Raw genomic sequence first — 57,671 nt, 5'->3', positions numbered from 1 at the left:
TGTGTTAAGGTTGTACATGTTCTTGGACCAGTTTTCAATTGTAGAGTAACGCAATGTAGCATTGTCTTTAACGAACAATTCAACAGCGCCTGCATGAAGGTTAGATACATCGTATTTAGGAGCAGAACAACCTTCGATGAAGTGCAATTTAGCACCTTCTTCTACGATGATCATAGTATGTTCGAACTGACCAGCACCTGGTGCATTCAAGCGGAAATAAGATTGTAATGGAATTTCTACTTGTACGCCTGCTGGAACGTATACGAAGGAACCACCAGACCAAACTGCACCATGAAGAGCCGCCCATTTATGGTCTGTAGGTGGAATCAATGTCATCCAGTATTTTTTTACGATTTCTTCATGCTCATGAAGTGCAGTTTCGATATCAGTATAGATAACACCTTGTTTAACAAGATCTTCTTGAATACTGTGATAAACAACTTCAGAGTCATATTGAGCACCAACACCTGCAAGAGATGTTTTTTCCGCTTCTGGAATACCTAAGCGGTCAAAAGTACTTTTAATTTCTTCTGGAACTTCGTCCCAGTTTTCTTTCATATCTACTTTTGGCTTAACATAAGTATGGATATTTGCCATATCTAAGCCAGAAATATCAGGAATCCAATTTGGAATCCCCATGCGATTGTAGATTTCTAAAGATTTCAAACGGAAGTCAAGCATCCATTCAGGTTCATTTTTATTAGACCAAATTTCACGGATAATATCTTCTGTTAAACCAGCATCAGAAATATAAGAATATTCAAAGTCATTCTTAATATCGTAGACACCACGGTCCATATCCGCGACTTGGGTTTTCTTTCTTTCTTCCATTGTGCCTCCTATGCTAATGCTTTGTATGCGTCGTAACCTTTTTCTTCGATTTCACGTACAAGAGAAGCATCACCAGTTTTAACGATCTTACCATTGATCAATACATGAACGAAATCAGGTTTTAATTTTTGCAAGATTTGGTTATGGTGAGTGATGATCAATACAGCATTTTCTTCGTTGTGGAAACGTTGTACACCTTCAGATACGATACGAACCGCATCTACGTCAAGGCCGGAGTCTGTTTCATCAAGAATAGCCAATTTAGGATTTAAAATGGACATTTGAAGAATTTCATTTTTCTTGCGTTCACCACCGGAGAACCCTTCATTTACATAACGTTGTGCATAAGACACATCGAAGGATAATTCATCCATTTTTTCTTTCAATTCTTTTTTGAAAGATAAAGCACGTACATTTTCACCAGTAATTGTAGATTTCGCAGTACGGATGAAGTTTTCTACTGTAATGCCAGGAATAGAAATAGGGTTTTGGAAGGACATGAAAATACCAGCTTTTGCACGATCGTTTACTGCATCTTCTGTAATATCTTTACCATCAAAAATAATGGAGCCGCTGTCTACAGTATATGTAGAGTTACCCATGATAGCATTAGCAAGTGTAGACTTACCTGCACCATTTGTGCCCATTACAACGTGAATTTCACCTTTATTAATTGTTAAGTTGATACCTTTCAAGATTTGTTTATCTTCAACGGATACCTTTAAATCTTTTATCTGAAGTAATTCAGCCAAAATGTTCACTCCTTTTTATTATGTATCCTCTATATCGAGGCATACAATCGTTATATGTAAAACGTATATACTGACACATATAAAAAGGCGGTACGCACTAACGTGAATACCGCCGTAATTCTCGCCAACTTAGCAAGTATGTGCATAACAATCTACAATTATTATACATTCTTATCTAAATGATAGCAAGATATTCCTACTAAAATATACAGGAATTAAAAGAATATCATATATTACATATATTGATAGGCTTTTAATAATATTCATTCTCATCCTATTCGATTCTCAATATTAAATTAAAGGTTGGAGAAATCGAGAGTGCCAAACAAATCATCATATGTTTCAGCACGACGAATTTGTGTAACAGAGCCATCTTTATGTAATAACAACTCAGCAGAACGCAATTTACCATTATAGTTAAAGCCCATAGAATGACCATGTGCACCAGCATCATGAATGATGATACGATCACCAATATCAATTTTTGGCAATTCACGTTGGATAGCAAACTTATCGTTATTTTCACATAAGGAACCTGTTACATCATATACATGGTCCTTAGGCGCATTTTCTTTACCCATTACAGTAATATGGTGATAAGAACCATATAATGCTGGACGCATAAGATTTGCCATGCAAGAATCAAGACCAATGTAATGACGATAAATATCTTTTTTGTGAATTGCTGTAGAAACTAGGTAACCAAATGGACCTGTAACCATACGACCACATTCATAAGCTAATGCTACATCACCAAGACCATTAGCTACGAGAATTCTATTGTAAGCCTCTTCTACACCCTTGCTAAGCGCTTTGAAATCTACAGGTGTCTGTTCTGGTTTATAAGCAACACCTACGCCACCACCAAGATCGATAAACTCAACATTGATGCCAAGCTCATTTTTAATATCTACTGCAAGATTAAAGCAAAGTTCAGCCGTGCCAACTAAGCCATCGATATCAAGTTCATTAGAAACAACCATTGTATGGATACCAAAGTGTTTTACACCTTTTGCTTGTAGTTGTTTGTAGGCTTCAAAAATTTGTTCACGAGTCATACCGTATTTAGCTTCTTCAGGAAGACCAATAATTGTATTGCCCCCTTCTTTTAAGGAGCCTGGGTTATAACGAACGCAGAACGTATCAGGCAAAGAACCATGATTTTTTTCTAAATATTCAATATGAGTAATATCATCTAGGTTGATAATAGCACCCATTTCTAGTGCTTTTTTATATTCCACATATGGTGTGTCATTAGATGTGAACATAATGTCATGACCTGTAATGCCCACTTTTTCGCATAGCATCAACTCTGCCAAGGAAGAGCAGTCTGCACCTACCCCAAGTTTTTGTAACACACGCATAATATATGGATTTGGAGTCGCTTTTACAGCAAAATATTGTTTAAACCCTTTATTCCAAGAAAATGCATCGATGAAAGATTTCATATTTTCAATGATACCTTCTTCATCGTAAATATGAAATGGTGTTGGATATTGGGCAATAATATTTTCTAATTGTTCAGCTGTAAACGGAACTGTTTTTGTATTCATAATAACCTCGCTACACAAATAAAAGACTCATCAATCGACGAGTCTATTATCCTAATTATTATTTAAATAAAGCTTTATCTAGGCTATAGCGACCTGCACCTGCGAAGAATAACATAAGTGCACCAAAGCCCATTTGAGATGGATAGTCCCAACTAAAGAAGCTGCCACTAAGATTTAATACTGTGGCCACTGCTAATGTACCAATAAGTAGCAGTGATCCAATCCGTGTAAATAGACCAATTGCTATAAGTACGCCGCCTATCATTTCAGCATATGCTGCCATAGTACCTAATATTTCATAACCACCAGGTACACCTAATGGTGCCAACATAGCTCCAACTTTATAAAGGCCTTCAGCACCGCTCAAATACTTTAAATATCCATGATAAAACATGGAAATACCAAGTGCCAAACGATAAACTAAGAGGCCAAAATTAACATAATTAGGTTTACTTTTAAAAATAAAGCTCAACATAGTAATCCTTCTTTCAGGTTAAACAACATCGAAATAATTCGATAACCATATTATAAAGGTCAGTAACTACCGTGTCAAACTAGACTCAATATTAAATTCTATAGAATTATAACATATATTGTATACAAAATCAATTTTATCGATTTGATAATCCTCATATAGCTGATTTAGATAAATACAAAAATAATCCTAATGAAAAAGTGAACATATAGTTCATAATTCATTAGGATTATTCTAAATCTTATAGATTATGCGCTAAGCAGTTGATTACATCATACCGCCCATGCCACCCATTGGAGGCATTGCAGGAACTGCAGCATTTTCTTCTACTTTGTCAGCTACGATTGTTTCAGTAGTCAATACAAGAGATGCAATGGATGCAGCATTTTGAAGAGCAGAACGTGTAACTTTTGCAGGATCCACGATACCAGCTTTTACCATGTCGATGTATTCTTCAGTCAAAGCATTGAAGCCAACGCCAGCTTCAGTATTTTTAACTTTTTCAACTACAACGGAGCCTTCAAGACCAGCATTGTAAGCGATTTGACGAAGAGGTTCTTCTACTGCACGTTTAACAAGGTTGATACCAGTTTGAACATCACCAGTAGCTTCCAATGTGTTCAATGCAGGGATGATGTCGATGAATGTAGTACCACCACCAGCTACGATACCTTCTTCAACAGCAGCGCGAGTTGCGTTCAATGCGTCTTCGATACGAAGTTTTTTATCTTTCATTTCAACTTCTGTAGCAGCACCTACTTCGATAACTGCAACACCACCGGACAATTTAGCAAGACGTTCTTGTAATTTTTCACGGTCGAATTCAGAAGTTGTTTCTTCTACTTGTGCACGGATTTGGCTAACGCGTTTAGCGATAACGTCTTTATCGCCTACACCATCGATGATTGTAGTTTCATCTTTAGTAATGCGAACTTGACGAGCTGTACCAAGGTCAGTAAGTTCTACGGAATCAAGTTTACGGCCCATATCTTCAGTGATTACAGTACCACCAGTCAAGATAGCGATATCTTCAAGCATAGCTTTACGACGGTCACCGAAGCCAGGAGCTTTAACTGCTACAGCTTTGAATGTACCACGTAAGCGGTTTACTACCAATGTAGCCAATGCTTCACCTTCTACATCTTCAGCGATGATAAGAAGTTCTTTGCCCACTTTTACAACTTTTTCAAGTGTTGGCAACATATCTGCGATAGCACTGATTTTACGGTCAGTAATCAAGATATATGGGTTATCCATAACAGCTTCCATACGATCAGGATCAGTTACCATGTAAGGGGAAATGTAACCACGGTCGAATTGCATACCTTCTACTACATTTAATGCAGTTTGCAAGCCTTTGGATTCTTCTACAGTGATAACGCCGTCGTTACCTACTTTTTCCATAGCTTCAGCGATTAAACCACCGATTTCTTCGTCAGCAGCGGATACGCTAGCAACTTGAGCGATTTCAGCTTTACCAGAAACTTTGATGGAACGTTTTTTAATTTCTTCAACCAAAGTTTTAACTGCTGTTTCAATACCTTTTTTCAAGATCATTGGATTAGCGCCAGCTGCTACGTTGCGCATACCTTCTTGAATCATAGCTTGTGCCAATACAGTTGCAGTAGTAGTACCGTCACCTGCTACATCGTTAGTTTTAGTAGCAACTTCTTTAACTAATTGAGCACCCATGTTTTCAAATGGATCTGGAAGTTCGATATCACGAGCAATAGTTACACCATCGTTTGTGATTGTTGGAGAACCGAATTTTTTATCCAATACAACATTACGGCCTTTTGGTCCTAATGTAACTTTTACAGCATTTGCCAATTGATCAACGCCACGACCTAAAGCGTGACGAGCTTCTTCATTAAACAAGATTTCTTTTGCCATATGTATTACCTCCTAGATAATAACAGTATCTAATGTAAGGGAATGTATATGCCCGCAGGCAATATAAAATGTATCAATAGTATGTTTAGCTCTATACAGCTATAAATTAGCTATTATAATACTGCTAAGATATCGCGTTCGCTAATGATCAAATGAGTAGCGCCATCGATTTCTAATTCGCTACCAGCATATTTTGCGAACATAACAGTATCGCCAACTTTAACTTCTGGAGCTACACGTTGACCATTGTCATAAACTTTACCAGCACCTACAGCTACTACTACACCTTCTTGAGGTTTTTCTTTTGCTGTATCAGGAAGGAAAATACCACTTTTAGTTTTTTCTTCTTTTGCTTCTAAACGGATAAGAACGCGGTCAGCTAATGGTTTTAACATATGATGTCACTCCTTATTTACTAGTTATTATTTACAATTTATTAGCACTCTAAGTTACCGAGTGCTAATTACATGTATTATTATAACCGATGTCAAAATAAATGCAAGCAGAAATTTTGATTTTTTGACTTTTTAGTTTTTATTTGATGTTAGACGCAAAAAAACTAGTATAAGTTTTATCCTTATACTAGTCTTTTCATCTATTTAGAAACTTGATTAATTAATGCTTTACAGATATTAACAATACTATCTCGTTTCTTCATACTTAGGGCGCGAATACGATTATAGGCTTCCTCTTCTGATATAGAGTATAGCTCCATCAATATACCGGTTCCTTTTTGAATGATTTTACGATCCTCTAATGATTGTTCTAATTCAGCCATTTTTTCGCGTAGCTCAGCATCACTATGATAACGCCCTAATGCCATTTCTAAGGTTGGAACCAATTGTTCTTCACGAACAGGCTTAATTAAATATCCATATACGCCAGATTCTCTAGCCTTATTTATTAAATCCTGTTGACTATAACTTGTTAATAGAACTACAGGTGCTTCATGGTGAAAGCCAATTTGTCGTGCTGCTTCGATGCCATCTAATTCTGGCATTTTTACATCCATTAGAACAATATCAGGTTTATATTCTTTGCAAAGCTTGATGGCTTCAACACCATTAGTCCCTTCTGCCACAACTTCATGACCAGAGGATTCAATAATATCGCGTAGATCCATACGTATAAGGGATTCATCATCCACTATTAAAACGCGCATTTACTTCTCCTTCTTCATATGTATTGTCACTAGAACACCGGCATCAGTATTTTTAACAGATAGACGCCCTTTTAACTCATGGGTAACTAAATTATTAATGATAGTTAATCCTAAACGCTTGTTAGAATTAATAGAAAACTCTGGAGGCAACCCTTTACCCGTATCAGAAAAAGCTAATACAATATATTCCTCTGAATCTGTAACAGCTAAACGAATCTCTCCATTTTTACCATCTAAGCCATGTTCAAGGCTATTGGTAATTAGCTCATTAATTATGAGGGATACATAACTTGCCATATGAGAGGAAATCAACATATCCTCTCCACTATAGGTAAACGTAACATCTTGGTCTTGTCGAACCATACTCATACGCAATAAGCGACATAGCTCGTCATAAATTGATCGGATACCTATATAATCCTCGTCATAATGGGATACAATATCGTGAACTAATGCCATACTTTCAATACGATTTATTCCCTCTTGCAAGGCTTGTTTAACCTCCGGCAAGCTAGAACGTCTAGCCTCCATACGCAACAATCCAGCTACGGTTTGTAAATTATTTTTTACGCGGTGATGAACCTCTTTAATAATCGAGTTCTTTACCAATAACTCTTGTTGCTGTTTACTTTCACGGGTACAATCGTGAAGCACGAGGAAACAACGGGTTTCATTACGCCCCATAGCAATAGGAATCATATGTTGACGAATGACCATATCTTGATAGATCTCTTCACTAGTATATATTGTTCTATCATCTAACACTTGTTGGATGGCTGAAACTTTTAAGGTACTGCTATAAATTGATGAGCCCACAAGTCGTCGGTCAAATCCTAGCAAATCTACTAGTTGTACTGCAGATTCATTACCATAGAGAATTTTATGAGAATCATCAAAGATGATTAAACCGTCAAAATATGATATAGGTTCGTACGATTGTATTTGCTCATCCGTAGCAGTCAGCATAAGCCGTTGCATCGTATCTGACAAGGTATACTCTTGCTCATATTGCTCTATCTTAATAGACGGAGACACGGTAAAAGCAATTCCCCCAATAATACGCCCACCATTGTCTACAACAGGAAAAACATGTTGTCGTTGATCATGTTCTACCCCTATAAGAGGCTGTCCATTTTCCATCATAGAATGCCATGTATTATTCCCTTTTACCTGTCGAGTAATAACACCTTGCTCACTTCGTTCAATACACAGCATATCAGCACGATGATGCATAATACCTTGTGAGGACTCTAGAAGGGGTGTAAAAATCTGTATCCTTTGACGGGTCAATGACTCGCCAAAGGATATAAGTTTACTAATATGCTCTAGTAATGAGGTTTGTAAAGGACCTAATGGTGTTGTATTTAAAATATCTTGACCGATATCCACGATTAATCCTCTTTCCAAGATACATGACCAATTTCAACACTTGGTTTTGCATTCAATGTTAAATCTGCGAATTTACCAGCTTGGGCCATATAATAAGCGCGACAACCAATCATCGCCGCATTATCAGTGGACAAAATTTTATGGGGCTTGTAATATGTAAAACCTTCTTTTTCGCACATCTTTTGCAATGCTGTTTGTAAACCTTTATTAGCAGAAACGCCACCAGCTATGGTAATACGAGTTTCACCCAATGTATGCGCTGCATCTCGTGTTTTCTCAACTAATACATCCACAATCGCCTTTTGGAAGGACGCTGCAACGTCTGCTTGATTTATAGGTTCATTCTTTTGCTGCTTACTATTTAAATAGTTTAACACCGCAGATTTCAAGCCACTAAAACTGAATTCGAAATTACCAGGCTCACTCAAAGCCTTTGGAAATTCAATAGCATCTGGATTGCCTTGAATTGCGAGGGCATCGATATGAGGGCCACCTGGGTATGGGAACCCCATAACACGAGCAATTTTATCAAATGCTTCCCCCGCTGCATCATCCCGAGTCTGTCCAAGGATATCAAACTCTTCATAGCCTTTTACATGCACTAACATGGTATGACCACCAGACACAACAAGACTCAAAAATGGAGGCTCCAATTCCGGATTAGCTAAGAAATTAGCAAAAATATGACCTTCCATATGGTGAACTGGAACCAAAGGAATACCTGTAGCAAAGGATAATCCCTTCGCAGCAGCTACACCAACCAATAATGCGCCTACAAGGCCTGGACCGTAGGTAACACCAATATGGTCGATATCTTGTAACGTCACATTTGCATCGCGCAGAGCTTGATCTATGACAGGTATGACTTGTTCTATATGATGGCGTGATGCAATTTCAGGTACAACACCACCAAATTTTCTATGAATAGGCACTTGGCTAGAAATTACATTAGATAAAACAGTACGCCCATCCTTTAGGACAGATGCAGATGTTTCATCGCAACTACTTTCCAAGGCTAATGTGTATATACTCATTCTATTTCCTCTGAAACGAGAGACATAATATAAGCATCCTCTTTTGGCTCTGAATAATAATCTTTGCGAATTCCTTTAACAGTAAATCCTAGATTTCTATACATTGCCAAGGCAGGTAAATTAGATATGCGTACCTCCAAGAAGATTTCATGCATCCCTCTATTCAAACATTCATCTATTAATTCTTTAGTAAGTTTTGAGCCATATCCCTTACCACGGGCGGAAGGTAGAATGGCAATATTCGTGATTTGTCCTTCATCGTATACGAGCCAAGCACCAGCATAGCCCACAATATGATTTTCTTCACAAATAACCATATATAACTTATTATCGGCCCCTTCAAGTTCAGCAAGTACAGATTCCAAGCTCCATGGAACAGAAAAGGACTGTTGTTCTATATCATAAATGGCTTGAGCATCATCTACCGTAGCTAACCGAATCTCCATTATTCTACTCCTGCCGCTTCGGTGACAACAACTGTAGGATTTTGGTTTAACATGTCTGGATTATCCTTATGTCGTTCCTCCCATAAAACCTCTGCTTCAGAGCGACGGATATAATAAGGAACCATATCCATTGGATCACATATCTCTTCACGGATAACTAAGTCGTGTCCCGCTAAAAGTAAAGAGCTAGCTTTGGGAATGCGTTGTGAAATATCTAGAATAGTCAAATTAGTATCGTTTTCATCTAATAGCTTTTCAATGCGCTTGATACCATCACCCAAGAATAAAACCTCTTCCTTTGTTTCTCGGAACTTTTCTAATAAATCACTAGCCGCAATAACAAACGGTTCCGCTTTACATACTAGCTCATTGTTTTCATATTGATATAGACCAGCATATACATGCTTTTTCTGAGCATCGATAACAGTACAGATAGTTCTATTTGTATATGAAACATTATGAGCCAAACTATCCATGGTCATCACACCATACAATGGAATTTGTAAGGCATAAGCCATAGCTTTTGCAGTCCCCATACCTATACGCAATCCCGTAAATGAACCAGGACCAATGCTAACTATAATACCTTTTAGTTCATTCTTTTTTACTTGTGAGGCTCGCAACAACATGTCAATGTGAGGTATTAGCTGCTCAGAATGAGTTAATCCCGCTTGAATAGTTAGTTCACCAATCAAGTTTGTTTCATCCATTAAGGCCACACTCGATACGAGCGAACTTGTCTCAATTCCCAACCACATATGGGCCTCCTATATCTACTAAATCATCTTTTGTAAGATAATCACTACTTAATGTAATAGATCGGCTTGTATCATCAATACGAGTCAGATATATCCATAATGTTTCATCTGGTAATTCATCAGAAAATTTATCAGCCCACTCCACAATGGATACACAGTCCTCTGTATATTCGTAAAAGCCAATATTTTCTAGTTCACTTATATCATCTAACCGATATACATCAAAATGATATAAATGTGTTCTATCAACATCGTAAGTATTCATGATGGCAAACGTAGGGCTAGTAATCTCCTCTGTAACGCCAAACCCTTTCGCAATGCCTTGGGATAGATGTGTTTTTCCGGTCCCCAAATCACCAATTAAGGCAATACATAAAGGGTCACCACTTTGTTTGACCCATTTGCCTAATAATTGTCCAAATTGTTGTGTATCTTCAACTGTATAAGTCTCTAATTGAACCTGTGCCTTATGATTCATGAAAATGATTATATCCTTTCGCTTCTATGGTCTTAATCGTTTTATCCGGTGTTACCATCTGCACCTGAGCTGATCCAGATACAACTTCACCAATTATTGTAATGCCTGCTAAATTCTCTAATTTAGGAAGCAATGATTTAGGAGCCGTGAATACTAGTTGAAAGTCCTCGCCACCATACAATGCATAATCTACTGGATTAGTCTGCAAATACTTAGCTAATTCATAAGTCTCCTCATGTAGTGGAATAACTTTTTCCTCTATGACAATAGATACATTGCTAGCCGATGCAATTTCATTTAATTCACTACCGAGACCATCACTTATATCATTCATACTATGAATACCTAATTGTCTCAATTGTTGGCCCAATTCTATTTGTGGATCTGGACGTTGATGACCAACCTTGGTCATATGATAACCATCTAAATTATATGATAATGCTCCCAAACCTGTAGCAGCATAACCTACGTAATTTGTAATGCCCACAATATCACCTACTTGCGCACCACTACGCATAATAGCAGTTCCTTTGGGAACATCACCGATAATTGTTACGGTCCACACCATGGGCCCTTCCGTACGCACCGTATCCCCACCAAGTATATTAAGATGATATTTTGCGCATTGATCTTTTATACCTCTATAAACTTCATCAAGAATAGCCGTATCAACATATTCAGGTGCCGCCACAGATAGCACAATTTGACGAGGAGTGCCACCCATAGCAGCAATATCACTCAAATTGGCCGTCATGAGACGATAGCCTACATCATAGGGCTTCATATAGTGAAAGCTAAAGTGAACCCCTTCCACCATCGTATCAGTGCTAATTAATTGATCTGTTTCTTCCTTAGCACTATATACAGCACAATCATCACCAATTCCTGTAATCACAGTACTTGGATCATGTATCGTATTATCTTGAATGTGGCGAATGAAATTAAATTCCCCTACATCTTTTAATTGCATCTCATCACCTGGCTTCCGATTAGTATACATATTGTATTGTAACATATATAAAAGACAACAAAAATAGCAGATAGTTGATATATCAACTATCTGCTATCAATGAGCCTAACTTAATTATTTTTTAATTAGGTTTGTCATCCGTTTAACAGGATCTTTCGTATCAAAGGAACCTACAGTAGGTACCTTTTTACCATTGCTAACGAAGAGAACACCATTAATATTATCAAAGGATGTCAATGTATTTACAATGGCAGCCATTTGTAATTTAACAGTTAAGTCCCCACCATTACCTTTTACGAAAGCGTCATTCACTTCTACAGAAGCAATGCCGTCCTTTACAGTAACGGATGTAATTTTAATATCCTTGGAGAATACTGGATATTTTTGTGCTCTATCAGCTTTTAACATCGCTAGAAGAGCAGCTTTAGGCGTTACTTTGTCCGCCTCCATCTCAACGGTTGATTGTTTTACCCCTGAGCCATCCTCTGTTGGAACAAAGAAGGCCATCTTAACCATTTCTTGAGATGTTTTTGTTGTTTCTGCATCCTTATTGACTTTCGTCTCTTGCACAGGTTCACTTTTACCTGTTGTAGGTGCTTGATTAGGTGTACAACCCGCTGCAAATGCAAGCAAACCTACGCAGAGGATCGACAGAACTTGTTTACGTAATTTCATCGATTAACCTCCAAAGTAACTAGCAATACCATTGGCAATGCGATTTGCAAAGTCTTCTTGTGTTTGAGGAGATTGCAATACACGTTCTTCATTAGGGTTGGAAATAAAACCAAGCTCTACAAGAACTGCAGGCATGTTAGAATGTCTCAACACATATAAGTTACCTTCTTGAATGCCACGGTCACCATTGAAACCTGGAACACTAGCAATTTGAGATTGTACCTTTTGTGCTAATCGAGCATCATTGCCTGTTTTACTATAGTAGTATGTTGCAATACCACCAACACTTGGGTTGTTGAATGCGTTAATATGCACACTGATGAGCGCATCAGAATTGCTACGGTTTGCTACGTTAACACGAGCACCCAATTCATCAACACCACTTGCATTAGGACCGTATACGTCTACGTCTGTAGTACGAGTCATAAGCACTTTAGCGCCACGATTTTCTAGAGCTTTTTTCAAGTACATAGAAATCGGTAGTGTAATATTTTTCTCTTGTACACCATGCGGCCCAACGGCACCAGAGTCACTACCACCATGACCTGGGTCAATCGTAATTGTTTTACCAGATAGACCACCGCTAATAGAATAATTACCGGATCCTGTTGGCATATTTTTCGCAGGATGTGCAGAAGGAGATGGACGTTTGCCATAATAAGCAGGTTTAGGTGCCACACCTTTTTTCTGTACATCTACAACGATGCGATACGGTTTCTGATTAACCGTATCTTTCTTTAGGGAAAATACCTTTACATCACTCGTATCGATAGATGAAGGTGTCTTGATTGTTACCTTCACATCTCTGCCATCTTCTGTGAGTCTAGCAGAACTAGCTATGCTAGAGTCCATATTGATATTCGCTTTAGCAGTTTTTAGCTTTGTGTTCTTTAAGGTAACAGTCGTCGTTTTCCCATCTTTGCTAATCGATGCAGACGCTTTTACCGGTGCTGACAAATCCATAACCATACGAACATATGGTACCGGTGCATCAGTTCGTGTCACCCATCGAGCATCTTCAAGATTAGCTGCCTTTGCTTGAGTCAAGAATAGTGGTATCGCCATCAAGACAGCAAGGCACATAAAAAATAGTTTACGCAATACATTCACTCCAATCTAACTGACATACGTAGTGTCCAAACCATAGAGATGAGTCGATGATATCTTTGTGAATCAAAGTCTCATCGTTCCAATCTATCCATAAACTAATGTTAGATTATAGATAGATTATTTCATACAAACATGAAGATTAGTATGCCGATTATACATATTACTATATAAAGTCTTTATACAGTACACACAAAAATTAGTTGCTTAAAATTATTTTTTGTGCTATGCAATCGACGCTAACGTTCAGTTGTAATTTGCCATTCATTCCCATCCGTACTAATGTGAATACGTCCCATCGTATCTGTACGGTAAATGGCAATATTGTTCTCCTGCAACCGACGTAATGTTACATCGTGAGGATGACCATAACTATTATACATGCCATTTGAAATTAATGCACTTTCTGGTTTAATAGATTTCAAAAAATCTTCAGAGCTACTTGTGCGAGAACCGTGGTGACCTACCTTAAGAACACGGGCAAACAGTCTAGAGTTCTGCTCTTTTATGAGTTTTTTCTCTTCTTGTAATTCTGCATCACCAGTAAAGAGCATAGAGAATTTACCAAAAATTAATTTACCTACAATAGAGTTATTATTAAGATCTGGCGCTCCTTTTTTATCTGTTAAAGGTTCAGTCCAAGGTGCATATACAACAAATACCGCTCCATGACCAAAATCCACTATATCACCACTACGCAATGTAGACCGTTGGATTTTATTTTTATCAATCCATTTTTCATAGGTTTTATACATATTATTATCAACAGAAATACCATCATCATACACATGTTCAATAGGCATAGCTTTTGCGATGGCATAGAAACCACCCATATGATCAGCATGAGGATGTGTGATAATTACATTTTTTAGCTTTGTAACACCCATAGATTTTAACTGTGCCACAATGTTCTCACGATGCTCTATATCACCTGTATCGATCATACTATATTCATCGCCGACCTTAAGTAATATGGCATCGCCTTGACCAATATCTAGCATATATACATCTAGATGACCTTCAGGATTCGTCTGCTTCGTATCAATTGAATAGCCTTCATTTACACTAGTGCTATTCTGAGATGCTGCATTAGCTACATCTTTATTCGTGCATCCCGCAATAGCAAAGATTGGAATACATAGCACTAACAAAAAGGCTATAAATCGCTGTATTTTATTTGTCATTCTTATTCTCCCAATAATTCACTAATGACACAACCTATCGATGTACTTACATCACTAGGTGTATACCCCCAAGTTTTAGTATCACTTAGTATATCTGCACTTCGGCTATGTACATAGACACCTAAAATTGCACCATCTTGTAAGGAATAACCTTGGCTAATAAAACCTGCAATAATACCTGTTAATACATCCCCCATTCCGCCAGTTCCCATACCAGCATTTCCAATAGTATTAACGTATACTGTACCATCAGGTAGTGCCACAACAGAAGGAATTCCTTTTAGCAATAATACAACTTGATGTGCTTTAGCAAATGCTCGAGCCAGTGTAATATAATGACGTTCAATCCATTTTATTGGTAAATCTATAAGTCTACTAAATTCACCTAAATGAGGTGTCATTACACAGTATGGCAGATTTTTTTGCACCTTATATACGGACTCAATATGGCCATCGCGCAAAGCATCTTTATCTACAGACCCTACATGCCCCAATGCATATAACGCATCTGCATCAATGACGAGAGCGCCTTCACAGGAATCAATAACTTGATTTACTACATCTGGAATATCTGTAGTGCGCCCCAAACCTGGCCCAATAGCAACTACTTGACGTCCGTCATAAAGGGATTCATTTTCATCGATAGATGTTACCATTACTTCCGGTATGATACGACCTTGCACAACTTGTTTAATTGTATCTGGAACGCCTAATGTAACCTTACCGGCTCCACTGTGAACAGCAGCTTCTGCGGCCAACATAGGGGCTCCCACCATATCACTAGATCCACCGACGATTAATGTATTCCCATTTACACCTTTATGTGCCATAGGAACCCGATAATTAATTAGCGTTTCTGCTAAATCCGAATCAATCGTTATAGTACTATCTCGATCAACTAATACGTGTTGCCAAGGTGCTCCTAGCGGTGCAACAATAGCTGTGCCCCCTATGGCCTTACCAGGATATAACAATAAACCTTGTTTAATAGCTCCAAAGGTAACCGTATAATCATAAGTCAATGTTCCCTCTGAAATTTGACCAGAAGAAGCATCTAGCCCTGCAGGTACATCAATAGCCCACAAATCAAAATTATATTGACTACGCATAGTATCAATATCATGCAAAACATCGATGGTTAAATCCCGCAATCGGCCTGTTAAGCCTGTGCCCATAATGCCTTCTACAGCAATAGCCACATTAGACCAATCATTGAATTCGTCATACGTATCAATGATACCCCCCATGGCTTCACATCTTTCAAGTTGCACTGCAAAGAGGTCACTACACTTGCTCGTATCACCAACAAGTACAATTTGTACAGGTACGCCTTGTTCTAATAGATGACGAGCGGCTACAAGACCATCTGCCCCATTATTTCCTGTACCACAGATAAATAGTACAAAACTATTGATAGAACGTGCATTATCTAAGGAAAACAAGTCATATTGTCCCCACAAAGCATCCACAATGCCACGTCCTGCATTTTCCATTAAAATTTCTAAAGAGACACCTAATTGCTTAGGTACTTCTTGATCTATATATCGAGCATCTTCCGTTGTTAATATTTGCATCTTATGCTCCTTCAAGTATAACTGTACTCATTGCATATGCTTTGCAATGACTAATCGACACATGTGTATCCGTATAGCCTAATGTTTCATAAATATCTTTAAAAGTATCTTGTAATCGAATTAAGGGAGCCCCTAATTCATCATGACCAATTTCTATATCTTGCCACGATCCATGACGCATTCCCGTACCTAATGCTTTAATGAAAGCCTCTTTAGCGGCATATATACCGGCATAAGACTCGTAACGCCCCTTATTTCGGCTTTCACAATAATCAATTTCATGAGGCGTATATACACGGTCGCGAAATGATTGAGATTTCTCTAAAGCTTGACGGATGCGGTCAATTTCTATAATATCATTCCCTAATTTCATAATAACTCCTACATTACCCTAACATTTATATTATACACTCTTAAAGTGGATAAAAACATAGATAAAATCTAGGCATTTACAGAGAATGGCAATGTGGCTAGACTGTAAATTTCTACCTTACCTTTACGGTTAACCGCCACGTACATCTGACCATTACGGTAATCCATATCCTCTACTTCCATTCCTGAAGTATAAGGGCTTATATTCTTTACTACACCTTCATCATCAACGAAAACGAAGGTCGTTAAGGTTGTAAAAATAGTGTTACCATTAGCAGCATAAGCACCATTATTATTTAAGTCAGTATGCTCTGCATCAATCTTATACGTTTTTACCTTATTAAAATTTAAATCATAGTAATTAATAGTACGATGAGAATTTGTTAAAGGCACAATCGACACATATTCATTACGGTCTTTATCAAAGGCAAAATTAAATACCTTTTCTTTCAATTTAATAGGCGCTTCAACAATCATACTATTAGCTTCAATAGGTGTAACAATATATCCATCTACAACAGCATTAGTAGTATAGTAACGATTGTTATTCGGATTATAGGTTAACGTATTCATATGACCTAATAAACGTTTTTGACTATACTCATACTTAGCAGCCACTTGCAACGTTGTAGGATTAATTTCATAAATAATTTGCTTTGTATTATCAGCATTTATACATGCAAGGACAAATACATCTTTTTTTGAGTTATAACAAAAGCCTTGGCACTGATTAACAGAACTATCTAATGGTATCTCCGCCAATCGTGTTAACGGTAAAGGCATTTGGACAGCACTTACAGGTTGTGCAAGCTTTGGTATATCAAAGACATTAGCAATATAATCAATCATACCTTGATCCATATTATCACCTCAAGCGAACAAAAATGTATATAATTGTATATTAATTCACAAATATAAATATATAAAAAATAGGCGGTAAGACAAAAGTCTTACCGCCTAAAGTTGGTGCCGGAGGTGGGACTTGAACCCACACGGTGTTACCCGCTTGATTTTGAGTCAAGTGCGTCTGCCATTCCGCCACTCCGGCGTCTCGGAACATTTGTTATTATACAGATATCCCAAAACAATGTCAACACATTTTTTATATTTTATCTAAAATATTTTTAACCGTTTCCATACCGATGTCACATTGTTGCTTCCACGTAAGAGCTACACCTGTTATATAGCCTTTACGAGCATATTCCACATCAGTGGGAACACTTTCAGCACCATAATCTAGCTCGCCTGCCAGCCAATAGTAATCCTGCCCTCTTGAATTAATGCGAGCATCGATAATATTGCTATAAGTCTGCAAACCTTGACTAACCATTTTAAAATGGTCCCAATCGCAAACACCGCGTAATGGGAAGTTTACATTTAATAGGCCATCAAATTGACCTTTTACATAAATCTTTTCAATCAATTCATGGATAAAGGGATGCATTTCATCACCGCGCTCAGTAGAATAGCGCTCTACAGATAATGCCAAGCCTGGAATGCCATAAAAACAACTTTCCATAGCAGCAGATACAGTACCAGAATATAGCACATCTGAGCCCAGATTAAAGCCATGATTAATACCTGAAATCACAAGATCAGGCATATCATCACTCAATAAATAACTAAGACCAAACTTCATGCAATCAGAAGGAGTTCCCGTTAGAGCATAAAGGCGAGGATTTTCATCCTCGCCATTGTACGCGTCTAATTTTAAAGGAATCTCAGTCGTCAATGCATGGGATTTAGCACTTTGCTCATTTGCAGGTGCTACAACGGTAATTCGATAATATTGACTTAAGTACGATGCAAGACGGCGTAAACCATCTGCTAAAATACCATCATCATTACACATTAAAATATGCATAGTCACTCCTACAGATTCTATTTTTTATTCTTATTCATATTGCCCATACGTGTTAATTTCACATCATTCAAACCAACAGCTCGCGTATGAACTGTATGAGACCATTCCTTATTATGACGGCGGAACCAACCTAAAATATTTACAGGAACCCAAGAGTATACAAAAATTGGATATAACAAATAGTAGAACCAAATTTTAGGTGGAACCTTAATTTTTAACAACACAATAAGTGGGAACAAATATTGACCAATACCGATAATTTGCCATACAGACATCGGCATAATTTGATACAAAATATTTGTATAAATTGGCACATATGCATTGATATATGAAAATACTAAATATATAGTTGTCAACAACAAGAAATAAGGCTGACTAACTTGTAAAATGCCATCTAGGATAACGATATTTCCTTGTTTAATGCCTGCGGCAAATAATTTAGGAATATATCGATCCGCACAGTCAAATTGACCTTGTGCCCAACGTAAACGTTGTTTACAAGAAGCCATCATAGTCGTAACTTTTTCATCATACACAATGGCATCGTGAGCCCAAGTAGTTTTAAGACCATGTGTTAATAGCTTCATAGAGAATTCCATATCCTCAGTTAAGCTATTACAATCCCAGCCATATTCACGGATGATAGATGTACGTATACACATACCAGTACCACCTAGTGCAGTGGACAGGCCAATGCGGTATTTTGCCAAATGCCACATATGATTAACCATCCAAAACATGATGGAAAATGTACCCGCAACCCAAGAATCTGTTGGGTTTTTAGAGTTCAAATAACCTTGAATTACAGACTCACCTTTTTCAAGATGATCATTCATTTCTAACATAAATTGTGGATGTACTAAATTATCGGCATCAAAGATAAGAAAGGCATCATATTTCCGATCCATTTTTTCCACACGATCAAACATCCATCCCATGGCATAGCCTTTGCCTACTTCTTCTTTATTGAATCGTTCATGTACATTGGCACCTGCAGCACTTGCTACCTCAGCAGTCTTATCTGTACAGTTATCGGCAACAACAAAGATATCGTACAACTCATCAGGGTAGTCCAAACTACGTAAGTTTTTTACTAACTCACCAACTACAGCTTCCTCATTATGAGCACATACAACGATAGCAAAGGAATTTTTAGGGGTATAGTTTTTATGTACTCGAGACCGCCACATACCAATTACGGCGAGCACAAAATAATAAACCGTATAAATTACGATTATTACCTGCATAGGGATCAATATCAGATCCAGTAGGTAATTCATACTATTATCCTCCACACACTTATTTACGCACTATATTTAACGCCCCATTAACAAGGCCAAATACTACATAACCAGCAAAGATCATTACTGCCCATGTATGCCAATCATATACGAGACAAGCTATGACAAAAATAGCAGTTAGTACAATGGAAAGTTTATTAATATAGATTGCAGTTTTACCTTTGAAGTCTGGGTATTTTACTTCACTAACCATTAAGAAGCCTACACCAATCATGCAAACTACTAATACAAATTGAGGAACCTCTACACCACTCAATACGTAGGTAGCCGCCAAGCAACCTGCAGCCGGAATTGGCAATCCTTCAAAGTAACCATGAACTTCTTCGGTTTTAATGTTAAAGCGAGCAAGACGGAATGCGCCCAATACAGCAAATACTAATAATGGTACATAGGCAATCCATCCCAAACCATAAAGCTCTTTCATATATAACATATAAGCTGGTGCTACACCAAAGCCTACAACATCTGATAAAGAGTCTAATTCACGACCCATAGGTCCTGCCACACCTAAAGCTCTTGCTACACGACCATCTAAACCATCAGCAACTAAGGACAATAGTACGCAGATAGCAGCATAGAAGGTATTCCCTGTGGCAGAGAATGTGATACCTAGAACACCAAAAGCTAAATTAGCACTGGTAAACAAATTTGGAATAATAGATTTATTCATGACGCAACCTCCCGATAACAGTATCTCCACCTGTAATATGTTGACCTTTTTCCACGAACAACTCTACATCCTTATCCATGTAGATTTCAGTACAAGAACCGAATTTAATCATCCCGTACAATTGGCCGCGTTCAAGCACGCTATCAAGGTCTGTCCAAGATACGATACGACGCGCTAAAAGGCCTGCAATTTGTGTTACCAATACGGAAGTACGATCATTTTCAATACAAATAGTATGACGTTCATTTTCAAAACCTACACTATCTTTAAAAGCAGGCAAGAAACTGCCCATTGTGTAGTGACGGTATGTAATTTTACCATCAATAGGCGCACGATTAGCATGTACGTCAAAAACAGATAAGAAAATAGTTACTTTTTTACACTCTTTATGTAAGTAAATATCTTCGTATACATCAGAAATATCCATAATTTTACCATCCGCTGGAGATAAAATTAAATCTGGATCTTGAGGGATTACACGTTTAGGATTTCTAAAGAAATTGACGAAAAATAATGCCAGAATAAATGAAATAATCGCAATTACATAATGTCCTAAAAATCCTAATACCACCGCGATAATGAGCATAGCCCCTATCAGTGGAAACCCTTCCTTAATTATTGGTCCTGTAGGCACGATTCAACACTCCTCTATTTATTTCTAATAACGGTCCACATAAACTTTGGAATAGCCAACATGCGGCCAATCCGTTGAGGTTCTAAATATAATCGATACAACCATTCGAGACGATTGCGTTGCATCCATTCTGGAGCCCGAGGAATATTACCTGCCAACACATCAAAGGAACCACCTATGCCGATAGCAACAACGCCATCCAGGTGACTCAATTTTTCTGAAATCCATTGTTCTTGCTTTGGTACGCCTAAGGCAACAAAGACTAATTTTGCCTTAGACTCACTAATAGCTTTAACGATTTCTTGTTCCTCTGTGCTATCGAAGAATCCATCATGAATCCCTGCTATATGTAACGGTCCAACTTGGGCAGATAAATTATCAATTGCTCGTTGAGCAACACCAGGTGCTGCCCCTAAGCAGTATACAGGAATTTGCCGTTCAGCCGCAACTTTAAATAATCGTTTAGTTACGTCTACACCAGTTACGCGTTCAGGAACATGTTCACCTTGACGCTCTGCAGCCCACAAAATGCCAGCCCCGTCAGGAACGACGAGACTAGCATTATTCAATATGGTGTGCAATGTAGGGTTTTCATTTGCCAACATAACCATTTCTGCATTAGCCGTGGCTACTAAATGTAGTCCCGGCTCTTCAGTTAATTGTAAAATACGTTGGACAGCCTCATCCATTGTTACACAATCGATAGGCACAGATAAAACAGAAATACGTTTATTCAATGTAATACTCCATTATCAACCACTATAATTTGGTGCTTCAACGGTAATGCTTACATCATGCGGATGACTTTCTTTTAAACCAGCCGCTGTAATTTGAATGAATTGAGTATTTTCAATCATTTCTTGGATGTTATGACATCCGCAATACCCCATACTTGCACGCAAACCACCAACCATTTGGAAAATTGTATCAGCCAACATACCTTTATAAGGCACGCGACCTTCAATACCTTCAGGAACTAATTTCTTAGCTTCAGTTTGGAAATAACGATCTTTACTACCAAGTTTCATAGCACCTAGACTACCCATGCCACGGTATACTTTATAGGAACGACCTTGGTAAATCACTGTTTCTCCTGGACTTTCATCAGTACCAGCTAAAATATTCCCCATCATGACTACATTAGCACCAGCAGCAATAGCCTTAGCAATATCGCCAGAATATTTAATACCCCCATCAGCGATGATAGGAATGCCATAGCGACGACCTACTTGAGCAGACTCGTAAACAGCAGTAATTTGAGGTACCCCAATACCTGCAATAACGCGAGTTGTACAAATAGAACCAGGTCCAATACCAACCTTAACAGCATCAGCACCAGCTTCAATAAGAGCCTCTGTACCAGCTGCAGTAGCAACATTGCCTGCAATAACAGGAATATGAGGATAAGCTTGTTTAATTTCTTTCAATGTACGTAGTACGCCTGCAGAATGCCCATGTGCTGTATCTACAATGATTACATCAGCCTTTGCAGATACAAGTGCATCAAGACGATCATATAAATCTTTAGACACACCAACAGCAGCACCAACTAATAGGCGGCCACTACCATCTTTAGCTGAATTTGGATATTTTGTCGCTTTTTCAATATCTTTTATAGTAATTAATCCTTTTAAGTTTCCATCATCATCTACAAGAGGTAATTTTTCAATGCGATGTTCACTTAAAATTGCTTTCGCTTCTTCAAGAGATGTACCTTCTGGTGCAGTAACAAGGGAATCCTTTGTCATGCAGTCTCCGATTTGGCGAGTTAAATCAGTTTCAAAACGCATATCGCGATTTGTAATGATCCCTACTAGTTTACCATGTTCTGTGATAGGTACACCAGAAATTTTATATTTTTCCATAATTTCTGCTGCATCAGATAGTAAATTTTGAGGGCTTAAGAAAATAGGATCGACGATAACACCATGTTCAGAGCGCTTTACTTTGTCAACTTCATGGGCTTGTTCTTCAATAGACATATTTTTATGGATAACACCAAGGCCACCTTCACGAGCCATAGCAATAGCCATACGGGATTCAGTAACTGTATCCATCCCAGAACTAATCATAGGGATATTCAATGTAATGTCACGAGTTAATTGAGTTTTTAACTCTACTTGATGTGGTAGCACATCAGAAGCCGCTGGTACTAACAAAACATCATCAAAAGTTAGTCCACGCATACCGAATTTATCGTCTCTCATATTTAATTCCTTTCCGTATAATAAAACAAAACTACGACCCGCCTAGTCCATCTGGACTAGGCGGTCAGTCGTAGCTTAGCGTTCAGACCGCAAAATGCCGCCTTCCATATAATCATCTTTTTTCATATCTACGAAGATAATCTTTACTGCGTCAGCAGGTACATTAACGATATCAACCGCAGCTTTAGTGATAGCTTCACCTAATTGTTTTTTTTGTTCTTTTGTGCGCCCTTCAACGAGCTCTACATGAATAAGTGGCATATTGACCTCCATAGATGAAAATGAAATAAATTTGTTTGTTCTATTATACGGTATGAGGAACAGATACACAAGGGAAAACCCCAGATAAAATCTAATATTATCGCTACTTATGTACTTATTATTCCTACCTCTTAATTATACAATATTCTAAGAAATTTTTCACCAAATCTTTTTTCTAATTCTTCTTTCATTACAGATTCAAGTTTTTCCATTCCATATTGACTTCCAAACTCTAGTACATCCTTGCGAGCCTGTACCAATATTTCAATATCTTTAATAATATTAGCAACCCGCAAATCAGGTAATCCTGATTGAGCTAATCCAAATAATTGGCCAGAACCGCGAAGCAGTAAATCTTGCTCTGCTAGTTCAAAGCCATCCTGAGTCTGTTCCATCAATTTTAATCGCTCTTGGCTCACATCATTTTTAGAATCACTCACAAGAATGCAATAAGATTGATGAGATCCACGACCTACACGGCCACGTAACTGATGCAATTGAGATAGGCCAAAACGTTCTGCCCCTTCAATACACATAATTGTCGCATTAGGCACATTAACACCAACCTCGATAACGGTAGTGGAAACGAGCAATGAAATCTCACCCTTATGAAAGGCATTCATCACTTCATCCTTTTCACTTGGTTTCATGCGCCCGTGTACAAGACCAACTTCATAAGCCTTGTAAAAGTACTCTTTTAACTCCAGATACAATTCCTCAGCAGCTTGTAAATCTAACTTTTCAGATTCTTCAACAAGTGGGCATACTACATAAACTTGACGACCTTCTGCCATCTCCTTGCCAAAGAATGTTCTTAATCGTTCCTTATACGAACTATCTACAGCATAGGTTTTGACAGGTTTGCGTCCCGGTGGCATTTCTTTGATTAAGGATACTGCTAAATCACCATACACAGATAATGTCATGGTTCGTGGAATTGGTGTAGCTGTCATGATGAGCACATGAGGATATGTCCCCTTTTGTTGCAATCGTGCCCGCTGCTCCACACCAAAGCGATGTTGTTCATCAATGATAACAAGACCTAAATTATGGAAGTTAACACCTTCTTGAATAAGCGCATGGGTACCGATGATCATATTAATTGATCCGTCAGCTAAACCTTCATAGATACGTTCTTTTTCTTTTCTTGTAGTGGATCCCGTTAATAATTCAATGGTAATACCTAAATTACAGCACACCTCTGTTATACCTTCATAGTGTTGGGCAGCCAATATCTCAGTAGGAGCCATCAATGCCCCTTGGTACCCATTCTCGATGGCTTTCAATAAACTCAACGTAGCTACAACCGTTTTACCGGAACCTACATCACCTTGCAATAATCGTTGCATAGGCCGTTCATCTTCCATATCGATACGAATGTCTTCTAATGCACGCTGTTGATCACCTGTTAAGGAGAACGGTAAATTTTCTATACACTGAGCCATTAAGTCTCCATTGGGACCCATCTTAGGACCTTTATGACATTGTTCTTTATTTCGTAACAATGCCAATCCAGATTGCATGACAAACAACTCCTCATAAGCTAGTTGGTGACGCGCCTCTTCATATCGCTCTGAAGACTCTGGGAAATGCATCATTTTAAATGCATCATAACGAGTCATATATTGATGTGCTTCACGAACTTCAGCAGGCAAAATTTCTGGCAACGTATGATTAGCTGCAAACCAATTACGTACCGATGAGCGCACCACAAATTGAGATACCCCATCTGCAAGAGCATAAATGGGAACGATACCACGATCAGGTTCTCCACCGTCTCCCAAATTTTCTATTTGGGGTGTATTCATTTGCATAGACCCATATTGGAACTCTGCTTTACCATACGCATATAGACGCTGCCCTTTTTTATAAAAGTTCTTCTTATACCCTTGGTTAAATAGCACAATCTTTAAAGGACCTGTACCATCTGCAATGACTACTTCTAAAATAGATAATCGAGGGCGAGGACGTTTCTCTTGAACTGCTATAACATTACCTACTACTCCACCAGTCATGCCAGATTTTAAATCACCAATTCTATAAATCGTACGGCGGTCTTCATAGGTTCTTGGGAAATACGTTAACAAGGATGTTATATTGGTAATTCCCAACTTATGTAATTGTTTCTCTCGACCAGGACCTATCCCCTTTATGGTCGTCAACCGTTCATCCATAGAAACTCCTTTAAATATACGATAAACACATGAGATATATCCAATTTCTGTATATCCTTGTGTAAAAGCCCACTCATATCATAGAATATGATATATAGTATACCTTATATTGTAGTATATTTCATAAAAAGAGCAATATGTACGATAAAAACACTTGCTTTACGCTACTCTTTATGATAATATACTTTTGTTATGTTATAGATTAAGCTTGGAGGTGGAAACTATGGCAAACCTTTGCGAAGTATGTGGCAAATCCACATCTAGCGGTATGAACGTGAGTCACTCTCACATTCGCACAAGAAAAACTTGGAAACCGAACATTCAAAGAGTACGGGCGGTTGTAGACGGTGCTACTAAAAAAGTAAACGTATGCACTCGCTGCCTTCGTTCTAATAAAATTACACGCGCGTAAAATAAAAAGTACATGTACTCTTTGGGGTTCTAGAGCCCCAAAAAAAGCAGTTAGTTCATTTGAACTAACTGCTTTTTTTGTTATCTATGTACCTATTACTAAAAGTTACAAGGTAATATTTGGAATGTAATACTGTTTAAATAGCTTAATAGCATATTGATCTGTTAAGCCTGCTACATAATCTACTACATCACGGGTAGAATAAAACTCTCTTGTACTTTCACAGCCCTCCATATCGTCAGGATGTTCCATAAAGTGAGTAAATAAGTTTTTCACCACATGAGATGCCTTATTTCGATCAGGAATTAAAGCCGGCGCCAAATAAACATTTTTAAACATAAATTGACGGAATAGATTCATGGTCATCTCTATATCACTAGACATAGAAATAACAGGTTTATCTAAAGACTCTCGCACCATATCTTCAACCATGGCAGTAATCATACTAGAAGGAGTCATACCAAAATGCTCTCGCACTTCAAAAGGTAATTCCTCAGCCGTCAACATACCAGCGCGCTGTGCATCATCAAAATCATGACACAAATAGGCAATGCGGTCTACAATACGAATAATTTGACCTTCCAAAGTGACAGGGATACGTGCCCCTGTATGGCCTAAAATACCATCACGTACAGCAGTGGTTAAATTGAGGCCTTGGTGGTCACCATGCTTTTCTAAGACTTCCACCATTCGCAAGCTTTGCTCATTATGATTGAAATGCCCTACCATGTCGCGCAACGCATATTCACCGACGTGACCAAATGGGGTATGTCCCACATCATGACCCATAGCGATAGCTTCTACTAAATCTTCATTTAGTCGCAACGCACGAGCCACTGTACGACCTATTTGTCCTACCTCAAGGGTATGGGTCATGCGCGTACGATAATGGTCACCTGGCGCAATATAAACTTGGGTCTTATGCTTTAGCCGCCTAAAACATTTACTGTGAATAATGCGGTCTCGATCACGTTGAAAGGCAGTTCTAAGTGGATCGGGTGCTTCCTCTAAATCACGGATGGCATCACGGCTTTTTGCAGCATAAGGAGAGAGGAATAATGCCTCCCTCTCCTCTATTTGTTCCCGTATATTCATTTACCCTCCGATGCACGGTTTTTATCGATCAATTGCATAACTAGAGATGCTGTTTCTTCGATAGATTTATTAGAAACATCTAGCACTTGGCAATGTAAGCGACGCATAATAGCTTTTGCATATTCTAATTCAGATTGAATACGCTCAATAGAAGCATAATTTGCTTCGTCTTCAAGACCGATAGCACGCAAACGTTCACTACGAATATTATTTAATTTGAATGGGTCAATGATAAGGCCTACGATTTTTTTTGCTGGAATTTTAAATAATTCTTCTGGTAATGGTACCTCAGGTACTAATGGCAAATTGGCAGCTTTAATCTTTTTGTACGCCAAGAACATAGACAATGGTGTCTTACTTGTTCTAGATACACCAATAATAACTACATCGGCCTTTTCAAAGCCAGATGGATTTTTACCATCGTCATATTTTACGGCAAATTCAATGGCTTCTACCTTTTTGAAGTATTCTTGGTCAAGCTTATGAACCATACCAGCTGTCATACGAGGCTTTGTGGATGCAACAGTACCTACAGCATCGAGAACTGGGCCCATAATATCTACAGCAGGAATATTGTATTCCGCCACTTTTTCATGAAGATATTTACGTAAAGTCTCAGATACGATGGTATGACAAATAACATGATTACCACGTTTTGCATCTGCTATAACTTCATCAATTTGGCTTTCACTATCAATATAAGGAATACGAACAATTTCAATTTGTTCCTTATCATATTGACTCGCCGTAGCTCTTGCTACAGCCTCTGCGGTCTCCCCAAGGGAGTCCGATATTGCATAAATAATTTTTTCTGCCATTCTATCAACCTCAATGTATGCTACATTCTAAAAATACTTTCGCTACCGTCGTTTTAGATACGCGGCCTACAACCTTTAGACGTTTCTTGTTTTCCACATCCTCGCGAACGATAACAGGTAAACAATCTACTTCATAATCTATCATCTTCTGTGCAGCCTCTACTAATGTATCCGTAGGCTCCACTGTTATAACCTTGCTCACAGGGGTCATAATCATAGATATAGGCATTGTGTGCGAATCTGTTTGCCCCATAGAGGCACGCAACAAGTCCTTACGGGATACTACACCTACTAAATAGGAATCATCACACACTAGAATAGTCCCTACATCTTCAGTAAATATAGTAACAATCGTATCATACAAACTTGTATCCCCATTGACTACAACGGCTTGAGATAATACATCACTTACCAGAAATGATTTTAATCGCTCCGCCGTTTGTGTTTCTTTTGAAAGTCCCACATAGTAGTAACCTACATTCGGACGCGCATCTAAAACACCTAGCATAGTTAACACCGATAAATCTGAACGTAATGCAGATCTAGTAACCTCTAAATGTTCAGCAATAGCACTGCCCGTTACAGGCCCTTCTTCACGAACGATTTGAGCAATTTGTTCTTGTCGTTTCGACAGTTTCACACGGTAACCCCCTTTCATCTCTGTTTGTATTATATCCTAACTTACCATTCAGAAAAAGAGGAGACCTACGGGCCTCCTCTTTCAATATTACTATATGATTACCAAGTTAAGTCATCAGTTTCTTGACGACCACGACCAGTCATAGCATCGAGCATAATTCTTTGTTCGATTTGAGCCACCATTTTCTTAGTGCTCACAACAGCATCTGGGTTAACAGAAATGGAGTCGATACCGCTCTTCACAAGGAATTCGCAAAGTTCAGGGTATACACTTGGCGCTTGACCACAGATGGATACAGTTTTACCATCTTTGTGAGCCACTTCGATGAGATGGCGAATCGCTCTACGAACTGCTAGATTTCGTTCATCATAGATATGTTGAACTGTTTCATTATCACGGTCACAACCGAGAACGAGCATAGTCAAATCGTTAGAACCGATGGAGTAACCATCTACATATTTATTGAATTGATCAGCTAAGATAATATTTGCTGGAATTTCAGCCATGAGCCAGATTTTGAAATCTTTACCGCGCACAAGGCCTTCTTGAGCCATCAAATTAGTTACTAATTCAGCTTCCTCTACAGTACGGCAGAAAGGAATCATAACTTGCAAGTTTTTGAAACCAAATTCATTGCGTACTTTTTTGATTGCTTCTAATTCTAATTTGAAAGCAGGTGTATATTTTGGATCATAGTAACGGGCTGCACCACGCCAGCCAAGTAATGCACTGGATTCATGTGGTTCATATTTGTCGCCACCGTTAAGATCACGGTATTCGCTAGATTTGAAGTCGCTCAAACGAACTACTACTTGGCGAGGAGCTAAAGCTTGACACACTTTACGCATACCTTCTGCCAATGTATTAACTGCAAAGTCACTGCGACCAGTTTCGATAAGGTGTAATGGGTGTTCGTGAATGAAAGTAGTCCAAATAAACTCTTCACGCATTAGACCGATACCATCACATGGCAACACACCATGTTTTTCAGCTAAATCAGGATTGCCTAAATTCATGTAAATCTTAGTGCCTGTTACAGGAACATATTCAGTTGCAACACTTGCAGTAGCTTGTGCTTCTGGCTTTTTAACGATATCTTCCAATACGCCATCGTATACGATACCATTTGTAGCATCCACAGTAATCATTTGACCATCTTTAATAGATGTTGTCGCTTCATGACTACGGCTCTTAGTACCTACGATACAAGGAATACCAAGCTCACGGCTAACGATAGACGCATGACAAGTCATACCACCAGCATCTGTAACGATTGCTTTTGCTTTTTTCATCGCTGGTACCCAGTCAGGAGCAGTCATAGCAGTGACAAGGATTTCTCCTTCTTTGAATTCATCAATATCCTCAGGGTTGATGATAACATGAGCTTTACCTGCTGCATTACCAGGGGATGCTGGCAAACCTTTAACGATAATATCACGATTGCCTGTATCTAATGTGCTAGGTTTTTCAGTTGTTTTTGGCTTTTCTTTACGGGACCATACTGTTTCTGGACGCGCTTGTAAAATCCAAATCTTATCATTGCGTTCGTCTACGCCCCATTCCATATCCATGTAGCAACCATAGTGTTTTTCGATTGCTTTAGCATATTCAGCAAGTTCCAATACTTGAGCATCTGTAATAACTTGCTTTTTAGCTTCATCTGGTGGTACAACTTCTTCAACACAGTCGCCATCAGCTTTACGAACTAAACGGATATGTTTGTCATTGATCATGCGATCAGTAATTTCCATTTTCGCTTTATCTACATGGAAATTATCTGGTGTAACTGTACCTTGTACAACGTACTCACCAAGGCCCCAAGAACCTTCGATAAGGATGTTGTTATCGTTGCCTGTTACGAGGTCAACAGTGAACATTACACCAGCTGCTTTAGAGAATACCATCATTTGAACAGCAGCACTCAATGCTACTGTCATATGATCAAAACCTTGTTTTACACGGTAATATGTTGCACGGTCTGTGAAAGTAGATGCGTAGCATTCTTTTACTTTTTCGATGATAACGTCAGCACCACGTACATTTAAATATGTATCTTGTTGGCCTGCAAAGCTTGCATCTGGCAAATCTTCTGCTGTTGCACTAGAACGAACTGCTACGAATGGATTTTCTTCGTTTACTTTTTTACCAAGTTCTTCATAAGCATGACGGATAGCATTTGCCAACTCTTTAGGCATTTCTTCTTCGCAAATCATGCGGCGAATTTTAGCACATACTTCACGCAATAATGCAGAATTTTCTACATCATCTAACGCATCAAGTTCAGCGCGAATTTTATCTTCCAAACCTGTTGCTTTCATAAACTCACGATAACCATGAGCAGTTGTAGCAAAGCCATAAGGTACAGGTACATTAGTGGAGGACGTCAATTCCCCTAAAGAAGAAGACTTACCACCAACTAAATTAACATCTTCACGTTTTAATTCATCAAACCAAAGTACGTATGCTGTTTCGCGATTCATGTGAGAACCTCCTAGTCAATTAGTGCAACACATTAAACCTTTTACACATAAATAGTATACCTTATTTTATAATCTGTCAATTTTTATAAGCATTAAAATACTAATTAAACTAAATAGAAACTAAAAAAGATGATTGCCTAATATAAGACAATCATCTTTTAAATCATAAGCATTAATATTTAATAGTAATCTCTAATGTACAGTATAAGATAAATATTATTACTGTAGTAAATAGAAATATGAGTTTGTTAATTTGTGTCAGATGATATAAGGTAAAAAATTCTAATATACAAGTATAGAATATAACTATATTACCTAATAAGCCCACAACATTCCACATGAGAAAGCTCCAATTACTGTCATCGAGATAATCTAAACTCAAAAAATAGGATTGTAAATTAAGTTTAATACTAGCAAATAAGAAACATAGTCCCATAAAGTAAAGTGATATTATTATCATCTTTTTCAGGGATACGGAACACCAGAACCGATACAAAATCCATAATAATAAAATGGCTATGATTAATCTCAGTAAAATAGTTATATAATCAATACAAAAAATTACTATAGTACTAAAGTATGAAAGTATCTCAACATCATTAATAATTGGTGCTATGTGAAGAACATCAACACCTATATCACCCAAAACAAGTCGTAACAGTACCCAAGATACAGAATATAAACCTAAAGCACCTTTTAAACTTGTAGTTTCAATGACTTGGCTAATTCCAACAGATTGAGGACGTATAAAGAGATTAATAAAGGTTTGTAACATTATAATTCCTTTCAAGTTGGATTTAAGAAATTGCTTGAATAATTATATTCTGAAGTTCTGTAACACCTAGAAGTACTACAATAACAAATATAGCTATACCCAAACTATTAACTTTTGTAAGTTTATATAACAATACAATAAAAAGAAACGCAATATAAATTTCTGATATACTTGCTATAAATTTTAAAGAATCATATATCGTCTGAGCCCAGAATGGACTATATACATATAAATACTGAATTGGATACAATAGAAACAATCTTATAAAATCAGGAATTTGTTGTAAACAGGTTAATATTAAAGATACCTTTAATAGTTTTGTAAATTTTACCTCTGTCCAAATATTAAAATTAGCCCAACAAAGGAATGCTATAAAAATACTTATGAAGATAATACTACAAAAGTTAAGAATATAAGGGAATAAACTAAAACCTATATATTGATCTATGGCCAAAGGATACATTACTTTCCAATACTTAACATGTCCACCTACGAGCATTATTAATAAGTGGTTTATAAACCATATCATTAAAAAGAATGAACACAAAGACTTAATGGTTTCATTTTCCATTATGTAATTTGCACCAATTGAAATAGGCTTAAATATTAATAAATTTAAGGATTTTCTCATAAAACAATTCTTTCTATTACTCCAGATTATTCAGCAGATCGAGGACGTATAAAGAGATTAATAAAGGTTTGTAACATTATAATTCCTTTCAAGTTGGAGTTAAGACATTGATTTAATAATTATATTCTGAAGTTGTGCAATACCTATAAATACAACAATAGCAAATAAAGTTATAGCAAACCTATTAACTTTTGTTAGTTTATATAACAATACAATAAAGAGAAACATAATATATATCTCTGATAAATTAAATATTGTCTTTAAAGAATCCAATGCAATTTTCGTCCAGTATGGACTATGCAAAGATAAAAAGTGTACTAAATACAAAAAAATAGATCTTATAATACTAGGGATTTGCTGTAAGCAAGATATTATTAAAGATACCTTAAATAATTTAGTAAAATTTATCTCAGTCCAAAGGTTAAAATTAGCCCAACATAAGCACGCCATCAAAAGACTAACGACTATACTAATAATAAAATCGAAAATATAGGGAAACAAGTTAAATCCAATATATCTATCCAGTGATAAACTAAACAAAAAATTCGAATACTTTACGTACCCACCATGTAGGACTACTAATATACTATTTATAAGCCAAAATAGAGTAAAAGTAGTAAATAAAGATTTAATAGTTCCGTTTTCAATTATATTATTTGCACCAATAGAAATTGGTCTAAATATTAATAAAGCTAAAAATTTAATCATAAAAATAACTCTTTCTTTTATTCTAGGTTGTGATTACAGATATAGCGCCTAATACGTTCAGTTTTATCTTCAGATGGGAAAATCTTTAATAAAACTTATATATTATTAAGATTAATAAAGAAAATATCCATATTCCCAATAAAGGTTTTAAATATTTTATTACAATTATACGCATATAAGATTATAGAAAATATAAGCTAATGTAATACTAAAAATAATAAGAAAAGTTATTCTTTCTACTTTGTAGGATTTTTTATATGTTCCATAAACAACATCATTAAGCCAAGGAAATAATATCCCAATTAGACAAAAAAACAAAATAATCAAAGAGTTGAAAATATAGTCCGGCATTTCAATTAGTTTACTTAAAATTGCATCTACTAAATTATTTATTAGCATTCATATTACCTATTTTTATAGACATTACCATCTTCACTAAATTGATTTTATTTAGCAGCATAAGCAAAATCACTATTAGCTTTGAACCACTATTACCTTCTATATTATTTTACATAGCTAAGTCCATATTCAAAATATGAATAAAACAGCGTAAAATTAGTGAATAATGATTTAAAAGTTTCATTTTCAATTATACAATTTGCATCAATAGAAGTTGTTCAAATCATTAGTAACCATGGAACAAATTCAGGTTTCATTTAGCTTCCTTATATATATCTAAAAAGTTTTTCAGCACTCGACCCGTTAGTCCCCATATGGTGTATTGTTCATAGGGATAGAAATAGACCGAGTAGTTTTGTCTAATTTTCCAGTCAATGTTATAGCCTTCTAGTAAATGAAATGGAAAGTCTTTCAATGGTCTTGTGGCTATATCTAGATGACCTACGGTAGGTTCCATATCTAGCAGATATTGTAAAGGCACGGTAAATACTTCTCCTACTTCATCAGGATTTGGTTTTAAGTCTTTTGTATGTAACCGTACTGCAACGGTATATAATTTTACCCCAATGGCAGATACTAAACAGTCTAAATTGCCAAGTAGTTCTATTTGGTCTAAATCTATACCTAATTCTTCAGAGCATTCACGCATGGCAGCATGAGCACCGCTTTTATCATTAGGTTCACAATGACCTCCTGGAAAGCTAATCTCCCCTGGCTGACGGCGTAGCTTATTACTGCGCACAGTAAAGACTACGTGATTTTCCCCATCCACTTCTAATAATGGAACCGCTACTGCCGCAGTAATAACATCGATATCAGTGAGAACAGTATGTTTTCTTTGTTTTAAAAAGTTGCTCAATTTCTTATCCATATAAGGTCCTCTTACTTTATAGTAAATTTTATACGATATCTGTATAAATGTTTTATGTATCAAATTTGTATTTTATATTTATCTTTTATATTCATTATACATTAACTTGTAAGTCAATTTTTGGGGTTACTATTAGTAGATACAATAGATAAAATCTTATAGACAAAATAGGCAGAAAAAAACTGTGATGAAATTTCTATCTCATCACAGTTTTATATTAGTTAAATTTAATTTTTACGAATTTACGTTTACCTACTTGAATGATCATGCCATCTTCAAGAGTAAGATTTTCTTCGCTGTATTTTTCACCGTTTACTTTGAAAGCACCCGCTTTAATGGAGCGACGTGCTTCACCATTAGAGGCAGTCAAACCAGCATCTGTACAGAATTGTGGCACAAAGATTGGTTCAGTTGGCGCATCCATAGCGTATTCAGGAATATCTGTAGGCAACGCACGTTGTTGGAATACGCGTTTGAATTCTTCTTCTGCTTCTAGAGCAGCATCTTCACCATGGTACAAACGAACGATAGTACGAGCTAATTGCATTTTAGCATCACGTGGATGTAATTCACCACTTTCAAGACGTTTTTCCATGTCTTCTTGTTCTTCAATTGGCATATCTGTAACGAGCATGAAGTAGCGCAGCATCAATTCATCTGGAATGGACATAGCTTTACCGTACATTTCTTTAGGTTCTTCGTCGATACCGATGTAGTTACCTAAAGATTTACTCATTTTTTGAACCCCATCAAGGCCTTCAAGCAATGGCATTGTGATAACAACTTGTGGTTCTTGACCTTCTAATTCTTGTAAATGACGACCCATTAACAAGTTGAAAGTTTGGTCTGTACCACCAAATTCAACATCAGCATGTAAAGCAACAGAATCTTGACCTTGCATCAATGGATACATAAATTCATGAACACCGATAGCACGGCCTTCTTTGAAACGTTTATTGAAATCATCACGTTCCATCATACGTGCTACAGTGTAAGAACTTGCCAAGCGAAGCACATCGGCAAAATTCATGGTTTCAAGCCATTCACTGTTGTCACGAACGATAGTTTTTTCAGGATCCAATACTTTGAAGATTTGTGTTTTATAAGTTTCAGCATTTTTCAATACTTCTTCTTTTGTAAGTGGTGGACGAGTTACACTTTTACCAGTAGGATCACCAATACGTGCTGTGAAACCACCGATAACGATCACTACTTGATGACCAAATTCTTGGAACAAACGTAGTTTGCGAAGTGGTACTGTATGACCCAAATGAATATCTGGAGCTGTTGGGTCTAAACCTAGTTTAACAACTAGTGGTTTATTTTCCTTAATGGATTTTACTATTTTCTTTACAAGATCTTGTTCGTTAATTAAATCTGCTACGCCGTGTTTAATTTGGCGCACTTGTTCTTGAGCACAAACCATGATAATCCTCCTCGAAATACTATTGTTTTAGTATACCATTATCTAAAAACTTTCACAATTACATATATAGTATTGGTTTTAAGCCATTTATGATATAATATTTATAACTGCGTAATAGAATTTACGTTATATTTACTAACAAAAGAAAAAAGAGGTGACTCTATGAGTAATAACTCAAATGCGAGAAGCAGCCGCCGTTCTAACGGTAGCGGCTCTACACCGAAGAAAACAAGTCCAAAGCGTCTATTTTGGATTTGTGCCCTTCTCCTTATACTCATCGTAGCCGGAGGTGGCTGTGGTTTCATTAGTGCCACACTATCTAACCTACCAGATGTATCCAATGTACGTCCTTCCGCATCGTCTCAAATTTACGATGTACACGGTAATCTCATCACAACGGTTCATTCCACAGAGAACAGATTACCAGTACCCTTAAAAGATGTACCAAAGGATTTACAAAATGCCTTTGTTGCTACTGAGGACTCTCGCTTCTATTCCCATCACGGTATCGACCCTGTTGGTATCTTGCGTGCTGTATGGGTTAACCTTGTTCATAGTGGCGTATCTGAAGGTGGTTCTACAATCACTCAACAGTTAGCGCGTAATGCATTCTTATCTCAAGACAGAACATTTAAACGTAAAATTTCTGAAGCATTGCTAGCACTTAAAATTGAACAACATTATACTAAGGATGAAATCCTTGAAATGTACATGAACCAAATTTACTTTGGCCAAGGTGCATACGGTGTACAATCTGCAGCTCATGTATACTTTGGTAAGGATGCTAGCCAATTAACGCTAGCTCAAGCAGCACTCATTGCAGGCTTACCACAAAGTCCTAACTACTACTCTCCATTCAATGATTTGGAAGCAAGTAAAAAACGTCAAGCAGTTGTATTAGGACAAATGGTAAAATACGGTTACATTACACAAGAGCAAGCCGATCAAGCGCGTCAAGCAGATTTAGGTTTAGTAGCAAAACAAGAACAAGCTCATGAAAAGTCTAATGCATCATACTTCATTAACTATGTTATTTCACAAGTTTCTGAAAAATATGGTGATGATGCAATCTATAAAGATGGTTTGAAAATTTATACTACTCTTGATATGGATGCACAAAATGCAGCTGTGGCGGCAATGCAAAACTTGCCTAATTACTATACTGATAGCAATGGTTTACATCAGCCACAAGGTGCCATTGTAGCTATGAACCCACATAATGGTTATATTGTTGCTATGGTCGGCGGTCGAGGTGATGACTCTTTTAACCGTGCATCACAAGCAGAACGACAACCTGGTTCTGCTATGAAACCATTTGTATACTTAGCAGCTATTCAAGCTGGTAAAACACCAGGTTCAATTGTTGATGACAGCCCTGTCGATTTTAATGGATGGCGTCCTCAAAACTATGAACGAAATTTCGAGGGTAATATTACTTATCGATATGCGTTACAACACTCACGTAACGTACCGGCCGTAAAAATTGCTGATGAAGTAGGCATGTCTAAGATTATTAAACTTGCCAAAGAAATGGGTATCACTACCCTTACAGATCAAGATAATAACTTGTCTACTGCACTTGGTGGTTTAACTCATGGTGTAACACCTCTTGAAATGGTTCAAGCTTATGGTGTACTTGCCAATGGTGGTGTCAAAGTTCAGCCTACAGCTATCATAAAAATTGTAGATCGTAATGGACAAGTTGTGGAAGAAAATTCCATCCAAGAAAAACGTGTCATTGAAGAAAAAGATGCTGCAATAATAACAGATATGCTAGAATCCGTAATTACTGGTGGTACTGGTGGTAACGCAGCTATTGGTAGACCTGCAGCCGGTAAAACAGGTACAACGGATGATGAAAAAGATGCTTGGTTCGTTGGTTATACACCTGATTTAGTTGCTGCTGTTTGGATTGGTGATGACTATGGTTCAGAAACATTAGGTATTACTGGTGGTTCTACTCCAGCAGTGATGTGGAGACAATTTATGGCAAATGCTCTTGCCAATACTCCTGCTTCTGACTTCTCCGTTCCTGCTAGTGCTCAATCAGCTGTCTCTGAAGGTTATTATAACCCTGTAAAAGCGCAGCCTAAAAAAGAAGCTGCTAAGGACGAAAAAGCAGACAAAAAAGACGATAAAGACAAGTCAAAAGATGAAGCTGTAAAAGATGACAGTGGCTCAAAAGATGATGCAACTGAACCAAAATCTAATTCATCGAAAAGTAAAAAGTCTAGTAAAAAAGATCGTTAATCTCATACGCTAAAGGAGTGGAACATGTGTTCCGCTCCTTTCTTTTACGTAAAAAAAGGTAGTAAGTTCAAAGAACTTACTACCTTTTCTATTTATATATATGTATATGGCTATACCCCATAAGCAATTCGATATACGATAATAATTTACTAGATTATATATAAATATATCACTATTGAGTAGCTTTATTTCAGAACTACATTCGTAGCCCCGGCACCACCTTCGTCATAGCCTGCCGTTTCAAAATGAGCTACATGCGGTAAGGTACGCAAATATTGATGTACACCTTCTCGTAATGCGCCAGTCCCCTTACCGTGAATAATGCGCACTTGATTAACACCACCAAGTAAAGCTTGGTCAATAAATCTACCAACAGAAACTGTCGCTTCATCTACCGTTTGTCCAAGAATATTGATTTCAGTACGAACCTCTTTTTGGCGTTGTACGGCAGAGCCACCCATACGTTTTCTAGTCTTAGGCATAGCTGCCTTTTGTTCCCGTGCAAGCTTATTTCCTTCTTCACGTGTAGTAGATTGTAATTCGCTAACCTTTACAGTAGCTGTTAGTCCATTAATATCTACATTCACACGATTGCCATTGATAGCTAATACGGTACCTAATGAGCGTAAAGATGTAACATATACTGCTTGGCCTACCTTAATAGCATCTGCAGTCAAAGATTTACGATCATCATCTACTGGAGATTCTGGTATATGTACATTAGAGATACCCTTACGTGCTGCATTAATAGCAGATTGACGCTTATCCTTATTTGTTTCAGAGAATTGTGCTTTCAATTGCTTGATAATCGCTTCCCCTTCGACGCGTAAGCTACGTTTCATAGATTCTGCATCAGCTTGAGCTTTGGCTAAGATTTGTTTACGTTTTTCGTTAAACTGTTTCTTTTCCTTCTCTAACTGGCCACGCATACGACGTATTTCATCAAGCTCTTTTTTTAAGGCTCTTTCACGTTCAGATGCCTTACGAAGTTGTTCATTCAAATCTGAAAGAACTTCTTCCATTTCATGGTTACCAAATTGAGACTTATATTCTGCCGCACGAGTTACGATATCTTTTGGCAAGCCTAGACGGGCCGCAATGCTCAATGCATGGCTACTACCAGCTACACCGATATGAAGTCGATATGTTGGTTTTAAGGTGCGCTCATCAAACTCTACATGGCCATTTTCAATACCTTCCGTATGGTATGCATAATTTTTAAGCTCATTATAATGAGTACTTACCATCATAAGAGCGCCCTTTTTACGGAAGAATTCAAGGATAGATACAGCAAGTGCACTACCTTCTTCTGGATCTGTACCAGAACCTAGCTCATCCAGCAACACCAAGTCATTGGGGCCACAATGTTTAATGATAGAAATAACTTGTGTCATATGGGCAGAGAACGTACTAAGGCTAGCCTCAATACTTTGTTCATCACCAATATCGGCAAAGATATTATGGAATATAGGCAACATTGATCCGTGATCTGCAGGGATAAATAGACCACATTGGTTCATTAAGCTCAATAACCCTAATGTTTTAAGGGATACTGTTTTACCACCTGTATTAGAACCAGTAATCAATAAAATACGGTACGATGTACCTAATTGAATATTTGTAGGCACTACCACATTCGGTGGGATTAATGGGTGCCGAGCTCTCATGAGATTGACAGTTCTATCAGTACTCAAGATGGCCGGTACACCCTTATAGGAAATAGCAAGGCTCGCCTTACCATATACAAATTCGATGTGGGATACCTTTTCACAAGCATCCATCAAATCATTACTATGTTGTTTTACAAGGGCAGACAATTCACGGTAAATGCGCAATACCTCTTGCTCTTCACCAATCAATGCCTCTTGTAATTCATTATTTAGATTCACCAAGCGCATCGGTTCAATATAGAGTGTTTGACCCGTTGCAGAACGGTCGTGAATAAGACCATCAAAATATTGGCGATATTCCTGTTTTACAGGGATTACATAGCGATTGTTACGCTGTGTAATGATTGCTTCTTGGAAATACTTCTGATTATCCTTGTCGTGTAAGATAGCTTGAATATCATTTTTAATCTTTTCACGAGTTTTAATAATCGTATTTCTAAGGCTCGCCAACTTAGGAGATGCAGTATCAAGCAATTCCCCTTTATCATCAAAGACCCGTTTAAAACGGTTTTCAATGCGATCTGTATTTGGCATATCCTGTACCCATAAGGACAGCAACGGATATTCCATATATTTCGTTTTAAAGAACTTTGTCATCCGCTTATAAGCACCAATGGTTAAGTAAATATCCCACAATGCTTCACGCGTAAGGATAAAGTCTTTACGACTCTTCTTACAGGACTCACGAATATCTCGCGTACCGCCTAACGGTTGTTCTACCTCAGTTTGCAAAGAACGCATGGCTTCTGCCGTTTCATCAAGGTTCTCTTGAATGGCTTTCGCATCTGTCATAGGTTCGATGTGCATAGCTAATTCTTTAGCAATGGTAGAACTACAATGTTGTTGTAATTGTTCTTTTATATGGTGAAAGTCTAATACATCTTCGTTAAACAATGTACTACCTCTTTTATAAAATACCTCTAAAATAGTGGCCCCTTGTAATAGGTGTATCATCTTTACCTACACTCTTAGGAGGAGCCTCTTTTGTTCCATTTTGAATGGATACATAATCTGCTACGATAGAATGCAAGCGATGTGGATCCATTTGACGTCCATCGATGCGCAAAATATGTAGCCCTTTTCGATGTAACTCTGGCACATAGGCACGCATGTCCATTTCATGACTGTTCATGATGTGCATACGGCAATACGGATCCGTACGCAATGGGAACACTTCCCCTTTACGGTCCTTTAATGCGTAATCTTCTGTTACGCACGGCATTGGACAGTTTTCTTTTTTACCAGTCCCTACAAAGCTAGCAATGGCACAGTATTCAGAAATCATCATTTCCGTATAACCATGAACCATAACCTCTAATGGCAAATGAGTAGATTTTTGTAAGCTTACGAGTTGCGTCAATGTTAACTCTAAAGAAGGTGCTACACTACTCATATGTAAGTCCTCCCATACTTGTAAGGAAGAGCCATTAAATATGTTAAGACCTGTATCGGCTTCAATAGCACCTGTATACCCTAAGTCACGAAGCCACAATAACGCTTGAGGAACGTGAATAGAAATGCTATCTGGTTTAGCCGCAACTATGACTTTAAGGGTATTCATATACGCCTTTACTTCATCATCTTTCACAACCCGAGGCGTAGCAAATACACAAAGCACATTATGGTCTTTACAAAGCTTAGCTACCTGCTCGTAGATGCTAAGTTCATAAGGCTTACGTTGTAAACGGTCACCACCGAAGATAATCTTCTTAGCGCCCCCTTCAATAGCTGCTTTCACAGCCTCTAGTTCATCAACGCGAGCACTCACCATAGGCTCAGCATATTGAATCTTAGCTTTAGCAACCATAGATGACATATCTTGAGGCTCTACAGCCAGCTCAGCCCAAGCCATTTCATGGTCTGTAATCAATAAGTTTTCTAGTGCTTCTACAGCATCGCGGCGCAATGCATTTAACACACTAGCTGGCCACATATAAGGTCCATCAGGAATAGACATAGAGCCAAGCGTAAACAATGTATTGCCTAATCTACCTACTTGGTCTGTAACCTTCTCTAATGTAGTCGGCTTATTATTCGCATAAACCGGTTCAAACTCATTAGATACTGTCACAGTACGCCCATCATTCAATACAAAGGTAAGGTCTGTGCAAGGTTGTTCTCGGTCTGTATTAATAGATAGATAACCATGTACCTCTAACTTCGCACTGAAATCTTGTAAGCCTCGTTGCTTTTGAGATTTTGGCGTAGATGCTAAAAATACTTGCCCCGCTGCAAACCCTTCATCAGGTTTGCCTACAAAATGCTTTTCATCCATTAAGGACCAATTTTGATCAATTTGATAATACGTAATACTACCAGAATCTTGCATTACCTTTAAAAGTGATCCTTTTTCAATCGGTTCTGTTAGGAATAAATGAACTTGTCCCTTTTTAACCTCTGCTTTACCAATTAATTTGCCTTGATTATTTGGAGCTACCACTGTCATCATAGATTTCCCTACATGGTCTGTTAAGTAATCTGTAGAGAAGCCACGATTAAATCCTGATGCCAATGCATCGGCATCAGCAGCATCCATATGAGCTGTATCTAAAATATGACGATAGGTCCCAATAACTTGGCGTACATAGGAAACCTTCTTCATACGCCCTTCTACCTTGAAGGATTTTACACCAGCTGCTACGAGCTCATTCATATGCTCACTATAGTTAAGATCTTTAGGACTCAATAAATAAGCTTCGTGTTTAGGTAATAAACTAGTACCCGATGAATCCAATAGTTCATAAGGCAAACGGCAAGGTTGTGCGCAGGCACCACGATTACCACTGCGACCACCGATAAAGGAACTCATCAAGCATTGACCAGAATAGCACACACATAAGGCACCATGTACAAAGACTTCGATTTCAGCTGTACAGTTTTTACAAATATGTTCAATTTCAGCAAGGCTCAATTCACGAGCCAATACAACACGGGTAAAACCGAGGCTTTCATAAAATCGAACTGCATCAAGTGTAGCTGCCGTCATTTGCGTACTACCGTGTAAATGCAATTTCGGGGCCACTCGTTGTGCCAATTTAGCAACTGCTAAGTCTTGAACGATAATAGCATCCACACCGATGCGCTCTAAGTCCTTTAAATACGCCTCGAGAGCCTTTAATTCGGAATCACCTATGAGGATATTTACCGTTACATATACGGACACATCTAGAATGTGGGCCAAACGAATAGCGTCGGCCAATTCTTCAATGCCAAAGTTCGCTGCATGAGCACGAGCATTAAAGCCTTTACCACCAAGATAAATAGCATCAGCCCCAGATTCTAAAGCGGCTATAAAGTTTTCCATCGTACCGGCAGGAGCCAATAATTCCATGGATAATCCTTTCTACCTAACTAAAGGTATAACTATAGTACTAAAAGGGTTTACCATATGGTAAACCCTTTCAATATACTGCTTGAGATTAACGTAATCTGCAGTTAATTTCTGCTAATGCATCGATAATAGCTTGAATGTTACCATCAATATCTTCATCATTCAACGTGCCTTCCATAGAGCGGAATTGCAAGTTGTATGCAAGACTGCGGTGACCAGCTTCGATATGTTCACCTTCGTAAACGTCAAAAATAGATGCACTTTCTAAATATTCGCCACCATGCTCTTTAATGATGGATAAAATTTCACCACTAGATACGGACACAGGTGCTACGATAGCAAGGTCACGGCTAGTACCTGGGAATTTACTGAAGGATGTATAACGGAATGCTGGAATCGTTAAGGATAATACGGCTTCCAAATCGATTTCAAACATATATACTTTGCCTGGTAAATCAAAGTTTTTGCTCACTTGTGGGTGTAATTCACCATATTGAGCAATCATTTTACCATCAACAACGTATTGAGCACTTACACCTGGATGGAAATATGGCTCAGTGCCACGATTGATTTCATAACTTGTAACGCCTAGTTCAGCTAACAACGCATCTACAATGCCTTTTACATCATAGAAATCTGTAGTGCGTTCTGCTTGATTCCAACCAGCTTGGTTTGCCTTGCCCATCAAGATACCGCAAGCCATAGGGCGTTCATGAGGTACTTCTGTTAAAGGCAATGCTTTTGGTTCATATACATTGGCTGTTTCAAATAACCAAAGATCCTTATTTTGTTGCGCAATATTGCGTTTAGCTGCTTCAATAACAGCTGGTACCAATGTAGTACGCATATAAGGGAACTCTTCAGAAATAGGGTTCAAGATTGGAATGGCAGTATAACGGCTATCCCCTTCAGGAAGCATCATGTTAGTAAGACCATCTTTATGCATGAAGCTAAATGTAATGATTTGAGTCATACCCAATTTAGCCAATGCATGAGTTACCTCTTTAGTAAGAGCCTTCTTAGGTGTCATGCCACCAGAGGATAATACGGCAACCGGAATTGTAGGCTTAATATTATCGTAGTTGTAAATACGAGCCACTTCTTCAGCGATATCAGGCATCACTGTTACGTCGCCACGCCATGTTGGAACGAGAGCAGACAATTTATCGCCATCTTCAGTTACAACGAACTCAAGGGCAGTCAAAATACGAACCATTTCGTCTTTTTCAATGTTTGTACCCAAGTAATCGTTAATTTGTTCTGCTGTGAAAGTAACTGTATGTTGCTCTACAGGATTTTTATATACATCGATAACGCCTACATCAACTTTACAAGAAGGGCAGATTTGTTGTAATAATTGAGCTGCTCTATCAATAGCATAGGCAGTGTATTTATGATTTACACCACGTTCAAAACGACCAGATGCTTCAGAACGCATGCCAAGAGCTTTAGCTGTACGGCGAATAGATGGACCATTGAATACGGCAGCCTCAAACAAAACGGTAGTCGTTTCATTTGTCACTTCACTATCAAAGCCACCCATGATACCTGCTACGCCTACTGGACGTTCTGCATCGGCAATGATAAGCATGGAGTCATTCAATTCACGTTCAGAACCATCAAGTGTAACAAGAACTTCACCATTTTTAGCGCGTCTTGCCACTAATTGATGACCTTTTACATGATCATAATCATAGGCATGCATAGGTTGACCAAGTTCTAACATAACGTAGTTTGTAACGTCTACTACATTATTGATAGGACGAATGCCACTGTTGCGTAAACGGTTTTGCATCCACAATGGAGATGGCTCAACCTTAACATCAGTTACTACGCGAGCAGTAAAACGAGTACAAAGATCATCCGCTTCGATGGATACAGATGCTTTCCCTTCAATGGACTCGCCATTTTCGTTAACCATAATAACAGGGAATAAAGCTTTTTGGTTTGTCATAATACCGAATTCACGGGATAAACCAACCATGGAGAAGCAATCTGCTCGGTTAGCAGTCAATTCAAATTCATACACTGTATCATTTAAGCCTAAAACGTCTTTTACATCAAGACCAATTGGTGTATTTTCAGGGAAAATATAAATGCCTTGAGCTTCTTCAGGCAATACTAAATCACTAGAAATGCCAAATTCTGCAACGGAGCAGAACATGCCTTCAGAAACTACACCGCGCAATTTACCTTTTTTAATCTCTGTGCCATCAGCTAAGCGAGATTTATGATACGCCACAGGCACGATTTGGCCTACTGCAACATTGGTAGCCGCTGTTACGATTTGTTTTGTAACAGGTTCACCTTCTTCTGTAAGGCATTCAACTTGGCATACTTGTAATTTATCTGCATCTGGATGCTTTGTAATCTCAACGATTTTACCAGTATAAATTTTCTTAATGCCATTATCCATAGCAATGACATCTTCTACAGGAATACCAGCTTGTGTTAATTCATCGGCCAATTCTTGAGCAGGACGATTCATATCCACAGGCACGTATTCGTTCATCCACTGTAAACTTGCTTTCATGAGTTCCTCCTAAAATTGTTCCAAGAATCGTACATCATCTTCAAAGAATAGACGTAAATCGTTAATGCCGTATAAAAGCATAGCAATACGTTCTACGCCCATGCCAAAGGCAAAGCCTTTAACCTTTTCAGGATCGTACCCATTAATGCGCAATACATCTGGATGAACCATACCGCAACCCAAAATTTCAAGCCAACCTGTATGAGAGCATACACGGCAACCTTCGCCACCACACATTACACAGGAAATGTCTACCTCTGCAGATGGTTCTGTGAATGGGAAGAAGCTTGTGCGGAAACGTACCTTTGTTTCATCACCATACATGTGACGTAAGAAGGACTCTAATGTACCTTTCAAATCAGCAAATGTAATATGTTCGTCGATGATGAGACCTTCCACTTGATGGAATACTGGGGAGTGTGTCGCATCATAGTCCCAACGGTAAACCTTACCAGGCGCAATCATGCGGATTGGACTATTAGGTTCATGACGTTGCATTGTACGAGCTTGTACTGGAGATGTATGGGTACGCAATAAGAAGTTTTCTGTAATATAGAAGGAATCTTGCATATCACGTGCAGGATGATCTTTAGGCAGGTTTAAACATTCAAAGTTAAAGTAATCCTGTTCGATTTCTGGACCTTCTTCAACGGTATAGCCCATTTTCATAAAGAAGTCTTCAATCATTTCATTAACCTTTGTCAATGGATGGATATGACCAGATTTTACTGCACGACCTGGCAATGTAATATCGATTCGTTCTTGTTCTAAACGAGCATTTAACTCTTCTGTTTCCATACGAGTTTTTACTGCCTCAAGTTCAGACTCTAATGCTTCACGAACCGCATTAACAAGAGCACCAGCCTTAGGGCGTTCTTCAGGAGATAATTTACCAAGACCTTTTAGTAATGCTGTTACCTCACCTTTTTTACCTAGATATTTTACACGTATATCTTGCAACGCTTGTTGATCAGCAGCGCCTTTGATGGCCTCAAGGGCTTCTGCCTTAAGACGTTGTAATTCTTGTTCCATTAAAGCATCCTCCTATATTTAAAAGTCTAAACTATATTATACCAAATCAGGGTTGTCTTCTTCAATAAAACGCCATGGTAATTCAGGTAATGGCTTCTCTTCTAATACAAAAAATGTACCACGTGCTAAATGAACTAGTTCACCTAATTCATTATAAATACGAGCTGTGGCAACCATGGTTGTTTTCCCACTATGTTCTACATTGGCTACACCACGCAATACAGTACCGCCTTTAACAGCTTTCACATAGTTACCATTAAGATCAATAGTGCTCACAGATTTGCCCAATGTAAAACAAGCTGTTCCCATTACACTATCTGCTAAACCAATACAAACAGCGCCATGCAAGTCCCCTCTAAAATTACAGTACTCTGTATCATTTGTTTGCAAGGTCATTTCCGCATGACCGGGTTCAACAGCAGTAATTTCAGAATCTTTTACCCAAGAAAATGGATTTTGATCTCGTAATTCGTTGAAATATTCTAACAATGTTGTAGCCATAAGATTCTCCATTCAATATACTGACACATAGATTAACTAAACTTAATCCCCTTTTATATCAAAATGCTTGCATGAAATGATTTAGAGAGTTCTTGCCAAAAACCTCAATACAAACATAAAAATGGTGCGTTACATCATACATATTGTATCATGCAACGCACCATATGCGAATAACTCTATCTAATTATGTAGTATGTTCTTAAGAAAACGCATCTACAACTAAGGATTATTCATAATGTAATGCATCAATTGGATTAAGTTTAGCAGCTTTACGAGCTGGATAAATACCAAAAATCAAACCTATTGCCATAGAGAAGGCAAAGGACATTACAATCGTTGGTATAGATATAACCGTACTCATGCCCGAAGCCATGCCAATCAGCTTAGATGAGCCTATGCCGAGTATAATCCCTATAATGCCCCCCATCAAACTAATAACAACAGCTTCGATAAGGAATTGTGTAACGATAACACTATAAGTAGCGCCCAGCGCTTTACGTACCCCAATCTCTCTTGTCCGTTCAGTTACGGATACGAGCATAATATTCATAATGCCAATACCACCGACCACAAGAGAAATAGCTGCTACAGCACCTAAGAATAATGTTAACGTACCTGTAGTTTCCTCCATAGTTTCCATGATAGAGTTCATGTTTTGGATATTGAAATCATCAAGGTTTGTATCTTTAATACCATGTCGTACACGCAATAGGTTTTCAATATCGGATTGTAAACGATCGATACCGTTTTCATCCTTACCTACTACATAAATCATCCGGAGATAATCAACACCTTCTACCCGTTCCATAGCTGTAGTATATGGAATAATTACCATATCATCTTGGTCATTACCCATAGCACCACTGCCCTTACTATTAAGAACACCAATGATACGGAATGGAATATTTTTGACACGAATTTCAGCACCTACTGGATCTTCATCACCAAATAGATTCTTAACAACTGTTTTACCTACGACTGCAACGCGTTCACGATTCTGTACATTCTTTTCAGACAAGAATCGACCAGATTTCATAGACCAATTGTTTACATCTAAATAGTTATAGCTAACACCAGATACTGAAGTAGTCCAGTTCTTATTTTGATAAATCACTACATACGAGCCATTTGTCATAGGACTAGCCGCTTTAACACCATCTAACTTTGAAATAGCTTCATAGTCAGAAACCTTTAAAGACTTCATAGATCCTGCAGAAGGTCGAACCCCCGGTGTACGAGGTGCACCAGGCATAACCATCAATAGGTTAGAACCTAAACTAGAAATAGAATTTTGGATATCTTGCTTTACACCATTACCAATAGATACCAAGGCAATTACGGCAGCTACACCGATAATGATGCCTAACATGGTCAAAATGGATCGCATTTTATTAGCAATGAGGGATGCCCATGCCATCAAGAAACTCTCTTTATACATGTGGCACCTCCTGTACAGGCGTCATATTTAGATTTTGGGAATCCTCTACAATTAAACCATCACGCAATACTACATTGCGACTTGCATAGGTTGCAATTTCTGGTTCATGAGTAACAAGGATTATTGTTCGCCCTTCATCGTAAAGGCCTCTAAAAATATTCATAACATCGATAGTCGACTTGGAGTCAAGGTTACCTGTCGGTTCATCGGCCATTATGATAGCAGGGTTATTAGCCAGTGCACGAGCAATGGCAACACGTTGACGCTGACCGCCAGACAACTCAGATGGCAAGTGATCCATACGGTCACCAAGACCAACAGAAGATAATAGTGCAGCAGCTCGTTCATTACGTGATTTTTTATCCATCCCTGCATAAATCATAGGGAGCGCTACATTTTCTAAGGCTGTTAATTTTGTTAATAAGTTGAAACTTTGGAATACAAAGCCTATTTGTTTATTTCGCACAAAGGCCAATTCATCATCGGATAAAGTAGCTACCTCATCGCCATTAAGGCGGTATGAACCTGTCGTTGGTCTGTCTAAACAGCCAAGAATGTTCATAAAGGTAGACTTACCAGAACCGGAAGGACCCATAATAGATACGAATTCGCCTTTATTGACCTGTAAATCAATACCATGTAAAACAGGCACCGATAATTTACCATTTACATAGGTCTTTGTAATCCCTTGTATATCGATTACTGCTTGATTCATATTCACCTACTATTAGAATGGTCCACGGTTATTATTCTTAGGTGCCGTTACATCACCGCTTACGATGATTTCATCACCTTCAGATAAACCTTTTAAAATTTGTACATTAGTATCCCCAGTTACACCTGTAGAAACAGCTGTACGTACTGGTTGACCATCTTTAATAACATATACGTATTCACCTTGCTTATCTGTACGCACTGCCGTAAGAGGTACTACTAATGTATTTTTAATATCTTCACCAAAGATGGTTGCACGAGCCGTCATAGATGGTAAGAAGTTGTTGGAAATATTTTCAGGAATTTGAACCTTTACAGTATAGTAAACAACACTGTTGCTTGTAGCACCCATGTTACCTTTTGTACCCTTTGCGATTTCAGACACGTAGCCTGTGAAAGTTTCACCTGGTTTAGAGTCTACAGTAAATTCTACTTTAGCACCTTGTTTGATACTACCAATATCTGTTTCATCTACAGTTAAGTAAATTTCTAAGTCACTTAAATCTGCAATAGTAGCGATAATCATTTGTGTAGAAATACCAGTACTGATAGTTTGACCAGCTTTCAATGGTGTGCCTATAACAGTGCCAGACATTGGTGCTGTAATTGTAGCATCGCTTAAATCTGCTGCTGCCCGGTCATACGTAGATTTTGCACGTTCATAAGATGTTACAGAATCATCATAGGTTTGTTGAGCGATAGCATTTTGGTCTGCTAATGCTTTATAACGATTCATATCAAGTTCTGCCTTAGCTAATGCAGCTCGTGCATCATCTGCAGAGGCTTGTAATTGACGTGTATCAATATAAGCGATAACTTGACCAGCCGTAACTTGATCATTTTCTTTTACTAAGACTTTTTCAAGCTTACCAGCCACATTCGTAGAAACGTCTACATAATTTACAGGGTTAATAGTACCAGTTGCACTAATACTAGTTTTTACATCACCCTTTTCTACCTTACCAGTTGTATATAAGTTTTGTGTTTGCTTAGAACCTTCGCTATGCATGTAGTAGTATGTACCACCACCCAAAACACAAAGAACAACAGCACCTGCAATAATGCGTTTACGATGCTTTTGCAAAAATTCTTTCATTATAATCTCCTTATATTAAAACGAAGATATTGGCACAACATGTATCGTTCCTAACAATACTATTAGTAATTTTAAATTATACAGTACCAATTACTTTTATGCAATATAATTTCATTCATGAATAAATGATGATAAAAGAAAATGACCCTTACGGGTCATTAATAGTTTTAACTGCTTAGTATGGATAATAGTGTATAGTCCTTCTCATTAATAGGAAAGTCTAAAAGTTCAGCTTCTTGATAAGAAATCGGACGAATATGACCATCTATATAGCCCAATAATCGATTATCTGTACCATTCATTAATAAATCAATACAAGTTTCACTCATACGAGCCGCTAAAATAGCGTCAAATGCTGAGGGACCGCCACCGCGTTGTAAATATCCCAATACGGTCAAACTCGGATCAAATTCCGTATGTTTCTTAATATAGGATTTTACTTCTCCACTATTGTAAGCACCCTCAGCAACGAGTATCACACTATATTCTTTACCACGTATCTGTGTTTCCTTTAAATGACGACATACCTCATGTAAAGGCATAGGGTTTTCAGGAACGAGTACAATTTCTGCACCACAGGCAAGACCCGCTTTAAGCGCAATATGACCTGATTTACGTCCCATCACCTCTACAATGGCGACTCGTTCATGGGAGTTAGATGTATCACGAATTCTACCAACCGCATCAACCACAGTATTCAGAGCCGTATCAAAGCCTATAGTATATTGAGTACCACCCATATCATTATCTATGGTGCATGGAATTGTCATTGTAGACATGCCAAGCTCAGCTAAACTTGTAGCACCTCTCATAGAGCCATCTCCACCGATAACAATAAGGTGATTAATACCATGGGCTTTCAAAATATCATAAGCTTTACGCTGAATATCTTCATTTTGAAACTCTGGAAAACGCGCTGTTTTTAGCATCGTACCACCTTGGGTAATAATGCCACCCACAGAACGGTTTGATAAAGGAATGAACTGCTCCTCCATAATACCTAAATAGCCACGTTCAATACCAAAAACTTCAAACCCTTCATGTATTGCTTTTCGAGTTAGCGCTCTGATGGCGGAGTTCATTCCAGGTGCGTCTCCGCCGCTTGTTAGTATTGCGATTCTTCTCATATCCGCTACCCCCTTGTGGTGTACGTTGTTTGGATATAGATTCTGACTTTCGTCCTTTACCCGCCTGATTAGACGTCTTATGTTTACGCCGTTTATCATTGCCCAATTTATGAGATCCTACCCGGTTGGAATGTTCTTTATTAACGACTATTTTAGTACCTACTGTATCATTAGAAATCGTCGTATTAGGATTATTAAAACGTTCCGATTTAGATAATCTATGATTATCTTTTGTATTTCTTAGAGAATTATTAAGTTGTAATTCTTGAGATGACGATTTTACATCTCTAGTATCCGTATCATTGGGTTGACGTCTTGCTTTAAATTGAACATCTGAGGTAACTAATTCATCCTCAATACGTTGCATAAAATCATAGGTCCGACCATTTGTTGTATCTAGTACAAAATCACACTGCTTATACACCGGTTTCCAGGATTGTATCATAGCGTGTACAAAGGCATGAACATTGTTATAATCCATGGTTGGCCGTTTCCCAATACGGCGATTCACACGACTGACAATGCGAAATTGTGCAGCTCGGATACCAATGATATAAGAATATTTCTTCAATACCTTTAATGTGCGATGTTCAATGGGGAAATTACCACCTACGGAGATGACTGCTTCGTGATATAAGCAAACCTTTTTCAGTACATCCATTTCTGCACGTCGAAATGCTTTTTCCCCAATTTTCTTGAATATTTCAGCAATAGGCAACCCAAAACGACCTTCTAATACGCGATCGGTATCTACAAATTGCCATCCCTTGCGTTCTGCAAGATTACGACCGAAATGGCTCTTGCCACTCCCCATAGAACCGATGAGCATAATATTTCGTTTTATTATCATCTATTATGCGCCCCTTATTATTTCATATCCTTCATTGTACTATAAAATGCAACAAAAACAAAGACAGACTATAGAATAACAATCTATAATCTGTCTCTATTAATATTACTATATAAGAATATATATTAAGGCCTCATAGTCGGTTTTACTGCACAATGTACATACACTACATTGCCTTTCCGTTCTATGTCCTCAATTTCTATACGGCGTGAAGGGTCTTTTGCTTCAACAGTATTAATCCAGTTGATAAGGCGTTCTGTACTTCCTAATAAATTTAATTCTAATACACCTTCATGCTCATCAGTACTAACAATCATTAATGGTTCTCCTTGCAAAGACTCAAAAATACTAGTATTAGAACTCGTGTTCGATAGCTTATTTTCTGTAAAAGATGCTAGTAATTTTGCTTCCTTAGATACAATATAATCTGACTTAGCCTGCATTTGGATAACATAGTTTTCTTGTCGTTCTTTCAAATGAGTTGCTTTGTGATCTAAGCTAATATACCCATATAGTGAAATACTAATTATGATGCCCCACATTAGTATGGTCATTACTATCTTCTCTACTGGATGTGTTGTGCTCTCCTTTAGATCCTTCCATATGGAATGTATATATACCTTGATCTGCTTTAACTGTTCCATGACAATCCATTCCAATTAACCTTTGTTGAAGACTAGCTATAAATTTACGGCATGCTTCATCACTATGGCCTACACCATCTACACTAATATGTTCATCCTTTATGTTAAGGTGTTGTAAACTAATTCCTCGTTCCATAGCTATATCAAGAACATATAAAACAATAGTATTTTGAAAAATAGTTTCTTTATTTTTTCCAGAACTATTCTTAAGTATTTTATTTTTAACTGATGCTATATCCTCATACTGTTTTCCAATTGATTGATACTGCGAATTTTCCAATAGCGTCAATAGTTCTGCCTTTTCAGCCTTATACTGTTCATAACCAGACCAACACAAACCTATAGCTATTAATCCTACAATTCCGTATACAATACACATACCATATAGATAATAACGATATCTGTACCATACACTATGCCAACGTAACGAACGAGGCATTAGATTAATATATCTACCATCCCAAGCCAATCCATTTAAGCCCCCTTGCGGCCATACCAATGGCCATATCCCAATCTAATTGTCCTTGTTTACATCGATTGCGACCACGCCCTAAGAATAATAATGGAATATACTCTGTTTCTCCATATATAGAAATAATGGCTTCCATATCCTTTTGTTCCTCATCGGTTAATCGCTCTAATCCGTACAGCTTAATTCCTTGTATTTCATCTACACCAAATTCTTGCAACCTTGCTTCTAGCACCTCCATAGCTTCTGATACATCACTGCTACTAATAGGGACAATCCGTTCTTGAATACATATATCATTCCACCATAGCCATAAATGTAGATGGTCCGTCTCAACGACACCTGTTACTGTCCCACTACGTCGCATCAAACTGTAACAAATAGGAATAGGCCAGAAATCGATTACATCCACCGGTGCATAGGTGTCTCGTATACCTTGTTTTAAAAGTTCTAATGAATGACGCTCTACGGCAACCATAAACATATGGTAATTATGCCTTGGATATTCCCGACGACATGCATCCATTTGGAAACTGTCGCCATCAAAGGTAAAGTAATCCTCTACATTCCATTTGATGAACTCCTTCATATCAAAATCGTGAGGATCATAAGGTGCTACATGCATTTGTGTATCGATATTAGCTACAATGCTGTAAGCTCCATCATCTAAATCATACATTTCTATAAATTTTCTAACATCCTCATCAATAGATGCACTGCGTTTCATTTCCAATGCATCAGTAATGACCATCGTTTTATTTTCTACATGAGCTGTCACACATACAATACGTTCATCTGTAATACATACACCAGTATGTATTTTCTTTTTCCGTTTCATAGATTCACCTCAATATGGTTTTATCTTCATAACATGCATAGTATGATCTGTATCTACTGCCACATACATATGTACACGACTTACTATTTCCTGATGTTTCAATTTTCCATAACTCATAACGTGACGAGGATTCTCACGGGATGGATCGGCCTCAATAGTAATTTCCACATCCGCATCATCAGCTACAATTAGCTTTCCTTGAAAGTCCCATGTATTACCGGCCTTACAGTAGCCTACAAACCAATGTGCTCCACTTTGCGCTGCATAATGAGCCTCTTCTAAATGCAATTCATCTACTGCATTACTTTCACAAATTTGACCAATACGCAATCCCATAAAGGCTAATACTAATAAAAAGGACATTGTAAATATGGCTACATATGTAATAAACCCAGCATTATGGGCTCCCATGTTCATGACTTGTTTCCTCATTATCTTTATACCAATCATATATACTACTTTGACCTATGGCGACTTCATATATAGCTAAGCCTCCATATCCAGCAGTATATTGTTTATCACCAGTAAATCGATTCGTTATGTACCAACGCATATGGACTACTCCGCTCTCATTCATACTAAATGGATGTTCTTGTGTGTACCCAACATTTCGTTTATCCTTTGTGCCGATAATACGGCTGCCGCTAACAGGTTGTAAGCTGCCATCTGTAAGCTTCCTATACAAAGCATGGCGTTGTAATGTTAGTTTAGTACGCTTAGTGTCGTGAATATATAAGGTCCTATTGCGATCCTCTACCGTTATCTGTACAGGATTCCATATGATTTGAGCCACCACCATGCGCCGCGTATAACGACCATCCTCCATCATGGCTACGCTATCAACTAATTTTGCATTCCACATAACCCCATAAAAAACTATGCCTAACAATAAGGTTAAAACGATGGTCGAAATAGTTATACTGATGAGGGTTGAATACAAAATAAAACCTCTTTGTGTATCATGAGTTCTCACCGTATTTCCTCCAAGTCGAGAGATAAGGTATACACAACAGATTCATTATCTATGGCCTGCACAGTTAATCGTTGTAGGACAATACCATTTTCTACGATAGGCTCTACATGTGTTTTATAAGTAATAGATTCACTGGGACTCATAATAAATTGAGAGTTATGTATACCATCTTGAATATGACCCGTTTGATAATACATAGACTTACTTTCCTCTACATATGTTATGGTGTCTTGTAATATATGATCCCAATAGTAAGCCTTATAGATTGTTAAGGTAGCCATCCAAAATACAGATAATATAACAGGCAAGATAAACATAATAATAGCTGTTGATACTAAGGCATCTCCATACATAAAGCCCTTAATGGACTTCTTCCCATCGAATACGTCCCGTCTGTACAGATATCCATATACGATTTCTCTCACCACTTTCTCGATCTCGTAAAATAAGTTCCGTTCCATCATAAGGTAATCCTAGAGAAGAAAAAGAGATAACCGTTAAGGGTTGTACATTTTCAATCCCTACAGGTAAGGATATATTAACTGTATGATGATGAGCATCCTCCTCTAAGGTATAGCTATCTTTATTTAATATGAATAACATACGCCCTTTTCCATTAGACTTATGCCCTAGCATAGACCAAAGTTGAACCTTTTTTAACATATATACTACTTCTTGAGTACTTCCATTTAGAGTGTAACGGCTAGGCGTTGTTACAATGGGCAAAGACATAGAAATAAGAAGTAAAAATAAACTAATCGCAATAATCCACTCAGCTAACAAAGAGCCGTATTGATGATGTACAGGTTGTGCCTTAACCATTGGTACAACACCTCCATATAGGATCCGCCATGTAAGGCACACCAACCACCAAAGCATAGAAAGGGACCAAATGGAATGTATCGATTACGATAGCTTGTTAGTAAGAGATAGAGAGAACCAACACAAAAGGCTACGTAAAAGAAGCATACAATCTCCCAGGGCGTAAGCCACATGGCAATAGCAGAAAACCATTTCACATCGCCTAGTCCAAAACCTTTATAACTCATAAGACGAAGTCCATATGTAATAGCACCTACACTCATAACACTTATAATCGTTATAAGCATAGACTTATCATTTATAAAGCTATACACTATACCACCTAAAACAAGCACTAACGCCCCTTCATCAGGCAATATATAGTAATGCATATCGATGGTAGCACCTGCTATGATGATGAGTGAAAATACAGCATACAAAGCAACGTGAATAAAGGATATTGCTCGTGATGAAATTATAATAGGCAATACTATAGATGCTATATACACGATCAGTGCTATAACATAATGTGTCCCTTTCATACCTTGTCCTTCCATAAAATCAACTGTACATATGTAACTATAACTATTTATATAACTACATAATGTAAATACAAATAAAAATCTACATTCCAATCATCAATCCATGCACATTAACTATTAAGACTTAAATATTAAGTATTAAGTATTAAATATTAAGTACTAAATACTGGATAGCGCTTACGTTTAAGGTGCATCAGGAGCTTTAACTACAACTGCCTTCGCAGTACCACCATTAACCGCTTCATAAGTAATGGTATATTCCTTATCCTTTGCAGTTTTAACATGTTCTGTAAGATAACCTTCTTTATATAGGTTTTCTACAGTTGGCGGTGTATCTACATTCTTGTCAATCATATAGAGCTGTGTTGCATTTTTAATAATTTGAATATCTGCTGTTTCCTTCGCAGTTCGCGCTCGATCAGCGGCAGATAGAAATTGTGGCATCGCAATAGCTGCTAATATAGCGATAACAGCCACAACAACCATCAATTCTACAAGGGTAAATCCACCGTTTCTCGATTTTTTAAGGTTTTCTCGAACATGATTAATATGTAGATGGTCTACAATCCATTGACCACATATTTCTAATCTATGGTTCAATCCATTAACTAGGTGCATAACAGAACTCATAATATCCTCCTTTTATCATTATTAATTCTGTAAAATAGCTTGATAACAATGCCTACTGCCCTCCCAATTTAGCAATAGACGTAAACAACGGATACATAACAGACACAACCAATACGGCTACACCAATCCCCATCAAGGTCAGTAATATCGGTTCTAATAGTCTCTCAAGACGGGCAATATATTTTGAAAGTATAGATTCATAATAATGTCCAC

The 57,671-nt window shown here is 37.8% G+C and carries 55 protein-coding genes and 1 tRNA gene (2 of these 56 cut by a window edge); 2 read left to right on the top strand and 54 right to left on the bottom strand.

What is annotated here, in order from left to right; genetic code table 11:
- The 28 genes from sufB to recG all read right to left on the bottom strand — a co-directional run.
- Nucleotides 1-831, bottom strand: partial view of a Fe-S cluster assembly protein SufB gene (gene sufB, locus LKD20_RS00530; protein ID WP_105089273.1) — the 5' portion only. Its footprint begins 579 nt before the window's first position; the window shows 831 of its 1,410 coding nt (coding positions 1-831); its start codon is at nt 829-831; its stop codon lies beyond the left edge, outside the window.
- Between the two features lie 8 nt (nt 832-839).
- A complete protein-coding gene (gene sufC, locus LKD20_RS00525) occupies nt 840-1,583 on the bottom strand; it encodes a Fe-S cluster assembly ATPase SufC (protein ID WP_227720348.1) in 744 nt (247 codons plus the stop codon).
- Between the two features lie 296 nt (nt 1,584-1,879).
- Nucleotides 1,880-3,136, bottom strand: a complete 1,257-nt coding sequence (locus LKD20_RS00520; RefSeq protein ID WP_005386368.1) for a diaminopimelate decarboxylase family protein — start codon at nt 3,134-3,136, stop codon at nt 1,880-1,882.
- A gap of 58 nt (nt 3,137-3,194) precedes the next feature.
- On the bottom strand, nt 3,195-3,611 hold the full coding sequence (locus tag LKD20_RS00515; RefSeq protein WP_227720347.1) for a DoxX family protein: 417 nt from the start codon (nt 3,609-3,611) through the stop codon (nt 3,195-3,197).
- Between the two features lie 267 nt (nt 3,612-3,878).
- Nucleotides 3,879-5,504 (bottom strand): chaperonin GroEL, encoded by a 1,626-nt coding sequence (groL, locus tag LKD20_RS00510; protein WP_227720340.1) that lies wholly within the window; start codon nt 5,502-5,504, stop codon nt 3,879-3,881.
- A 113-nt stretch (nt 5,505-5,617) separates the two neighbouring features.
- On the bottom strand, nt 5,618-5,899 hold the full coding sequence (gene groES, locus LKD20_RS00505; protein ID WP_004696047.1) for a co-chaperone GroES: 282 nt from the start codon (nt 5,897-5,899) through the stop codon (nt 5,618-5,620).
- Between the two features lie 200 nt (nt 5,900-6,099).
- The gene (locus LKD20_RS00500) at nt 6,100-6,666 is read right to left on the bottom strand and encodes an ANTAR domain-containing response regulator (protein WP_119208027.1); all 567 of its coding nucleotides are present in this window, start codon (nt 6,664-6,666) and stop codon (nt 6,100-6,102) included.
- Nucleotides 6,667-8,055: a sensor histidine kinase gene (locus LKD20_RS00495; RefSeq protein WP_227720338.1), complete on the bottom strand. Its 1,389-nt coding sequence runs from the start codon at nt 8,053-8,055 to the stop codon at nt 6,667-6,669. It lies immediately after the preceding gene.
- 2 nt (nt 8,056-8,057) lie between these two features.
- Nucleotides 8,058-9,089 (bottom strand): tRNA (adenosine(37)-N6)-threonylcarbamoyltransferase complex transferase subunit TsaD, encoded by a 1,032-nt coding sequence (gene tsaD / locus LKD20_RS00490; protein ID WP_227720335.1) that lies wholly within the window; start codon nt 9,087-9,089, stop codon nt 8,058-8,060.
- Entirely contained in the window at nt 9,086-9,535 is a 450-nt protein-coding gene (gene rimI / locus LKD20_RS00485; protein ID WP_105089279.1) for a ribosomal protein S18-alanine N-acetyltransferase, read from the bottom strand. Before rimI ends, tsaD begins: the two co-directional genes overlap by 4 nt.
- Nucleotides 9,535-10,293 (bottom strand): tRNA (adenosine(37)-N6)-threonylcarbamoyltransferase complex dimerization subunit type 1 TsaB, encoded by a 759-nt coding sequence (gene tsaB / locus LKD20_RS00480; protein WP_227720333.1) that lies wholly within the window; start codon nt 10,291-10,293, stop codon nt 9,535-9,537. Before tsaB ends, rimI begins: the two co-directional genes overlap by 1 nt.
- Nucleotides 10,277-10,771 carry a tRNA (adenosine(37)-N6)-threonylcarbamoyltransferase complex ATPase subunit type 1 TsaE gene (tsaE, locus tag LKD20_RS00475; protein WP_227720331.1) on the bottom strand — a complete coding sequence of 165 codons (495 nt, stop codon included), beginning with the start codon at nt 10,769-10,771 and terminating at the stop codon, nt 10,277-10,279. The genes tsaB and tsaE overlap by 17 nt, the downstream gene beginning before the upstream one ends.
- Nucleotides 10,761-11,741 carry a thiamine-phosphate kinase gene (gene thiL, locus LKD20_RS00470; RefSeq protein ID WP_227720320.1) on the bottom strand — a complete coding sequence of 327 codons (981 nt, stop codon included), beginning with the start codon at nt 11,739-11,741 and terminating at the stop codon, nt 10,761-10,763. Before thiL ends, tsaE begins: the two co-directional genes overlap by 11 nt.
- A 114-nt stretch (nt 11,742-11,855) precedes the next feature.
- Nucleotides 11,856-12,416: a GerMN domain-containing protein gene (locus LKD20_RS00465; RefSeq protein WP_005386352.1), complete on the bottom strand. Its 561-nt coding sequence runs from the start codon at nt 12,414-12,416 to the stop codon at nt 11,856-11,858.
- Between the two features lie 3 nt (nt 12,417-12,419).
- Complete coding sequence (locus LKD20_RS00460) at nt 12,420-13,517, bottom strand: N-acetylmuramoyl-L-alanine amidase family protein (RefSeq protein ID WP_105089284.1); 1,098 nt, start codon at nt 13,515-13,517, stop codon at nt 12,420-12,422.
- Nucleotides 13,518-13,762: 245 nt separating this feature from the next.
- The gene (locus LKD20_RS00455; RefSeq protein ID WP_227720316.1) at nt 13,763-14,707 is read right to left on the bottom strand and encodes a ComEC/Rec2 family competence protein; all 945 of its coding nucleotides are present in this window, start codon (nt 14,705-14,707) and stop codon (nt 13,763-13,765) included.
- 2 nt (nt 14,708-14,709) lie between these two features.
- A complete protein-coding gene (locus LKD20_RS00450) occupies nt 14,710-16,281 on the bottom strand; it encodes an NAD(P)H-hydrate dehydratase (protein WP_227720314.1) in 1,572 nt (523 codons plus the stop codon).
- A gap of 1 nt (nt 16,282) precedes the next feature.
- Entirely contained in the window at nt 16,283-16,654 is a 372-nt protein-coding gene (acpS, locus tag LKD20_RS00445; protein WP_024066570.1) for a holo-ACP synthase, read from the bottom strand.
- 68 nt (nt 16,655-16,722) lie between these two features.
- Nucleotides 16,723-17,514, bottom strand: coding sequence for a hypothetical protein (locus tag LKD20_RS00440; RefSeq protein WP_227720308.1), 792 nt, complete (start codon nt 17,512-17,514; stop codon nt 16,723-16,725).
- Between the two features lie 103 nt (nt 17,515-17,617).
- Nucleotides 17,618-17,701 (bottom strand) — tRNA-Leu (locus LKD20_RS00435).
- A 54-nt stretch (nt 17,702-17,755) separates the two neighbouring features.
- Entirely contained in the window at nt 17,756-18,517 is a 762-nt protein-coding gene (gene surE / locus LKD20_RS00430) for a 5'/3'-nucleotidase SurE (protein WP_227720306.1), read from the bottom strand.
- Between the two features lie 17 nt (nt 18,518-18,534).
- Nucleotides 18,535-19,797, bottom strand: a complete 1,263-nt coding sequence (locus LKD20_RS00425; RefSeq protein WP_105085711.1) for a glycosyltransferase family 2 protein — start codon at nt 19,795-19,797, stop codon at nt 18,535-18,537.
- A 19-nt stretch (nt 19,798-19,816) separates the two neighbouring features.
- Nucleotides 19,817-20,488 (bottom strand): CDP-diacylglycerol--serine O-phosphatidyltransferase, encoded by a 672-nt coding sequence (gene pssA / locus LKD20_RS00420; protein WP_024066566.1) that lies wholly within the window; start codon nt 20,486-20,488, stop codon nt 19,817-19,819.
- The gene (locus LKD20_RS00415; RefSeq protein WP_060924257.1) at nt 20,481-21,122 is read right to left on the bottom strand and encodes a phosphatidylserine decarboxylase family protein; all 642 of its coding nucleotides are present in this window, start codon (nt 21,120-21,122) and stop codon (nt 20,481-20,483) included. Before LKD20_RS00415 ends, pssA begins: the two co-directional genes overlap by 8 nt.
- A gap of 14 nt (nt 21,123-21,136) precedes the next feature.
- Nucleotides 21,137-21,859, bottom strand: a complete 723-nt coding sequence (locus tag LKD20_RS00410; protein WP_227720298.1) for a WecB/TagA/CpsF family glycosyltransferase — start codon at nt 21,857-21,859, stop codon at nt 21,137-21,139.
- 15 nt (nt 21,860-21,874) lie between these two features.
- The gene (gene guaB / locus LKD20_RS00405; protein ID WP_227720296.1) at nt 21,875-23,329 is read right to left on the bottom strand and encodes an IMP dehydrogenase; all 1,455 of its coding nucleotides are present in this window, start codon (nt 23,327-23,329) and stop codon (nt 21,875-21,877) included.
- A 75-nt stretch (nt 23,330-23,404) separates the two neighbouring features.
- Complete coding sequence (locus LKD20_RS00400; RefSeq protein ID WP_060924254.1) at nt 23,405-23,590, bottom strand: 4-oxalocrotonate tautomerase; 186 nt, start codon at nt 23,588-23,590, stop codon at nt 23,405-23,407.
- Between the two features lie 131 nt (nt 23,591-23,721).
- Nucleotides 23,722-25,764, bottom strand: a complete 2,043-nt coding sequence (gene recG / locus LKD20_RS00395) for an ATP-dependent DNA helicase RecG (protein WP_227720289.1) — start codon at nt 25,762-25,764, stop codon at nt 23,722-23,724.
- A gap of 223 nt (nt 25,765-25,987) precedes the next feature.
- On the opposite strand from recG, the gene rpmB reads away from it, so the two are divergent.
- Nucleotides 25,988-26,176, top strand: coding sequence for a 50S ribosomal protein L28 (gene rpmB / locus LKD20_RS00390; protein WP_005386334.1), 189 nt, complete (start codon nt 25,988-25,990; stop codon nt 26,174-26,176).
- 105 nt (nt 26,177-26,281) lie between these two features.
- Here the strand turns inward: rpmB and LKD20_RS00385 are convergent, their stop codons facing one another.
- The 6 genes from LKD20_RS00385 to tyrS all read right to left on the bottom strand — a co-directional run bounded on the left by LKD20_RS00385 (nt 26,282) and on the right by tyrS (nt 36,019).
- Nucleotides 26,282-27,271, bottom strand: coding sequence for a deoxyguanosinetriphosphate triphosphohydrolase (locus LKD20_RS00385; protein WP_227720286.1), 990 nt, complete (start codon nt 27,269-27,271; stop codon nt 26,282-26,284).
- Nucleotides 27,268-28,089, bottom strand: a complete 822-nt coding sequence (locus tag LKD20_RS00380) for a pyruvate, water dikinase regulatory protein (protein WP_005386331.1) — start codon at nt 28,087-28,089, stop codon at nt 27,268-27,270. The genes LKD20_RS00385 and LKD20_RS00380 overlap by 4 nt, the downstream gene beginning before the upstream one ends.
- 10 nt (nt 28,090-28,099) lie before the next feature.
- The gene (locus LKD20_RS00375) at nt 28,100-28,729 is read right to left on the bottom strand and encodes a helix-turn-helix transcriptional regulator (protein WP_227720277.1); all 630 of its coding nucleotides are present in this window, start codon (nt 28,727-28,729) and stop codon (nt 28,100-28,102) included.
- Nucleotides 28,730-28,827: 98 nt separating this feature from the next.
- Entirely contained in the window at nt 28,828-31,209 is a 2,382-nt protein-coding gene (gene ppsA, locus LKD20_RS00370) for a phosphoenolpyruvate synthase (protein ID WP_227720267.1), read from the bottom strand.
- 2,766 nt (nt 31,210-33,975) lie between these two features.
- Nucleotides 33,976-34,593, bottom strand: coding sequence for an NUDIX hydrolase (locus LKD20_RS00365; RefSeq protein WP_227720265.1), 618 nt, complete (start codon nt 34,591-34,593; stop codon nt 33,976-33,978).
- Between the two features lie 217 nt (nt 34,594-34,810).
- A complete protein-coding gene (gene tyrS / locus LKD20_RS00360; protein WP_227720263.1) occupies nt 34,811-36,019 on the bottom strand; it encodes a tyrosine--tRNA ligase in 1,209 nt (402 codons plus the stop codon).
- Between the two features lie 162 nt (nt 36,020-36,181).
- On the opposite strand from tyrS, the gene LKD20_RS00355 reads away from it, so the two are divergent.
- Nucleotides 36,182-38,269, top strand: coding sequence for a transglycosylase domain-containing protein (locus LKD20_RS00355; protein ID WP_227720261.1), 2,088 nt, complete (start codon nt 36,182-36,184; stop codon nt 38,267-38,269).
- Nucleotides 38,270-38,454: 185 nt separating this feature from the next.
- Here the strand turns inward: LKD20_RS00355 and LKD20_RS00350 are convergent, their stop codons facing one another.
- The 20 genes from LKD20_RS00350 to LKD20_RS00255 form a co-directional block, all read right to left on the bottom strand.
- On the bottom strand, nt 38,455-40,833 hold the full coding sequence (locus tag LKD20_RS00350) for an endonuclease MutS2 (RefSeq protein ID WP_227720259.1): 2,379 nt from the start codon (nt 40,831-40,833) through the stop codon (nt 38,455-38,457).
- Nucleotides 40,834-40,846: 13 nt separating this feature from the next.
- Nucleotides 40,847-43,270: a U32 family peptidase gene (locus LKD20_RS00345; protein WP_227720256.1), complete on the bottom strand. Its 2,424-nt coding sequence runs from the start codon at nt 43,268-43,270 to the stop codon at nt 40,847-40,849.
- An 88-nt stretch (nt 43,271-43,358) separates the two neighbouring features.
- The gene (gene pheT / locus LKD20_RS00340) at nt 43,359-45,803 is read right to left on the bottom strand and encodes a phenylalanine--tRNA ligase subunit beta (RefSeq protein WP_227720254.1); all 2,445 of its coding nucleotides are present in this window, start codon (nt 45,801-45,803) and stop codon (nt 43,359-43,361) included.
- A gap of 9 nt (nt 45,804-45,812) precedes the next feature.
- Nucleotides 45,813-46,835, bottom strand: coding sequence for a phenylalanine--tRNA ligase subunit alpha (gene pheS, locus LKD20_RS00335; protein ID WP_227720247.1), 1,023 nt, complete (start codon nt 46,833-46,835; stop codon nt 45,813-45,815).
- A 36-nt stretch (nt 46,836-46,871) separates the two neighbouring features.
- Nucleotides 46,872-47,336: a PaaI family thioesterase gene (locus LKD20_RS00330; RefSeq protein WP_227720245.1), complete on the bottom strand. Its 465-nt coding sequence runs from the start codon at nt 47,334-47,336 to the stop codon at nt 46,872-46,874.
- Between the two features lie 226 nt (nt 47,337-47,562).
- Complete coding sequence (locus tag LKD20_RS00325) at nt 47,563-48,774, bottom strand: ABC transporter permease (protein ID WP_227720243.1); 1,212 nt, start codon at nt 48,772-48,774, stop codon at nt 47,563-47,565.
- The gene (locus LKD20_RS00320; RefSeq protein WP_005386312.1) at nt 48,767-49,489 is read right to left on the bottom strand and encodes an ABC transporter ATP-binding protein; all 723 of its coding nucleotides are present in this window, start codon (nt 49,487-49,489) and stop codon (nt 48,767-48,769) included. The genes LKD20_RS00325 and LKD20_RS00320 overlap by 8 nt, the downstream gene beginning before the upstream one ends.
- 12 nt (nt 49,490-49,501) lie before the next feature.
- On the bottom strand, nt 49,502-50,584 hold the full coding sequence (locus LKD20_RS00315; RefSeq protein WP_005386310.1) for an efflux RND transporter periplasmic adaptor subunit: 1,083 nt from the start codon (nt 50,582-50,584) through the stop codon (nt 49,502-49,504).
- A gap of 167 nt (nt 50,585-50,751) precedes the next feature.
- Nucleotides 50,752-51,666, bottom strand: a complete 915-nt coding sequence (locus LKD20_RS00310; protein ID WP_255621108.1) for an ATP-dependent 6-phosphofructokinase — start codon at nt 51,664-51,666, stop codon at nt 50,752-50,754.
- The gene (locus tag LKD20_RS00305) at nt 51,623-52,561 is read right to left on the bottom strand and encodes a shikimate kinase (RefSeq protein WP_227720233.1); all 939 of its coding nucleotides are present in this window, start codon (nt 52,559-52,561) and stop codon (nt 51,623-51,625) included. The genes LKD20_RS00310 and LKD20_RS00305 overlap by 44 nt, the downstream gene beginning before the upstream one ends.
- Before the next feature lie 125 nt (nt 52,562-52,686).
- Nucleotides 52,687-53,115, bottom strand: a complete 429-nt coding sequence (locus LKD20_RS00300; RefSeq protein ID WP_227720231.1) for a hypothetical protein — start codon at nt 53,113-53,115, stop codon at nt 52,687-52,689.
- Nucleotides 53,084-53,674 carry a fimbrial assembly protein gene (locus LKD20_RS00295; RefSeq protein WP_227720229.1) on the bottom strand — a complete coding sequence of 197 codons (591 nt, stop codon included), beginning with the start codon at nt 53,672-53,674 and terminating at the stop codon, nt 53,084-53,086. The genes LKD20_RS00300 and LKD20_RS00295 overlap by 32 nt, the downstream gene beginning before the upstream one ends.
- Nucleotides 53,658-54,512, bottom strand: a complete 855-nt coding sequence (locus LKD20_RS00290; protein ID WP_227720222.1) for a hypothetical protein — start codon at nt 54,510-54,512, stop codon at nt 53,658-53,660. The genes LKD20_RS00295 and LKD20_RS00290 overlap by 17 nt, the downstream gene beginning before the upstream one ends.
- Nucleotides 54,513-54,521: 9 nt before the next feature.
- Complete coding sequence (locus tag LKD20_RS00285; protein WP_227720220.1) at nt 54,522-54,929, bottom strand: hypothetical protein; 408 nt, start codon at nt 54,927-54,929, stop codon at nt 54,522-54,524.
- Entirely contained in the window at nt 54,910-55,374 is a 465-nt protein-coding gene (locus LKD20_RS00280; RefSeq protein ID WP_227720218.1) for a hypothetical protein, read from the bottom strand. Before LKD20_RS00280 ends, LKD20_RS00285 begins: the two co-directional genes overlap by 20 nt.
- 107 nt (nt 55,375-55,481) lie before the next feature.
- Nucleotides 55,482-55,838 (bottom strand): hypothetical protein, encoded by a 357-nt coding sequence (locus tag LKD20_RS00275; RefSeq protein WP_227720216.1) that lies wholly within the window; start codon nt 55,836-55,838, stop codon nt 55,482-55,484.
- Between the two features lie 7 nt (nt 55,839-55,845).
- Nucleotides 55,846-56,307 carry a hypothetical protein gene (locus LKD20_RS00270; RefSeq protein WP_227720214.1) on the bottom strand — a complete coding sequence of 154 codons (462 nt, stop codon included), beginning with the start codon at nt 56,305-56,307 and terminating at the stop codon, nt 55,846-55,848.
- A complete protein-coding gene (locus tag LKD20_RS00265) occupies nt 56,262-56,828 on the bottom strand; it encodes a prepilin peptidase (RefSeq protein WP_227720212.1) in 567 nt (188 codons plus the stop codon). Before LKD20_RS00265 ends, LKD20_RS00270 begins: the two co-directional genes overlap by 46 nt.
- Before the next feature lie 183 nt (nt 56,829-57,011).
- Nucleotides 57,012-57,458 carry a competence type IV pilus major pilin ComGC gene (locus LKD20_RS00260; RefSeq protein ID WP_227720210.1) on the bottom strand — a complete coding sequence of 149 codons (447 nt, stop codon included), beginning with the start codon at nt 57,456-57,458 and terminating at the stop codon, nt 57,012-57,014.
- A gap of 52 nt (nt 57,459-57,510) precedes the next feature.
- A protein-coding gene (locus tag LKD20_RS00255) for a type II secretion system F family protein (RefSeq protein WP_227720208.1) crosses the window boundary here: on the bottom strand, nt 57,511-57,671 show its 3' portion. It continues 1,015 nt past the right edge of the window; 161 of the gene's 1,176 nt are visible here — the last part of the coding sequence; its start codon lies off the right edge, out of view — the gene reads right to left on this strand; its stop codon occupies nt 57,511-57,513.

The organism is Veillonella fallax (assembly GCF_020687175.1).
In the GTDB taxonomy this organism is placed as follows: Bacteria; Bacillota; Negativicutes; order Veillonellales; family Veillonellaceae; genus Veillonella; species Veillonella fallax.
Note: the sequence above shows the minus strand (reverse complement) of the source record. Positions and strands in the feature narration are given on the sequence as shown.

Coding starts and splice junctions, on each gene's coding strand:
- LKD20_RS00455 (WP_227720316.1), bottom strand. CDS start 14,707: ATGACAAATAAAATACAGCGATTTATAGCCTTTTTGTTAGTGCTATGT.
- rimI (WP_105089279.1), bottom strand. CDS start 9,535: ATGGAGATTCGGTTAGCTACGGTAGATGATGCTCAAGCCATTTATGAT.
- LKD20_RS00285 (WP_227720220.1), bottom strand. CDS start 54,929: ATGAACATGGGAGCCCATAATGCTGGGTTTATTACATATGTAGCCATA.
- LKD20_RS00515 (WP_227720347.1), bottom strand. CDS start 3,611: ATGTTGAGCTTTATTTTTAAAAGTAAACCTAATTATGTTAATTTTGGC.
- tsaB (WP_227720333.1), bottom strand. CDS start 10,293: ATGTGGTTGGGAATTGAGACAAGTTCGCTCGTATCGAGTGTGGCCTTA.
- acpS (WP_024066570.1), bottom strand. CDS start 16,654: ATGAAATTAGGGAATGATATTATAGAAATTGACCGCATCCGTCAAGCT.
- LKD20_RS00425 (WP_105085711.1), bottom strand. CDS start 19,797: ATGAATTACCTACTGGATCTGATATTGATCCCTATGCAGGTAATAATC.
- groL (WP_227720340.1), bottom strand. CDS start 5,504: ATGGCAAAAGAAATCTTGTTTAATGAAGAAGCTCGTCACGCTTTAGGT.
- tsaE (WP_227720331.1), bottom strand. CDS start 10,771: ATGAATCATAAGGCACAGGTTCAATTAGAGACTTATACAGTTGAAGAT.
- LKD20_RS00325 (WP_227720243.1), bottom strand. CDS start 48,774: ATGTATAAAGAGAGTTTCTTGATGGCATGGGCATCCCTCATTGCTAAT.
- LKD20_RS00330 (WP_227720245.1), bottom strand. CDS start 47,336: ATGGCTACAACATTGTTAGAATATTTCAACGAATTACGAGATCAAAAT.
- LKD20_RS00265 (WP_227720212.1), bottom strand. CDS start 56,828: ATGAAAGGGACACATTATGTTATAGCACTGATCGTGTATATAGCATCT.
- guaB (WP_227720296.1), bottom strand. CDS start 23,329: ATGAGAGACGATAAATTCGGTATGCGTGGACTAACTTTTGATGATGTT.
- LKD20_RS00385 (WP_227720286.1), bottom strand. CDS start 27,271: ATGAATATACGGGAACAAATAGAGGAGAGGGAGGCATTATTCCTCTCT.
- LKD20_RS00380 (WP_005386331.1), bottom strand. CDS start 28,089: ATGGCAGAAAAAATTATTTATGCAATATCGGACTCCCTTGGGGAGACC.
- LKD20_RS00280 (WP_227720218.1), bottom strand. CDS start 55,374: ATGTGGAATGCAAAATTAGTTGATAGCGTAGCCATGATGGAGGATGGT.
- rpmB (WP_005386334.1), top strand. CDS start 25,988: ATGGCAAACCTTTGCGAAGTATGTGGCAAATCCACATCTAGCGGTATG.
- LKD20_RS00440 (WP_227720308.1), bottom strand. CDS start 17,514: ATGGATCAAGGTATGATTGATTATATTGCTAATGTCTTTGATATACCA.
- surE (WP_227720306.1), bottom strand. CDS start 18,517: ATGCATATTTTAATGTGTAATGATGATGGTATTTTAGCAGATGGTTTA.
- LKD20_RS00260 (WP_227720210.1), bottom strand. CDS start 57,458: ATGAGTTCTGTTATGCACCTAGTTAATGGATTGAACCATAGATTAGAA.
- pheT (WP_227720254.1), bottom strand. CDS start 45,803: ATGAAAGCAAGTTTACAGTGGATGAACGAATACGTGCCTGTGGATATG.
- LKD20_RS00290 (WP_227720222.1), bottom strand. CDS start 54,512: ATGAAACGGAAAAAGAAAATACATACTGGTGTATGTATTACAGATGAA.
- ppsA (WP_227720267.1), bottom strand. CDS start 31,209: ATGAATCGCGAAACAGCATACGTACTTTGGTTTGATGAATTAAAACGT.
- LKD20_RS00400 (WP_060924254.1), bottom strand. CDS start 23,590: ATGCCACTTATTCATGTAGAGCTCGTTGAAGGGCGCACAAAAGAACAA.
- LKD20_RS00365 (WP_227720265.1), bottom strand. CDS start 34,593: ATGGATAAGAAATTGAGCAACTTTTTAAAACAAAGAAAACATACTGTT.
- tyrS (WP_227720263.1), bottom strand. CDS start 36,019: ATGGTTTGTGCTCAAGAACAAGTGCGCCAAATTAAACACGGCGTAGCA.
- recG (WP_227720289.1), bottom strand. CDS start 25,764: ATGGATGAACGGTTGACGACCATAAAGGGGATAGGTCCTGGTCGAGAG.
- tsaD (WP_227720335.1), bottom strand. CDS start 9,089: ATGAGTATATACACATTAGCCTTGGAAAGTAGTTGCGATGAAACATCT.
- LKD20_RS00270 (WP_227720214.1), bottom strand. CDS start 56,307: ATGGTTAAGGCACAACCTGTACATCATCAATACGGCTCTTTGTTAGCT.
- LKD20_RS00300 (WP_227720231.1), bottom strand. CDS start 53,115: ATGACCATACTAATGTGGGGCATCATAATTAGTATTTCACTATATGGG.
- LKD20_RS00310 (WP_255621108.1), bottom strand. CDS start 51,666: ATGAACTCCGCCATCAGAGCGCTAACTCGAAAAGCAATACATGAAGGG.
- LKD20_RS00465 (WP_005386352.1), bottom strand. CDS start 12,416: ATGAAATTACGTAAACAAGTTCTGTCGATCCTCTGCGTAGGTTTGCTT.
- LKD20_RS00305 (WP_227720233.1), bottom strand. CDS start 52,561: ATGATAATAAAACGAAATATTATGCTCATCGGTTCTATGGGGAGTGGC.
- LKD20_RS00500 (WP_119208027.1), bottom strand. CDS start 6,666: ATGCGCGTTTTAATAGTGGATGATGAATCCCTTATACGTATGGATCTA.
- LKD20_RS00315 (WP_005386310.1), bottom strand. CDS start 50,584: ATGAAAGAATTTTTGCAAAAGCATCGTAAACGCATTATTGCAGGTGCT.
- LKD20_RS00345 (WP_227720256.1), bottom strand. CDS start 43,270: ATGGAATTATTGGCTCCTGCCGGTACGATGGAAAACTTTATAGCCGCT.
- groES (WP_004696047.1), bottom strand. CDS start 5,899: ATGTTAAAACCATTAGCTGACCGCGTTCTTATCCGTTTAGAAGCAAAA.
- LKD20_RS00275 (WP_227720216.1), bottom strand. CDS start 55,838: ATGTATGGAGATGCCTTAGTATCAACAGCTATTATTATGTTTATCTTG.
- LKD20_RS00450 (WP_227720314.1), bottom strand. CDS start 16,281: ATGCAAATATTAACAACGGAAGATGCTCGATATATAGATCAAGAAGTA.
- pheS (WP_227720247.1), bottom strand. CDS start 46,835: ATGGAACAAGAATTACAACGTCTTAAGGCAGAAGCCCTTGAGGCCATC.
- LKD20_RS00320 (WP_005386312.1), bottom strand. CDS start 49,489: ATGAATCAAGCAGTAATCGATATACAAGGGATTACAAAGACCTATGTA.
- LKD20_RS00355 (WP_227720261.1), top strand. CDS start 36,182: ATGAGTAATAACTCAAATGCGAGAAGCAGCCGCCGTTCTAACGGTAGC.
- LKD20_RS00520 (WP_005386368.1), bottom strand. CDS start 3,136: ATGAATACAAAAACAGTTCCGTTTACAGCTGAACAATTAGAAAATATT.
- pssA (WP_024066566.1), bottom strand. CDS start 20,488: ATGAATAAATCTATTATTCCAAATTTGTTTACCAGTGCTAATTTAGCT.
- thiL (WP_227720320.1), bottom strand. CDS start 11,741: ATGCAATTAAAAGATGTAGGGGAATTTAATTTCATTCGCCACATTCAA.